We start from the raw sequence: 49,627 nt of genomic DNA on the forward strand, positions 1-49,627 counted from the left end.
TGGGCGGGGAGCCGGCCGCCGGTCGTGGCGGCGGGCACGAGGGTGGGTACGCAGCGGCCAGCGGGTTTTTTCTGGCAAAATTGAAGAAAGGTTATAAAGGGTATTAAAGGTAATTGATCGAGGGGGAGTGGGCATGCTCATCGCGCTGGCGCAGACGGACTGTGTGCTGGGGGATGTGCCGGAGAACCTCCGGATCGCACGGGAGCAGATCGAGCAGGCGGCGGCCCAGGGGGCCGATCTCGTGGTGTTCCCCGAACTCAGTCTGCACGGCTACCACTTGGGGGCGCTCAAGCGGGACGAGTCCATCGAGGTGAGCGATCCGCGGCTGCGGGAGCTGAGCACCCTGGGGCCGGATGTGCTGGTCGGCTTCCACGAGCACACCAGCCTGCGCGCGTACAACACTTCCGCGCACTATGCGGACGGGGCGCTGGTGCATGCGCACCGGAAGCTCTATCTCCCCAACTACCTGGCCTGGGAAGAGCGTAAGCACGTCAGCCCGGGGCAGTCGCTGCGCGCGTACGAGCTGACGAAGTCGACGACCGGTGGGCGGGGCGCGACGCTGGTGTGCAATGACGCCTGGCAGCCCGTACTGCCGTGGCTGGCGGTGCAGGACGGGGCCGAGGTGCTGTTCGTGCCGACCAACAGCGCGGCGAGCCTGGATCCGGAGGCGATGGACACCGGGCTGTACTGGGACACGCTGGTGTCCTATACGGCGAAGATGCTCCAGTGCTGGGTGGTCTTCGTCAACCGGGTCGGCAACGAGCACGGTGCGACGTTCTGGGGCGGTTCGCGGGTGGTGGACCCGCGGGGCGCGGTGGTGGCGCAGGCGCCCAAGTGGGAGCCCGCGCTGGTCACCGTGGACATCGATCTCGCGGAGGCGCGCCGGCAGCGCCGGGCGGTGCCGCTGGTCGCGGAGGCGCGGCTGGGGCTGATCGACCGTGAGGTGCGGCGGTTGATCGAGGAGGGCGGCGACAGCTGAGTGCGGTGGCCGCCGGCCGGGTCAGTGGCCGGGGGCCTGCTCCGGGCGGGGTGCCTGCTCCGGGCGGGGTGCCTGTTCCGTGCGGGGGGCCTCGGCCGAGTGCTCGTCCTTGAGGGCCTTGGCCTCCGACTTGAGGATGCGCATCGAGCGGCCGAGGCCGCGTGCCATGTCGGGGAGCTTCTTGGAACCGAAGAGCAGCACGAGCACGGCGACGACCAGGATCAGGTGCCAGGGCTCCAGTGCGTTGCGGAACATGGACGCTCTCGCTTTCGTCGGGGGTGCCTGCGGAGTCTGTCCAGTATTACCCGAACGGCCCGGCTGCCGACCCCCAGGGGGCGTTCCGGGGGACGGCAACCGGCCGGCGGGCTACCAGCTGGACTTGCGCACGCCCGGAAGGTGGCCCTTGTGTGCTTGGTCACGCAGGTTGACCCGGGAGAGGCCGAAGGCGCGGAAGTAGCCGCGCGGGCGGCCGTCGACGCCGTCGCGGTTGCGGACGCGGGTGGCGCTGGCGTCCCGGGGCTGGCGGGAGAGCTCGCGCTGGGCGGCGGTGCGCTCCTCCTCGGGGGTGTGCGGGCTGCGGATGACGGCCTTGAGGACGGCCCGCCGGGCGGCGTAGCGGGCGACGGTCGCGCGGCGCTGCTCGTTCTTGGCGATCTTGCTCTTCTTGGCCATCAGACCTTCTCCCCCCGGGCGCGGATGCGGGCGACGGCCGCTTCGATGCCGATCGCGTCGATGGTCTTGACGGCCCTGGCGCTAAGCGTCAGGCGGATGTGCCGGCCCTCGCTCTCCAGCCAGTAGCGCTTGCGCTGGATGTTGGGGTCGAAGCGGCGCGGGGTGCGGCGGTGCGAGTGGGAGACGGTCTTGCCGAATCCCGGCTTGCGGCCGGTCAGCTGGCAGTGGGCGGACACGGTGCGGTCCCTTCGGTGGTGGGGCCCTCGGAGGCTTATTGAAAACGAAAACCATTTACGTATACTACGGGGCATGGCCCGCAACGAAATACGCCCGGTCGTCAAGCTCCGGTCCACCGCCGGAACCGGGTTCACGTACGTCACCCGCAAGAACCGCCGTAACAACCCCGACCGCCTGGAACTGCGCAAGTACGACCCGGTCGTCGGGCGGCACGTCACCTTCCGAGAGGAGCGCTGAGGTCCGATGCAGCCCGGAATCCACCCCGCCTACGAGCCCGTCGTCTTCCGCGACCGGGCCGGGGACTTCGCCTTCCTGACCCGGTCGACGATGACCAGTGACAAGACCGTCGAGTGGGAGGACGGGAACACCTATCCCGTCGTCGACGTCGAGATCTCCTCGGCGAGCCACCCCTTCTACACGGGCACCGCCCGGGTGCTGGACACCGCCGGCCGCGTCGAGCGGTTCGAGCGCCGCTACGGCAAGCGCGGGGCCCGCTGATGGAGCGGCTGAGCGTCGCGCTGGTGGGCGGGCTGCACTCGGATGCCCGGCGGGCCGCGGTCGAGCGGCTGCTGCGCACCGTGCCCGGCAGCGTCGCCCTCCACCACGACCTGGCCTCGGCCGCCGACGGCACCGTGGAGCGCACCGTCCGCGACGCCGGCGGCACGCTGGACACCGGTATGGCGCCGCTGGTCAACGACTGCGCCTGCTGTGCGCTGCGCGAGGACCTGGTGCCCGAGCTGGAGCGGCTGGCCGCCGGCCGGACCTGCCGGCTGGCGGTCGTGGAGCTGTGGGACTCGGTCGAGCCGAAGGCGATGGCCGAGGTGATCGCCTCGTGCGGCAGCGAGAACCTGACGCTGACCGCGGTGATCACCGCCGTCGACCCGGCGCTGCTGCTGCCGTATCTCGGCTGTGGCGACGATCTGGCGGAGGCGGGGCTGGCGGCTGCCGCCTCCGATCAGCGCACGGTCGCCGACACCTGGGCGCGGCAGCTGGAGTACGCGCCGGTGCTGGCGCTGGCCGCGGGGGAGGAGCCCGCGGACGAGGCCGATCTCGCGCTGCTGGCGCAGCTGCACCCGACGGCGCGCCAAGTGGACGTGGGATCCGTCGAGTTGGCCGCCGCGGCGGTGGCCGGCTTCGATGTGGAGGCGGCTGCCGCCCGGCAGCATCCGGCGTGCGCGCTGCTGCCCCAGGAGGCCGACGCGGCCGGGGTCGGCACGCTCGTATGGCGGCGCACCCGGCCCTTCCACCCCGAGCGGCTCTTCGCGGCCCTGGAGGACCTGACCTGTGCGGCGGCGCGCAGCCGGGGCCGGTTCTGGCTGGCCGACCGGCCGGACGCGCTGCTGGCCTGGGACGCGGCGGGCGGTGCGCTGTGTGTGGAGAGCGCCGGGCCGTGGCTGGCCGCGCTGCCGGACGCCGCCTGGGAGATGGTGCCGCCGGTGCGCCGGGCCGCCGCCGCGCTGGACTGGCACCCGGAGCATGGCGACCGGGCCCAGCACCTGGTCTTCACCTCGCCCGGTCTGGACCGCGAGGGGCTCCGGTCCCTCCTGGAGTCCTGCCTGCTCACCGACGCCGAGTACGCGGGCGGGCCGCCGGCCTGGAAGCGCCTCGCGCCCGCCTTCGACGCGCTCCTCGACCCGGTGTCGTGAGGCGCCGCTCCGGAGGTCCCCGTTCCGAAGGTCCCGTTCCGTAAGGCGCCGTTCCGGGAGCTCCCGTTCCGTAAGCCGCCGTTCCGCCCGTCGTCGAACCGGCCGTTTCCCGGTGGGGAACCCGGCCGCATCCGCCTGCACGAGAAGTCCGCCCGCACGAGAAAGCCCTGCCCATGCCCCGTCGGCCCGATCCGCGCCGTAAGCCCGCGAACCGTCCCAACCCGCTGGACGCGGCCGGGATCACGTACATCGACTACAAGGACACCGACCTGCTGCGGAAGTTCATCTCGGACCGCGGCAAGATCCGCAGCCGCCGGGTCACCCGGGTCACCGCCCAGCAGCAGCGGCAGCTGGCCCGTGCGATCAAGAACGCCCGGGAAATGGCGCTGCTGCCGTACGCCTCGCGGTGACGCGTAGGAGGTTCCCTACGTTTGACGCGTAGGGAACCTCCTACGTATCTTCGGGGACGTGAACGCCACTCCTGAACCGCCGCGTGCCGTCCTGTCCGAACCGGACCGGGACCACGTCTTCGCGGCGCTCGCCAACGGCACCCGGCGCGAGGTGCTCTGCCTGCTGCGCGACGGCGGGCCGCAGCCCGTCCAGCGGCTGGGCGAGCACTTCGCGATGAGCCGGCCGAGCCTGTCCGAGCATCTGAAGGTGCTGCGCCAGGCCGGACTGGTGAGCGAGCGGCGGGCCGGCCGGCAGCGGATCTACCGCCTGGAGGCCGAGCCACTCAGTGAGGTGCAGGACTGGCTCGGCCCCTACGAGCGGTTCTGGCGCGCGAAGCTCGCGGGCCTCGGCGAGCTGCTCGACCGTATGCCCGGCGTTCCCGATGTTCCCGACGATCCCGATGTTCCCGATGACGAGGCGCAATGACCACGCACCCGTTCGCAGTTCCGGACGACGACCCCACCACGATCCGGGTCGCGCACTTCCTGGCGCACCCTCCCGCGAAGGTCTGGCGGGCACTGACCGAACCGGAGTTGATCGCCCAGTGGCTGATGCCCGGCGACTTCCGGCTGGAGGTCGGCCACAGCTACCAGATGTGGACGCTGCCCCGGCCGAACAGCAACTTCTCCGGCACCGTCATGGCCGAGGTCGAGGCGTTCGAGGAGGAGAGGATGCTGCGGCTGCGCTGGCGGGACGCGGACGAGGGGCAGGGCAGCCGCGCCGACTGGACGATCACCTGGACCCTGGAACCCGAAGGGCGCGGTACGCGTCTCTTCCTCGTCCATGAAGGCTTCGACCCGGACGACCCGTTCCAGGTGCGGGCGCACAAGGTCATGGGCGGCGGATGGCGGTCGATGGTGACGGAGGGTCTGGGGAAGGTGCTCCAGGGGCTGTGAGCGCTCCACGGGCGGTGACGGTCCCGGCACGGGCTGTCGTGCACGTGCATCTGCGAATGCATCCGCATGTGAACGCAGCTATGATCCCGGGCAGTTGACACCGTTTATCACCGCGTTCACCACCGGGAGAGCCCTGTGCCCCACGCATACAACGGCATGGCCGCAACGGATCTCCGTGATGTGTCCTGGCAGAAGAGCCGGCACAGCAACTCCCAGGGCTCCTGCGTGGAATTCGCGAAGCTGCCCGGCGGTGACATCGCGGTCCGCAACTCCCGCTTCCCGGACGGCCCGGCGCTGGTCTACACGCCGGCCGAGGTCGAGGCGATGCTGCTCGGCGTCAAGGACGGGGAGTTCGACCACCTCGTACGCGACTGACACCTCGTACGCGATCGCCTCGTAGGCGGCCGGGCCGGTCCCGTGCGGCCGGGCGGTGCGGCGCGGACAGGGGAACGGGCGCCCGTGGCACACGGGCGCCCGTTCGTCGTGTGTGTGGGCCGCGGGCGCTGTGGCGGCAGGCCCGCGGCGGCCGGCGCTCAGGGCAGCCGGAAGAGGGCCCATACGACCTTTCCGTGCCGGTCCCCGGACAGTCGGTGCCAGCCCCAGCTGTCGCTGAACGAGTCGACCAGGTAGAGCCCGCGCCCCGACTCGGCGGCGGAGTCCGCCTCGCCGGCCTCGGGCGAGGCGTCGCTGGGGTCCCGTACGGCGCAGACGAGCCGGGAGGACCAGCGCATCAGGTGGAGCCGGGCGGGCGTCAACGGCTCTGGGTACGCGGTGTATTCCGCGTATTCCGAGCCGAATTCGACCGTCCGGTCCGGGGCGGCGAGGACCGCGTGGCGCAGCGCGTTGGTCACGAGCTCGGAGACCACTAGGGCTACCCCGTCGAAGAGGTCCTCCAGGCCCCAGCCGCAGAGCGTTTCGCGGGTGAACTTCCGTGCCCCGCGGACCGATTCGTAGCGCGGCGGGAGCGAGCAGGACGCGGATCCGGAGACGGCCAAGGGGTCGACGGGAGGAAAGCCCTGCCATAACGGCTCGAAGTCGAGCATGGTCATAACCTTGGTCCCCATGCGAGGCACTCCTGGCGTTCGCGGACGTCATGACCCTGGCCGGTCAGCCGGATCTGGCGGATCTTTCACGAGCGAGCATGCGTGCGACGCCTATGGTTCCCAATGCGTAGGGCAGATGCAAGGGCAGATGCACGTGCAGCTGACGTGATTGCGTAGGGCTGGCCGTATAAGCGCCGTATTCTTCCCGTGATTTCTTGTGGAGGGCTTGCGGTGGCCGCACATATCAGTAACCGGATGAGCACTCAACGAAGCCTGAACATGGCAGACTGCGGCCCACTGTTGGACGGGGTGGGGTCACAGGAGGGTCAGAGAGGTGTCCGCAAGTGAGTCGAGCGGGTCGGTGGTGCGGCGGATCCTGCTCGGGTCGCAGCTCCGTCGGCTGCGTGAATCGCGCGGGATAACCCGTGAAGCGGCCGGCTACTCGATCCGTGCGTCCGAGTCGAAGATCAGCCGCATGGAGTTGGGCAGAGTGAGCTTCAAGGCACGCGATGTCGCAGATCTCCTCACGCTGTACGGCGTGGGCGACGAGCAGGAGCGCGAGGCGCTGCTCGCACTGGCCCGGGAAGCCAACGTGGCGGGCTGGTGGCACAGTTACGGCGATGTGCTGCCCGGATGGTTCCAGACGTACGTGGGGCTGGAAGGGGCGGCGTCGCTGATCCGGGTCTACGAAGTCCAGTTCGTCCACGGGCTGTTGCAGACCGAGGAGTATGCGCACGCGGTCGTCTCGCGGGGCATGCCCGGTGCGCCGGCGGCCGACATCCAGCGCCGGGTGGCGCTGCGCCAGGAGCGGCAGAAGCTGCTGATATCCGAGCGGGCGCCGCAGCTGCACTGCGTGCTGGACGAGGCCGCGCTGAGACGCCCGTACGGCGGACGGGCCGTGATGCGGGGCCAGTTGAAGCATCTGATCGACATCTCCGAGCGGCCCAATGTGCGGTTGCAGGTCATGCCGTTCAACTTCGGCGGGCATGCCGGCGAGAGCGGGGCGTTCACCATGCTGCGGTTCCCGGAGTCGGATCTGTCCGACGTGATCTATCTCGAACAGCTCACCAGTGCCCTCTACTTGGACAAGGCGGAGGAGGTCGCCCAGTACGAGCGGGCGATGGCGCGGCTCCAGGAGGACAGCCCGGACCCCTCCCAGACCAGGGATCTGCTGCGTGGTCTACTCCAACTCACTTGACCCGGCAGTAGGATGACGCCGGATCAGCCCCCCGCAGAGCAGAGCCGCACAGAGTAGGGATGCCATGTCCTTCTTCGCAGACCTGGCCTACCAGTTCATCGACGGTGAATGGCGGGCCGGCAGCGGCTCGTGGGACATCATCGATTTCAACCCCTACGACCAGGCGAAGCTGGCGTCGATCACCGTCGCCGGCGTGGACCAGGTCGACGAGGCGTACCGCGCCGCCGAACGGGCGCAGCGCGACTGGGCCCGGAGGAATCCCTACGAGCGGCGAGAGGTCACCGAGCGGCTGCTGCGGCTGATCGAGGAGCGCGAAGCGGAGATCATCGAGGCGCTCGTCCTCGAACTGGGCGGCACCCGCAGCAAGGCCGCCTACGAGGTCCGGCTCGCCAAGGAGTTCGTGCGCGAGGCGATACAGCTCGCGCTGCGGCCCCAGGGCCGGATACTGCCCTCGCCGGTGGACGGCAAGGAGAACCGCGTCTACGGCCTGCCGGTCGGCGTCATCGGCGTGATCAGCCCGTTCAACTTCCCGTTCCTGATCTCCATGAAGTCGGTGGCGCCGGCGCTGGCGCTCGGCAACGCCGTGGTGATCAAGCCCAACCAGAACACCCCGATCACCGGCGGCGGGCTGATCGCCAAGCTCTTCCAGGACGCCGGGCTGCCGGACGGGCTGCTCAACGTACTCGTCACGGACATCGCGGAGATCGGTGACGCGTTGATCGAGCACCCGGTGCCGCGGGTGATCTCGTTCGCCGGGTCGGACAAGGTCGGCCGGCATGTGGCGGCGGTCAGCGCCGGGCACTTCAAGCGGGTGATTCTCGAACTCAGCGGCAACAGCGCGCTGATCGTCATGGACGACGCCGATATCGACTACGCCGTGGACGCCGCCGTCTTCAGCCGGTTCGTCTACCAGGGGCAGGTCTGCATGGCGGCCAACAGGGTGCTGGTGGACCGCGCCGTGGAGGCCGAGTTCACCGAGAAGTTCGTGGCCAGGGTGGCGGCGCTGCGGACCGGCGATCCGCGCGATCCGCGGACCCAGATAGGCCCGCTGATCAACGGGTTCCAGGCGGAGGCGCTGACCTCGCTGGTCGACCGGGCGGTCGCCGAGGGGGCCACGGCGCTGCTGCGCGGGCGTACGGACGGCAACCTCGTCGAGCCGAGCGTGCTGGCCGGGCTGCCCGCGGACTCCGGGCTGCACGGTCAGGAGATCTTCGGTCCGGTCGTCCTGCTGGTGTCGTTCGACGGGGAGGACGAGGCGGTGCGGATCGCCAACGACTCGCCCTACGGGCTCAGCGGGGCGGTGCACACCGCCAATGTGGAGCGCGGGGTGCGGATCGCCCAGCGGATAGAGACCGGGATGGTCCACGTCAACGACGGGACGGTCCACGACGAGCCGCAGGTGGCGTTCGGCGGGGAGAAGTTCTCCGGGGTGGGGCGGCTGAACGGGGAGTCCACGATCGAGGCGTTCACGACGCAGAAGTGGGTGTCCATCCAGCACGGGCGGTCCCACTTCCCCCTCTGAGGCCGCCGCGCCGACGGCATCGGGGAGCCCTGGACGGCGGGGCAGCCGCGTACCGGTGGCCGGGTGCGGGCGACCCGGGAGAGCCGGGCGCCGGTCCCGGAGCGTGGCGTCCTAGGCTGACGGCAGGGACGCGCGCGAGGGATTGAGGAGACGATGTCGGCGATCCGGCTGCTGGTGCTGGGGGCCGTGCGGCAGCACGGCCGGGCGCACGGCTATCAGGTGCGCAACGACCTGGAGTACTGGGGCGCCCACGAGTGGTCCAGCGCCAAGCCGGGGTCGATCTACCACGCGCTGAAGCAGATGGCGAAGCAGGGGCTGTTGCGCGCCCATGACATCGCGCCCAGCACCGCCGGCGGGCCCCCCCGTACCGAGTACGAGCTGACCGCGGCGGGCGAGGCCGAGTACTTCACGCTGCTGCGGGCGGCGCTGGCGCAGCGGGATCCGAAGACCGATGTGCTGAGCGCCGGTCTCGGCTTCATGGTGGACCTGCCGCGGGACGAGGCGGTGGCGCTGCTCGGGGAGCGGGTGCGGGCGCTTGCCGAGTGGCGGTCCACGGTCACCTCGTACTACACGCCCGAGGGCGGGACCGGACCGCTCGGCCACATCGGCGAGATCATGAACATGTGGGTGCACTCGGCGGACAGCGGTGCGGAGTGGACGCGGGGGCTGATCGCGCGGATCGAGGGCGGCGCCTATGTCTTCGCGGGCGAGGGGGAGCCGTTCAGGGGGGTGCTCGCGGAGGGGCAGGAGAACCCGTACGCGATCGGGGGCGAGACCGGGGGCGCCGGGGGCGACGAGGACGCGGGCGGGGTGTGTCAGAGCCTGCCCCGATCCGCTGCTGACCCGACCTAGTGGTGGAACGCGGTGGCGACGTTCTCCGGGCGGTTCAACGGGCCGGGCTGACGGCGGAGTTCGGGCAGCAGGCTCTCCAGGTCCGCGAGGAAGAGGTCGGCGAGGTCCTGGGAGAAGCCGTTGCGGCAGACGATGCGGAGGACGGAGAGGTCCTCGCGGTGCGGCGGGAAGGTGTAGGCGGGGAGCAGCCAGCCGCGCTCCTTCATCCGGCGGGACACGTCGAAGACGTCGAAGGCGGTGACACCGTCCGCGGTCGTGAAGGCGAAGACCGGCAGCTGGTCGCCCCGGGTGAGCAGCCGGAAGTCGCCCGGCGCGGCGATCCGTTCGGCCAGCGAGCGGGCCACGTCGCGGGTGGCCTGCTGTACGGCGCGGTAGCCCTCCCTGCCCAGCCGCAGGAAGGTGTAGTACTGGGCGGCGACCTGGGCGCCGGGCCGGGAGAAGTTGAGGGCGAAGGTCGGCATGTCGCCGCCCAGGTAGTTGACGCGGAAGACCAGCTCCTCGGGGAGCGCGGCCTCGTCCCGCCACAGGGCCCAGCCGACGCCGGGGTAGACCAGGCCGTACTTGTGGCCGGAGGTGTTGATGGAGGCGACCCGGGGGAGCCGGAAGTCCCAGACCAGCTCGGGGTCGAGGAACGGGGCGATCATGGCGCCGGACGCGCCGTCCACGTGGACCGGGATGTCCAGCCCGGTGCGCTCCTGGAGGGCGTCGAGCGCCGCGCAGATCTCCGCCACCGGCTCGTACGACCCGTCGAAGGTCGACCCGAGGACGGCCACCACGCCGATGGTGTTCTCGTCGCAGAGCGCGGCTGCGGAGGCCGCGTCGAGGTGGAAGCGGTCGCCCTCCATGGGGACCTGGCGGGCCTCGACCTCCCAGAAGGTGCAGAACTTCTCCCAGCAGACCTGGACGTTGGCGCCCATGACGAGGTTGGGGCGGGCGGTGGCGGGATAGCGGTCCGCGTTGCGCCGGGACCAGCGCCGTTTGAAGGCCATCCCGGCGAGCATGCAGGCCTCGCTGGAGCCGGTGGTCGAGCAGCCGACGGTGGTGGACGGGTCGGGCGCGTGCCAGAGGTCGGCGAGCATGGCCACACAGCGCCGCTCCAGTTCGGCGGTGAGCGGGTACTCGTCCTTGTCGATCATGTTCTTGTCCCGGCACTCCGACATCAGGATGCCGGCCTGCGGTTCCATCCACGTGGTGACGAAAGTGGCCAGATTGAGCCGGGAGTTGCCGTCCAGCATCAGCTCGTCGTGCACGAACTGGTAGGCGGTGTGCGGGGCCACGGGGCCCTCGGGCAGGGTGTGCCGCGGCGGAGAGGTGTCCATGCCGGCGACCGGGTCGGCCTCGCCGTAGAAGGGGTTGACCGGGCGCGCCTGGCGCGAGCGGTCGCGGTCGGAGGCGCCTTTGTGGAGAGTCATCTGAGGGGGATACCCGTCAACTCGCAGGGGAAAGACCGGCTTTGATGGCTTTGGTGAGTTTCACGACACGTTCCGCCTGGATCCGGGCGGCGGTACGGGCGTTCGCGTCGACCGGGGTGTCCGGGCCGCCGACGTGCGAGGTGCCGTAGGGGTTGCCGTCGGTGAACTTCGCCGGGTCCGTGTAGCCGGGGGCGACGAGGATGCCGCCGAAGTGGTGGACGGAGTGGTAGAGCGCGAGGAGGGTGGACTCCTGGCCGCCGTGCGCGGTGGCGGAGGCGGTGAAGCCGCTGTAGACCTTGTCGGCCAGCCTGCCCTGCTGCCAGAGGCCGCCCAGGGTGTCGATGAACTGCTTGAGCTGGGAGGTGACGTTGCCGAAGCGGGTGGGGGAGCCGAAGACCACCGCGTCCGCCCAGAGCATGTCCTCGTGGGTCGCCTCCAGGATGTCGGCGGTGGCGGTGGTGTTCGCGGCCCAGGCCGGGTTGGCGTCGATGGCGCTCTGGGGGGCGAGTTCGGCGGTCCGGCGCAGGCGCACGTCGGCGCCCGCGTGCTCGGCGGCGTCCGCGATCAGGCGGGCCAGCTCGGCGATGGTGCCGGTCGCGGAGTAGTAGATGACCGCGACGTTCACATCGTGCGTGGGCATGGGCACACCTCCTGGAACCCGACAATAGGGGCATAGGGGGTGTATGGCCTCCAGGGTTCGCCCAGTGGAAGCGCGGGGGCGTGCGAGGGGCGGGCGGGCGCCGCGCGACCGTTCGTGCGGCCGGCTACGCGACCGGCCGTGCCATCGGGGCGCGCGACCGGCCGGGCCACAGGGTGCGTGAGCGGGCCGCGGTGGTGCGGCCCGGTGCGGGCGTGGTGCGGCCCGGTGGCGTGCGGCGGTTCAGCTCGCGGTGGCCAGCGACAGCTTCGCCGCGAAACCGAGGAAGGCGGCGCCGGCGCCCGCGGACAGGCCGGCCGTCAGCCGCCTGCGGCGCCGGAAGGTGGTCGCCAGGAACGTCCCGCTGAAGATCAGCAGCGAGAGATAGCTGAGGCTGAACAGCTGCGCCCAGGCGCCGAGGGCCAGAAACGACAGCACCGGGTGGGCGTAGGACGGGTCCACGAACTGCACGAAGAAGGAGATGAAGAAGAGGATCGCCTTCGGGTTGAGCAAGCTCACCACCAGCGCCCGGCGGAAGGGCCGTTCGGCGGTCTCCTTGGCGGCCTCCTTTGTGGCCGGGGCCGCCGGGGCCGCCGGGGTCGGGGTGCCGGGTGTGGTCGCGCCGTCCCGGGTCGCCACGGCCGCCTCCTGGGTCACCGCGGCCCCGGTCGTGCCGGCGTCCCGTGCGGCCCTGCGGTCCCGACCGCCGCGCCACAGGGACCAGGCGCCGCGCAGCATCCCGACGGCCAGCCACGTGAGGTAGCCCGCGCCGGCGAACTTCACGATGCCGAAGAGCAGCGGACTGGCCTTCAGCAGCGAGGCCACCCCGCCCGCCGACAGCGTCATCAGCACCGTGTCGCCGCACAGCACGCCCGCCGCGGCGCGGTACGCCACCCGCCGGCCGCGCCGCGCGGCGACCGAGACGACGTAGAGCGAATTCGGGCCCGGCAGCAGAATGATCAGTGCCAGGCCGGCCAGATACGTGGACAGATCCGTTATTCCGAGCATGGCCGGAAGGATGCCACCGGGTGTCCGGTGCCTCACCGGCATTTCAGGATCCGGACCGCCGCAGCCGGCTGCCCGCCCGTATCCGTATCGGTATCCCCACATCCCTACGGCGTATCCGTTTCCGTATCCGTACGGCCGGCCGGGCTTGCACCTCACGTGGCGTGAGGACCCATCGTGAAGCGCGTACCGACGACCGACGAGGGAGCGGAAGTGAGCTATTCGGTAGGGCAGGTCGCCGGTTTCGCCGGGATCACGGTGCGCACCCTGCACCACTACGACGAGATCGGGCTGCTGGTGCCCAGCGAGCGCAGCCACGCGGGGCACCGCCGGTACGGCGACCACGACCTGGACCGGCTCCAGCAGATCCTGTTCTACCGCGAGCTCGGCTTTCCGCTCGACGAGGTGGCGGCCCTCCTGGACGACCCGGACGCGGACGCGCAGGAGCACCTGCGGCGCCAGCACGACCTGCTGACCGCGCGGATCGGCAAGCTCCAGGAGATGGCCGCCGCCGTCGAACACGCGATGGAGGCACGCAGAATGAACGTACGGCTCACCCCGGAGGAGAAGTTCGAGGTCTTCGGGGACTTCGACCCCGACCGGTACGCCGCGGAGGTGGCGGAGCGCTGGGGCGGCACCGACGCCTACGAGGAGTCGCAGCGGCGGACGGCCGCGTACACCAAGGACGACTGGAAGCGGCTGGGGGCGGAGTTCGACGCCATCCACCGCAAGATGGCCGACCTGCTGGCGCAGGGTGTGCCGGCGGACTCCGAGGCGGCGATGGACGTCGCGGAGGAGCACCGCCGGTTCATCGGGGGCGCCTACTACGACTGCACCTACGAGATCCACACCGGGCTCGGGGAGATGTACGTCGCGGACGAGCGGTTCACCGCCACGTACGAGGCGATCCGGCCCGGTCTGGCGGTCTACATGCGCGACGCGATGCTGGCGAACGCGGTCCGGCACCTGTGAGGTGAGTGCGGGGGCGTCTCCGCGGCCGGCGAGGCCGCACTCGGGGGCCGGGGAGCGCCGCACTCGCGGGGCCGGGGAGGGCCGCTCTCGCGGGGCCGGGAGTGCCGCTCTCGGGGGCCGGGGAGTGTCGCTCTCCGGCCCGCACGGCCGCCACGGACGGTCCGGTCAGCTCATGGGGGCCAGGACCACGGCCGTGCCGTAGGCGCACACCTCGGTTCCGACGTCGGCGGCCTCGGTGACGTCGAAGCGGAACATCAGCACCGCGTTCGCACCCCGGGAGCGGGCCTGCTCCACCAGCCGCTCCATGGCCTGGTTGCGGGTCTCGACGAGGGTCTTGGTCAGGCCGCGCAGCTCGCCGCCGATCATCGACTTCAGGCCGGCGCCGATCTGGCTGCCGAGGTGCCGCGAGCGGACGGTGAGGCCGAAGACCTCGCCGATCACCTGCGTCACGTGGAATCCGGGGACGTCGTTCGTGGTGACCACCAGGACGTCCGATGACTGCTGTCCCCCGCCGTACTCCTCGATGCCCATGATCCGCACCTCCTCGCGGCCAGCATCACCCGGGACGGCGGGGGCGGCCAGCGGCCGGGCGCGGTCGGGTGGCGGGCGCGGATCCGCGGGGGCGGGGCGCCGGAGCCCGGGGTTCCGCGGGCTCCTGGTCCTCCGGCTGGAACCACGAGGCGGCATAGTCCGTTGATAGCTTTGGGCCGCACACCGCGCCTGCACCCCCGCTTTTGCTCGTCGCACCGCGCGACCCGGCGCCCTCGACCCAGGAGCCCTCACCCCGTGAACAACCTCGCGCTCGGACCCCAGTGGCTGGACCCGGACTATCTCCTTCAGACATTCGGTCTGGTCGGCCTCCTGTTCATCGTCTTCGCCGAGTCCGGCCTGCTGATCGGCTTCTTCCTGCCGGGTGACTCGCTGCTGTTCACGACCGGGCTGCTGGTGACGACGGGGAAGCTGGACACCCCGCTGTGGGCGGTGTGCCTCCTGGTGGTGCTGGCCGCCGTCCTGGGCGACCAGGCCGGCTACCTCTTCGGGCGCAAGGTCGGCCCGTCGCTCTTCAAGCGGCCCGACTCCCGGCTCTTCAAGCAGGAGAACGTCGAGAAGGCGCATCTCTTCTTCGAGAAGCACGGCCCGAAGTCGCTGATCCTGGCCCGCTTCGTGCCGATCGTGCGGACGTTCACGCCGATCATCGCCGGGGTGAGCCGGATGAACTACCGCTCCTTCATCACCTTCAACCTCATCGGCGGTGCGATGTGGGGCGCCGGGGTGACGCTGCTGGGCGCCGCGCTGGGCAATGTCCCGTTCGTGCACAAGAACATCGAGCTGATCCTCGTGGCGATCGTGCTGGTCTCCGTGGTCCCGATCGTCATCGAGTACCTCCGGGCGCGCGGCAAGGCGGCGAAGGAGCCGGCGGGCGCGGTCGTCCGCCCGGCGGGGGGCCCGGACCGGCCCCTGGGCGCCCCGGCCGACGGCCGCCGCGGGCGGCACGCCAAGCGCTGACGCCCCGGCCCGGACACCCCGCCCGGCTCCCGCCCCCGGCGCCCGCGCGCCCGCTCCCGCGCCGCCGCGTCCGGCGCCGCCCGGTCCCGGAAAACCCGGTACCCGGGCAAGCGCCACGCCCCGGCATGCGGCATCGTGTGCATGACCGGTCGGCAGGAGGCGTACGAGGAGCGGAGAGACGTGGTGTCGGACCCACCGCGCGGGCAGCGCGGCAGTAGCGGCAACAGCACCGGCGCGGGCAAGGGCAGCGGCGGCACCGGCACGAACGGGACCTCGCAGCAGTCCGGCCACCCCGAGGAGCGCAAACCGCAGTCGGACGAGGCGCACAGCGCCTTCACGCCGCCGCTGGGTGTGCCGCTGCCGCCGCCGCCCGAAGAGGAGCACCCCACCTCGGAGTTCGCGCTGCCCGAGGGCCTGCGCCCGGAGGCGCCGGCCGAGCAGGAGGGGTCGGCGTTCGTGCCGCCCGGGAGCACCAGCGGGCAGACGCCCCTGCCGGGCACCGTGGCCGGCGGTCTGGCGTTCACCCCGCCGCACGGCATCCCGGCCCTCAGCCTCACCAAGGAGGCGCCGTGGCAGGACCGGATGCGCACGATGCTCCGGATGCCGATCCACGAGCGGCCGGTGCCCGAACGGGTGGAGCGCGCCGAGGAGACCGAGGGCCCGGCCGTTCCCCGCGTGCTCGACCTGACGCTGCGTATCGGCGAGATCCTGCTGGCCGGCGGCGAGGGCGCGGAGGACGTCGAGGCGGCGATGTTCGGCGTGGCGCACGCGTACGGCCTGGAACGGGTCGAGCCGACCGTCACGTTCACGCTGCTGTCGATCTCGTACCAGCCGTCGCTGGTCGACGACCCGGTCACCGCCAGCCGGACGGTGCGGCGGCGCGGGGTCGACTACAACCGGCTGTCCGCGGTCTTCCGGCTGGTCGACGACATCACCTCCGAGGGCATCACCCTGGAGGAGGCGTACCGCGGTCTGGCCGAGATCCGGCGGAACCGCCACCCGTACCCGAGCTGGGGGCTGACGCTGGCCTCCGGGCTGCTCTCCGGCGCGGCGAGCATGCTGGTCGGCGGCGGGGTGCTGGTGTTCGCGGCGGCGGCGGTGGGCTCGATGCTCGGCGACCGGCTGGCGTGGCTGGCCTCCGGCCGCGGGCTGCCGGAGTTCTACCAGTTCGTGTGCGCGGCGATGCCGCCGGCCGCGATAGGGCTCGTGTTCGGCCTGGCGCACTCCAATGTGCAGGCGTCCGCGGTGATCACCGGTGGGCTGTTCGCGCTGATCCCGGGGCGGGCGCTGGTCGCCGGTGTGCAGGACGGGCTGACGGGTTACTACATCACCGCCGCCGCCCGGCTGTTGGAGGTCGGCTACCTGATCGTCGGCATCGTCGTCGGCGTGCTGTCGGTGCTCTATGTCGGGCTCCAGATCGACCCCGGCCTCAAGCGGCTCAACCCCGAGCAGGCGCTGCGGCTGTACAACGAGCCGCTGGTGCAGACCGCCGCGTCCATGCTGCTGGCGCTGGCGTTCTGTGTGCTGCTCCAACAGGAGCGGCACACCGTCGCGTTCGCGACGATGAACGGCGGGGTCGCCTGGGTCGTGTACGGGGCGCTCAACATGACCGCCGGCTTCAACGCCGTACCGTCCACGGCCATCGCCGCCGGGCTCGTCGGCCTCTTCGGCCAGTTGCTCTCCCGGTACCGCTACGCCTCGGCGCTGCCGTACGTCACCGCGGCGATCGGCCCGCTGCTGCCCGGTAGTGCGACGTACTTCGGGCTGCTCAACTTCGCCCAGGGCAATCTGCTGGAGGGCATCTCGTCGCTGATCCGGGCCGCCTCGCTGGCGCTGGCGATCGCCGTCGGGGTCAACCTGGGAAGCGAGGTCGCGCGGCTGTTCCTGCGGGCGCCGGGCATCACGGAGGCGGGCGCGGGCCGCCGGGCGGCCAAGCGGACGCGCGGCTTCTAGGGCCGCGCCGCGGCGGCTCGGGAAAGGGGATACGGGCCGCCGGGCGGAGTGCCGGGCGAGCATCGGTGGCCGTTGCTGGAATTCTCCGCTCCGGTAAATCCACGAGTGATCCGGGCCGTGCTTTTCGACGTGCGGCCGACACGAGAATTCTCCGGGCCGCAAGCAATTCTTCTCCGGAGTTTTCGTGCCGCGTCAGAACGACCTTGTCAGTCGAAGTGGTGCACGCTACGTTCATGGCGTTCGGCCGCGAATTACCAGTGGAATTCGCGGCGCCCCTGAACAGCGAGAAGAAGGTGGCACAGCTATGAACTCTCCGGTACCGACGCAGATCAGCTCCTACGCGAACGACCACCTGGCGAAGGTCACTCCCGGGAAGGTCGACAACGGGCAGGCCGTGCCGGCGCTGAGCGGCGCCAAGGCCCAGATCTCCGCCATCACCCCGACGTTCACCGATGCGACGGTGCTGATCGGAATACAGCAGGCGGTCGGTCACTAACCGCCGGCCCCTGCGCTCCTCCTGGTTGCCGGCCGGGAGGAGCGCGCCGTGCTGCGGTCCGTCGAAGCGTTCCCCCGGTATATGCGCCAAGTAAAGAACAGATGAGTTAACTTACCCGGCCTCATATACCTGCCGCTGATCCGCGGGGTGATGTGCCGGCGGCTCAACTAACTCATAACTTTACGCCGGGCGGCATGTTAGCTTCGAACACCTTGACGACGAGTCCCTATGAGACAGGGCTGTGTTCCTGGTCGCGCACGTGCCGTGACCGTCGTCAATACGGGGGGAGTACTCATGGCGAGTCATGCCGGTCACGCGAGCCTGAGTAGCAATACCGGACGTGGCGCAGGATCGGTCGCGGGTGTCGCCGGACAGCACACCATGCTGCTGATCACGGGCGTGCTGCTGGGCCTGCTGGGAGTGGGCGCCTCGCTCACCCAGCCGTGGGCCATCGGCAAACTGATCGAGGCGGCGGGCAAGGGCGAATCGCTGGCCTTCCCCATCGTCCGGCTCGTCGGCCTCTTCTGCCTGGGCGCGGTCTTCTCCGCGCTCCAGGCATACGTCATCGGGCGGGCCGGGGAGAACATCGTCTACGACGTCCGCCAGGTCCTGACCGGGCGGCTGCTCCGCGCCGACCTCACCGAATTCGGCAAGCGGCCCCAGGGCGACATCCTCACCCGCACGGTCACCGACACCTCGCTGGTGAAGATCGCCCTCTCGCAGAGCCTCGCCCAGCTGATCGTCAGCGGCGCCACCGTCATCGGCGGTGTCGTGCTGATGTTCCTCATCGACGTGCGGCTGATGCTCATCACCATGGGCTGCCTCGGGGTCGCCAGCCTCCTCTCGCTGTCCATCGCCCGCAAGTTGCGCAGGGTTGCCGTGCAGAACCGGGACGACACCGGCGAGTTCGGCACCGCCGTACAGCGCGTGCTCGCCGCGCTGCCCACGGTCAAGGCATCCCGGGCCGAGACGCGGGAGACCGCCCGTATCGGCAGGCTGGCCGAGCGGGCACGGCGTTCGGGTATCCGCGTCAACGCCTACAACGCCCTGTTCATGCCGTCCATGAACGTCGGTACGCAGGGCGCGCTGGCCGTCGTCGTGGGCGCCGGAATGGCGTGGGTGGCCCGCGGCGAGATGAACATGGCCGACCTGACCACGTTCATCATGTACCTCTTCCAGCTGGTGTCGCCGCTGGTGACGTTCTTCATGGGGGTGGGCCAGTTCATCCAGGGCCGGGCCGCGATCCAGCGGGTCGACGAACTCGCCCAGATGCCCCAGGAAGGCAACGGGGCGCAGGCCGCCCGGAGTTCCGTGCCCATCGGGCCGCTGCCCCAGCACCTGCCGGCGGTCGAGTTCCACGACGTGCGGTTCGGGTACCGGCGGGGCGAGGAGGGGGAGCGGACGCAGGTCCTGCACGGCATCTCGCTCACCGTGCCGGCGCGCGGGCTGACGGCGGTGGTCGGGCCCTCGGGCGCGGGCAAGACCAGCATGTTCCAGCTGATCGAGCGCTTCTACGCGCTGGACGGCGGTGTCATCCTGCTCGGCGGGCAGAACATCGGGACGCTGCCGCTCGACACCGTCCGCGGGCTGGTCGGCTACGTCCAGCAGGACAGCGCGACCATGCGGGGCACGGTCCGGGAGAACCTGACCTACGCGCATCCGCACGCCAGTGAGGACGACATCTGGGAGGCGGTGGAGATGGCCGGCCTCACCTCGGTCGTCGCCAACCTCCCGAAGGGGCTCGACACCGAACTCGGCGACCAGGGCAGCGGGTTGTCCGGCGGGCAGCGCCAGCGCCTGTGCATCGCCCGCACGCTGCTCCAGAAGCCCGCGGTGATGCTGCTGGACGAGGCCACCTCCAACCTGGACTCCGACTCGGAGCGGGACTTCCGCGACGTGCTGCGCCGGGTCTCCCAGCAGTGCGCGGTCATCGCCATCGCCCACCGCATCTCCACGGTGGTCGACGCCGAGAAGATCGTGGTGCTGGAAGGCGGCCGGGTCCGCGCCACCGGTGTGCACCGGGAGCTGATGGAGCACGACGAGCTGTACCGGCGGCTGGCGGGCTCCCAACTGCACGCCGGGGCGGCTCCGGTCGCCACGGCGACCCACTGGGTGAGCGGGGAGCCGGGGGCGGGTCCGCTCGCCTCCGCGCTCGGCTGGCACCAGTGGGGCAGCGGCCTCAACGAGCAGACGGTGCGGCTTCGGCCCATCAGGATCGAGGAGCAGTGGTGAACAGCGCGGACGTGGCCATCGTCGGCACCGGACCCAACGGCCTGGCGGCCGGCGTGGTGCTGGCCCGAGCCGGCCTGAGAGTGGAGCTCTACGAAGCGGCCGACACCATCGGCGGAGGGCTGCGCACCGAGCCGCTCTTCGACAACGGTGTCGTGCACGACATCTGCTCCGCCGTCCATCCCATGGCCGCCGCCTCCCCGTTCTTCCGGGAGTTCGACCTGGAGGCCCGCGGGGTCGAGCTGCTGCACCCCGAGATCAGCTACGCCCATCCGCTGGACGGGGGCCGCGCCGCCCTGGCGTACCGCTCGCTGGCTGACACCTGCGCGCACCTGGGTCCCGACGGTCCGCGCTGGCGGCGGCTGATGGGCCCGCTGCTGGAGCGCAGCGAGGCCGTCGTCGACCTGATCCTCTCCGGGCAGCGCAGCCTGCCGCGGGACCCGGCCGCCGCCCTGCTGCTGGCCGGCCGGGTGGCGGTCCACGGCACCGGGCTCGGCGCGGCACGCTTCCAGGGCGAGGAGGCGGCGGCCCTGCTCACCGGCGTCGCCGCGCACGCGGTCGGCAAACTGCCCAGTTTCGCGGCCGGCGCGGTGGCCATGCTGCTCGGCCACCTGGCGCACGGCACGGGGTGGCCGCTGCCGCGCGGCGGCAGCGCCCGTATCGCGGAGGCGATGGCCCAGGACATCACGGCGCACGGCGGCGTCCTCCACACCGGGCACCCCGTGACGGACCTGGCCGAACTCCGCCGCGCGCGAGCGGTGTTGCTCGACACCAGCCCCAAGGGCTTCCTGGCCCTCGCGGGCGACCGGCTGCCCCGCTCCTACGCGCGCGGCCTCACCCGCTTCCGCTACGGTCCGGGCGCCGCCAAGGTCGACTTCCTGGTCTCCGAGCCGATCCCCTGGGCCGATCCCGCGGTGGGCCGCGCCGGCACGGTCCATCTGGGCGGCACTCACGCCGAGATGGTCCGCCAGGAGACGCGGAACGCACGCCGCGTGCGGACCCGGGAGCCGTTCGTCCTCCTCGTGGACCCCGCGGTGACCGATCCCGGTCGCGCGCTGCCCGGGAAGCGCCCCGTGTGGGCGTACGCGCATGTCCCGAACGGCGATCCCACCGACCCCTACGAGCTGGTGCGCGCCCGCATCGAGCGCTACGCCCCGGGGTTCGGGGACACGGTCATCGCCCACCGCTCCGTGCCCGCCGCCGCGTACGAGACCTACAACCCCAACTACGTGGGCGGAGACATCGGTTCGGGCGCGATGACCCTCTACCAGAGCATCGCGCGCCCGGTGCCCCGCATCGATCCCTACCGCACACCGCTGCCCGGCGTCTTCCTGTGCTCCTCGGCCACCCCGCCGGGGCCCAGTGTGCACGGCATGTCCGGCTATCTGGCCGCTGTTTCCGCACTGCGGCATTGTTTCGGGAAATGTGACGTACCCAACGTGGGTACGCAGTCGGCGTCATTCGCGAGCGGCGACCTCGCCTAAAGCGGGCCACACCTTTCCGTTCCGGCGTCAACGCATGCCCGACTCTCCAGGTGTTCGGGGTGGTGCGCGGCGGGGTCGGGTGAGGCGCGATGAAACTACGATGAAACCGTGCGGAACTCCGAGTGGTGCCCGGGACGTTGTCGAAGAGGGCCTGCGGTGCTCCAATCAGGGCTTTCGCCGGACCGGCTATCCCACCTGCCGGGAGCTTTGCTTCCTCGTAGCACTGCACATATTCACTGGAGTCCATCTCGGTGTATATGATGGACTCACACGACATAACCTGAAGTCCCCACACTTCGTTGAGGCGTTACCTGGATCGACAGGAACTGCTGGTCTGACCAACCACGCGGAACTGCTGCGGATCTTCCGTGCAGTTGTGTTGGCGTACAACGTCCTTCCTCGCTCCGGCTCTTCGGCTTCGCGACGGTCCCATCGGGATCGACTGTGGGGACAAAGAGAGGGAGTTCGGTGACTAACGGGGTAGAGGACATCGGCTATGGGCGACAGTTCGAGGGCTGGTACGACCGGCTGATACCGGACGACAGGATTACCGACGAGGCGGTAAAAGGGCTGCTGGCCCTCCATCCCGCTCCCGATGCGGGGACCATTGAGCTCGGTGTCGGCACGGGACGGATCGCCATCCCGCTTTCCGAGAGCGTCGGCCATGTGACCGGTGTGGATTCCTCACCGGAGATGCTGGACGCGATGCGCGTCAAGCTGAAGGACCGCGGCGATGTCACCCCCGTCCACGGGGACATCCGCACCTACACCTCGGATTCCCGGTACGGGCTGGTGTATTGCGTCTGCGCGACCCTGTCGCTGCTGCACACCCGCGAGGACCAGCAGCGGGCCGTCCGGTGTGCGGCCGACCTCCTCGCCCCCGGCGGCCGGCTGGTGATCGAGACGCACAACAAGCCGCCGATCCTGGAACTTCACGAAGGACGCAGGCGCACCACGTACTTCGTCCCCTACCCGGAGCCCGGCACCGGCGTGCAGACCCATTCCACGCTGCTCGACGGCGACCTGTGGCACTGCTCGCACATCCTGTACCAGGCCGACGGCACCACCCGGGTCGGGAACGAACTCACCCGGCTGACCACTCCGGAAGACATCGACGACTACGCCCGCGCGGCCGGGCTGGAGCCCGAGGCCAGTCTTTCGCGGTGGGACGGCACCCCCTATAACGAACAGTCACCCATGTTCGCCTGCTGCTACGTCAAGCCCTGAGCGCGCACACCGGAACGCGGATCACAGAAGGGGGTCGCAGTGGGACGACCGCCGATATTGCCGGCAGACAAGAAACTCGGTCTCCTGGTGAGAGTGATGAGTGGCCAACTGACCGCGGCGGAAGCCGCGCGGGAAGCCGGAGTCTCCGAGCAATCCGTATCGAACTGGCGTCGACAATTTATTGAGGGAGCTCGTAACGGCCTGGCCGGCGAGAGCGGAAGGGACTCCGAAGAGGCGTCCCGGATTGCCGAGCTGACCAAAGAAAACGCCATGCTGAAGGCCACAATAGGCGAGCTGTATATGGAACTCCGGAAGTATGGGCGGAGTACGCCCGGCCGAGTTCCGTCCCCTCGCGGGAAGACTCATCCGGTCCGGAGGGTCAACTAACTCATTAATTTACCCGGGCATTCGGTGTTAGTGTCCGGGGTAACAGCCACTTGAAATCACGGGGGAGGAATTGTGGCGTCTTTGGAGCGCCAGTTCGCCGTGGGCATCGCTGGGTTGGCCGGCGCAAGCGTTCTGACCGGTGCAGCAATGCGATTCACGGGGAAGCGTGAACGTGCGCGTCGCTACCTGACGCACGAGAGGCCGGACGGCAGCCTCGTAGAGGTAGACGTCAATATTCCTCCGAATGCCCGGCGCATGGTCCTGCTCGACAACGGACTGGGCACGACCCACGAATACTGGGACTGGGTCTGCGAAGCACTTCCCGCGGACATGGGATACGTGCGGTTCAACCGGCCCGGCTACGGGCTCAGCACACCCTCGAAGCGCTACGGCCTGGAGCGGCATTTCGCGCTGCTGCAGGAACTGCGCGAAACGTACGTCGCCGACCTGCCGCTGGTGCTGGCCGGGCACTCCCTCGGTGGGTACTTCGTCGCCGCCTACGCGTCGCTCCACCCCGGGGCGAAGGAAGGGGTGACCGGGGTGGTCATGATCGACGCGACGGACGTGGCTCATCTGCGCTCCAGCCGCCGCGCGGACATCGACCGGTGGTCCCGGCAGTCGATGCTCATGGAGCAGGTGTTCGCCGTGGCGGGCCTTTCGGCGCTGCGGCCCGCCCTGAACCAGCACAAGACCTACCGCCCGGAAATCAACCGGAGTTACACGGCATTCCTGGCGCAGCGGCGTACCTGGGCCCTGGCCTACCGCGACTACCGGGACGCGATGACGTATCCGGAACTGGCCTCGGTCGACAGTCCGTTGACCGTGATCACCGCGGAGAACAACAAGGGGGACAACGCCGCGCACCAGAAGGTCCAGGCAAAGCTGGCCACCCTCTCGAAGCGGTCTCGGCAGCGCTGCATCGACGGTTCCGACCACGAGTCGCTGCTCTCCATCCAGCCGCACGCCGCACAGGTGGCGGAAATCATCGCCGACGAACCGCCGACCGGGCGGGCCGACGCGGAACGGCGGAAGTCCGCCGGAGCCCGCCCGGCCGTCAAGAGTGCCGCGGATCGCGAGAAGGAGCTGATGTGACCGTGCGGGTGAACACGGAGCGCCTGAAAACGGCCGCCGTCACGACGTCCCTCGCCGCCTGGCTCGTCGCGACGGCGGTGGCCCAGATGCCCGAGCAGCGCTTCGACAATCTCCTCAAGCGCGGAAAGCTGCGGATACCGACCCCGAACTGGCGTTTCTTCGGGCCGAATCCGGGAGTCAAGGACAACCATCTGCTCTACAGGGATGTCACGGACGGCAAGCCCGGTGAGTGGCAGGAAATCCCGATCACCCGCGACCGGGCCTGGTACGCACTGGCCTGGAACGCCCGCAACCGGTCCCCCAAGGCCCTGTTCGACGCGGTCCAGGACGTCTATGTCCGTTCGGCGGCCTACGGAACGGCGATGGAGCCCGTGGTGCAGTCGTCCGGCTACCAGCTGCTTTCCGGTTACATCCGGCACCATCTGCCGCACGCCGAAGGCGCCTCGCACAGTCAGTTCCTGGTCATGTACTCGTACCTTGCCGCCCCGGAGGCCCGGCAGATCGAGCCCATCTTCGTCTCCAGGGAATTCCCGCTGGAAGACGAAGGAGTTGTGCAGCCGGAGCCCTATCCCGTAGCCGCCTAGCGGGCTTTGTGACCCTCTCGGCCGGAAGCCGCGAACTCACTCGGAATGACTCCAGGCCGCGTGAGTCCGTGCCCTCCCGCCGAATGGCTGGAGAGTTTGCTCAAACGACAGAAAGAGGACAGCAAATGTCTGTGCTGGCTGAGTTCGCCAACACCGAGCTGGTCGACGTCGAGCCGGGCCGTCTCGGCTCCGAGGCGACCCCGACCATGATCACCCCGCTGGCCACCCTGGCCACCCCGGAGGCCACCCCGGTCGGCTTCGCGGCCACCTCGGCGACCGCCGCTGCGGTCAACATGATCACGCATGACGTCACTCGCCACTGATCGATGAGGGCGGGGGCACGGTACGTGTATCGGGCGTACCGTGCCCCCGCCTTCTGATACCCACCGAAACCATATCCACTCACAGGGGGCACTCATCCATGTTTCTCAAAGCTCCGCCCGAGGTCACGGCACGCCGAGTGGCCTCCCTGGGGACGCTGGTCTCCGCTCTGGAAATGCTGAGCCAGCACCGTAAGCTCGCCGACGGCGAATTGCTGAGTGCCCAACTGGAGAGCACACGTCCCGAATTCGCCAAGCGGTTTCCCCGACTGACCCGTGCCCTCAGCTCCAAGAAAGCGGGGGTCGCCCTCTACGGAATTCAGGCGGGAGCCTCCGCCGCCACGATGATCTGGGCGCACAAGCGCGGAGTACGCGCGGCGGGCAGTGCCGTGCTGGCGGTGACGGGCGCGGCATCACGCCTGCGCACCCCCTTCGGTGGAGACGGCGCCGACCAGCTCCAGCAGGTCATCAACGTCGTCCTCGCCTCGACCGGCACCTTCAAGGACGGCGACAAGGGCCGCGACGTGGCCATGCGCGCGCTGGCCCTGGAGACGACCATCTCCTACGTCGCATCCGGTGTCGTCAAGCTCGTCTCCCCGGTGTGGCTCAGCGGAGAGGCGTTCAGCGGCGTCATCCGCACGCACAACTACGGGGACCCGAACATCTACAAGCTCGTCCACAAGTACCCGATGCTGGGCAAGCTCATCACCTGGACGACGGTCGCCGCGGAGGTCGGCTTCCCGCTGGTCTTCGTCCTGCCGAAGCCGGCGGCCAAGGCGTACCTCGGCTCGATGACGCTGTTCCACCTGGGAATCGGTCAGTTCATGGGGCTCAACCGCTTCGTGCTGGCCTTCGCCGCCACGCACCCGGCGCTCCTCTATGTCTTCGACCAGAGCGGCAGGCGCCCGGCGGTGGCCGGCAACGCAGTGGCAGCCCTCGCGCCCGCCGCCGCGTAGCACCGCCGCGCTCCGCGGCCGGGACGTCCGGCCCCTGACGCCCGCCCCGCGGACCCACGACACGAACGACGGGCGGCACCCCGACTGGGTGCCGCCCGTTCGCGTACGAAAATCAGAGCGCGCCCGCGGGCGTGCGGGGCCCCGGAGAACCCCGCACGGCGCCGCGTCCGACCCGCCAGGTCAGTGCGCGCCGCCCTGCGCCTCAAGGCGCTTGTAGGACGCCTCGATCTCGGCCTCGGCCTCCGCGCGGCCGACCCAGTTGGCACCCTCCACGGACTTGCCGGGCTCCAGGTCCTTGTAGACCTCGAAGAAGTGCTGGATCTCCAGGCGGTCGAACTCCGAGACGTGGTGGATGTCGCGGAGGTGCTCCACGCGCGGGTCGGAGGCGGGCACGCACAGCAGCTTGTCGTCGCCGCCGGCCTCGTCCGTCATCCGGAACATGCCGATGGCGCGGCACTTGATGAGGCAGCCGGGGAAGGTCGGCTCGTCAAGGATGACCAGGGCGTCCAGCGGGTCGCCGTCCTCGCCCAGGGTGTTCTCGACGAAGCCGTAGTCGGCCGGGTAGCTGGTCGAGGTGAAGAGTCGACGGTCCAGGCGGATCCGACCGGTCTCGTGGTCCACCTCGTACTTGTTCCGCGAACCCTTCGGGATCTCGATGGTGACGTCGAACTCCACGGGTGGCTCCTCCATGATCAACACATACGTCTGGTGATTAAGTGTCCCCCACGCAGGTGTGTGGTGGCGAAAGGGGCTGGTCCGAAGTGCCCGAGACCCGAAATTGGCAGGTCAGATGGCAGTCGGCGCAGCGCTCCGCGCGGGTGGCGGCGCGCCGGGCACAGCGTTCCGCCCACGCTGCGTACGCGGCGTCGGACGCCGCCCGGCAGGCATGGCGGGCCGTACCGCGGCACACCCGGCAGACCTGGCGGCTGACGGCGCTGTCCGCCGCTACCGGACTGGCGGTCGCGGTCGCTGCGGTGGCGGCGGCCGGGCCGTGGGACTCCGGTCAGCGTACGGCCGAGCGGGCCGCCGCGGCCGGCGTACCGGAGACAGGTGGCGAGCATCACGATGACGGCCGGGCGCCCCGTCCGGCGCCGAGCGCACCGCCGGTGCTCGCGGCGCTCAGCGGGCCCGCGCACGGCGCCGTGGGGCCCGGCACGGCACCCGTACCGACCTACGGGGGACTGGCCGACGCGCTCGCACCGCTGCTGTCGGATCCGGCGCTCGGCCCGCTGCGCACCGCGTCCGTCCTCGACGTCGCGTCCGGCCGGCAGGTGTTCGGCGCCCAACAGGACGCGGCAGCCACCCCCGCCTCCACGGTGAAGCTCGCCACCGCCGTCGCCGCGCTGTCCAAACTCGGCGCCGACCACCGCATCGACACGTCCGTCGTCATGGGCGGCAGGGGCCGGATCGTCCTGGTCGGCGGCGGCGATCCGACCCTCACCGCCCAGGCGCCCGCACCGGGCGGCGGGGAGCAGCCCGCCAGCCTGCGCACCCTCGCCGACGACACGGCCCGGGTCCTCAAGCGGCGCGGGCTCACCAAGGTCGGCCTCGGCTACGACACCTCCGCCTACACGGGACCCGCCGAGCACCCCATCGGCCCCAACGAGAACCTCGCCCCGGTCACCGCCCTGATGACCGACGAGGCCCGCCTCGACGGCAGCGACCACGGCCCCGCACCGCGCGCCACCGACCCGGCGGGCGACGCGGCCGGCGCCTTCGCGGGGCTGCTCCGGCAGCGCGGTATCACCGTCGACGGCGACCCCGGCCAGGCCGCCGCCCCGCAGCGGCCCGACCGGATCGCCGTCGTCCACTCCCTCCCGCTCTCCGCCCTCGTGGAGCGGATGCTGACCAACAGCGACAACGACATCGCCGAGGCGCTGGCCCGCCAGACCGCCCGCGCGTCCGGGCGGCCCGCCGACTTCGCCGGCGCCGCCAGGGCAGAGCGCGACGCCCTGGCCGCCCAGCATCTCCCGCTGGCCGGCGCCGTCTTCGAGGACGGCAGCGGCCTGGACCGCGACGACAAGGTCTCCGCGAACCTGCTCTCGCACCTCCTGCTGGCCGCCGCCGACCCCGGCAGGCCGGACCTGCGCCCGGTCGTCACCGGCCTCCCGGTGGCGGCGTTCACCGGCACCCTGACCGGGCGCTACGTGGGCGACACCGCGGGCGCCGGCGCCGTACGGGCCAAGACCGGCACCCTCACCGGCGTCAACACCCTGGCCGGCACCGTCGTCGACGCCGACGGCCGCCTCCTCGCCTTCGCCTTCATGACCACCGGCACCACCGACGCCCAGGCCGCCCAGCAGGCCCTGGACCGCATGGCCTCCACACTCGCCAACTGCGGCTGCCGCTGACCCCTTCGCCCCACCCCCACGGGAGGCCCCCACGGGAGGTGACGGGCCCGACCCACCCCCACGGGAGGGAACGGGCCTTCTCCCCACCCCCACGGACGGGAGGTGACGGGCCTTATCCCCACCACCCACGGGGGCACGGGCCTCTTCTCCCGCCACTCACGGGAGGGGACGCCCCGGAGGCCCGTCACCGCACCCCGACGGCCCCGCGCAGCGGACAAACACCCCCACGGCGGGAAAGCCGCCAACGCCCCGAGGCAAAGCGCACCCCCACGGCGGCCACCCCCGCGGGGCGCAGCCCACCGCACCCCGCGTCGGGAAAGCCGCCACCGCCGGGCGCAAGCCCACCGCACCCCCGCGGCGGGAGAGCCGACAACGTGGGGGCGCAAGCCCACCGCACCCCCACGGCGGGAAAGCCGACAACGTGCGCAGCAGGCCAAGCGCAGCGGACGGGCGGATCGGCTACCAGCAACCGCACCACCCCCGTACGGTGAAGTCATGACGAGCATCGGTGGTGCGGAGATGGTCGACTGGAATCTCGCGGTTACGACCGCGACCCGATTCGTCCGGCCCGGTCCGGAGGTGAGCCGGGACGAGGCCCGGGAGATCGTCGCGGAGTTGCGGAGGCATGCCAAGTCCTCCGAGGAGCACGTCCGGGCGTTCACCCGGATGGCGCAGCCGGGTGCGGAGGGCCCGGCGGTGCCGCCTGACACGCCGGTGCTGGTCGTGGACCGGCCCGGCTGGATCCGGGCCAATGTGGCCGGCTTCCGGGCCGTTCTGAAGCCCCTGCTGGCCAAGATGGAGGACCGGCGCTCGAACGTGCCCGGTGGCGCGGTGCTCGGCGCGGTCGGCGGCAAGGTGACCGGCGTGGAGCTGGGGATGCTGCTGTCGTTCCTGGCGTCGCGGGTCCTGGGCCAGTACGAGACGTTCGCGCCGCCGTCGCGCGATCTGCCGGCCGCGGCGCAGGGCGGCCGGTTGCTGCTCGTGGCGCCGAACATCGTCCACGTGGAGCGCGAGCTGGACGTCGCGCCGCACGACTTCCGGCTGTGGGTGTGCCTCCATGAGGAGACCCACCGGACCCAGTTCACCGCCGTGCCCTGGCTGCGGGACCACATCGAGGGCGAGATCCAGTCGTTCCTGGCGGAGACCGACATCGACCCGGGGACGCTGCTGGAGCGGCTGCGGGAGGCGGCCCAGTCGCTGGCCGGCGCCAAGCCGGAGGGCGAGGAGGGCGACGACGGCACCCGGTCCATCGTCGATCTCGTGCAGACGCCCGCCCAGCGGGAGATCCTCGGGCGGTTGACGGCGGTGATGTCGCTGCTGGAGGGGCACGCCGACTTCGTCATGGACGGGGTGGGTCCCGAGGTGGTGCCGTCGGTCACCGAGATCCGGGAGAAGTTCCAGCAGCGCCGGGCCAGCGGCGCGGGCCGGCTGGACCTGGCGCTGCGCAAGCTGCTGGGGCTGGATGCGAAGCTGCGGCAGTACCGTGACGGGGAGCGGTTCGTTCGGTCCGTCGTCAAGGAGGTCGGCATGGACGGCTTCAACCGGGTCTGGACGTCGCCCAACACCCTCCCCACGAAACAGGAGATCGCCAAACCGGCGGACTGGGTCGCGCGGGTGCATCGGAAGGCCGACGGGGCACCGTAAGCGCACGGCGTGAGCTGGGCACGCCGTGCGGCAGTAGCGCGCCCCTCCAATCACCCGTCTGAGGGACCGTGACCGGTGGATAGGCGTGCAATGCTCGGGGAACTGCTCGTCTCTGTCACCATCTAGGCACTCTGTGTGACGAAGTGCCGTCCACGTCCCGAGGCTCGTCCCCCAGCTGAATGATTGGAAACGGACATGGGTCCCCATCCAGCGGTCGCCGCGATACGCCTGGCGGTCCGCCGCGTACTCCACGACGTACTCAACCACCACTGCGCGCAGGAGCGGCACGAGGCCCCGCTCGTGCTCGTCGCCTGCTCCGGCGGCGCCGATTCCATGGCGCTCGCCTCCGCCCTCGCCTTCGAAGCCCCCAAGCTGGGGGTCCGCGCCGGGGGCGTGACCATCGACCACGGCCTCCAGGAGGGTTCCGACCTCCGCGCCGCCGAGGTCGCCGTACGGCTGCGGGCGCTGCGGCTCGACCCCGTCGACGTCGTCAGCATCCACGTAGGGCGCGCGGGCGGCCCGGAAGCCGCCGCCCGGGACGCCCGCTACGCCGCCCTGGACGCCGCCGCCGACCGCCACGGCGCCAGCGCGATCCTCCTCGGCCACACCCGCGACGACCAGGCGGAGACCGTGCTCCTCGGTCTCGCCCGCGGGTCCGGCATCCGCTCGCTGTCCGGAATGGCCGCGACCACCGGGACGGACGGCCGCTACCGCCGCCCCTTCCTGGACCTCGACCGACAGACCGCCCGCAAGGCGTGCCTCATCCAGGCGCTGCCCGTCTGGGACGACCCCCACAACACCGACCCCGCCTACACCCGCTCCCGACTGCGGCACGAGGGGCTGCCCGCCCTGGAGAAGTGCCTCGGCAAGGGCGTCGTCGAGGCACTGGCGCGCACCGCCCAGCTCTCTCGGGACGACGCCGACGCGCTGGACGCCTGGGCCGCCGAGGCCGAGGGCGCGGTGCTGGACGATGCCGGCACCCTGGATGTCGCCGCCCTCTTCGCGCTGCCGCCCGCGGTACGCCGCCGGGTGCTGCGCCGGGCCGTCATCGGAGCCGGCTCACCTGCCGGTTCGCTCTTCGCCCGGCACATCGAAGAAGTGGACCGGTTGATCACCGCTTGGCGCGGGCAGGGCGCCATCAACCTCCCCGGGCGCGTGGGTGTGCGACGGCAGGGTGGCAGACTGGTCATTCGGCAGGGCTGAGCCGCAGAAGACCGCCCTGCTCCGTGATCTTGCGACCGGGTCCCGCTTCGTGAGGTTCACGGCTGATCTGCACACCGAAGCGAGCGAGAGTGGCACGGGTGGACGACAAGGACATGGGCGCCGACCTTCAGTCGGTGCTCATCAGCAAGGAAGAGATCGACGCGAAGCTGGCCGAGCTGGCCGCGAAGATCGACGCGGAGTACGCGGGCAAGGACCTGCTCATCGTCGGTGTCCTCAAGGGCGCGGTGATGGTGATGGCGGACCTGGCGCGCGCGCTGTCCACCCCCGTCACGATGGACTGGATGGCCGTGTCCTCGTACGGCGCGGGCACCCAGTCCTCCGGTGTGGTCCGCATCCTGAAGGACCTGGACACCGACATCAAGGGCAAGCACGTCCTGATCGTCGAGGACATCATCGACTCCGGCCTGACGCTGTCGTGGCTGCTGTCGAACCTCGGCTCGCGGGAGCCCGCCTCGCTGGAGGTGTGCACGCTGCTGCGCAAGCCGGAGGCGGCAAAGGTCGCGATCGACGTGAAGTGGATCGGCTTCGACATTCCCAACGAATTCGTCGTCGGCTATGGCCTGGACTTTGCGGAGAAGTACCGCAACCTGCCGTTCGTCGGTACCCTCTCGCCGCACGTCTACGGCGGCTGAGAGCGCACCATCCGCTCGCCGGCCACCGTGGCCGGTCGGGTCCCGGACCTGCCTGCGCCGCCCGGCGGGAACCGTTCGCGGTTTCCCGCCGTTGGAGCAGGGAGAGGGGATTCCTCGGCTTCATTGTTCACTGTCGGCGCAGGCGCCGGGTGACAATGCTGGGGTACCGTCCGAAGGCAGTCTGTTTTCGGGCCAGTAATACACCGTACGCACGACCAGCCCTCCCGAGGGCGTTGTGCCTCACTGTGGCAGGAGGGACGGGGCCTCACACGGCTCCGTATGGATGGACGTGAAGCGATACTTCCGTGGGCCGGTCATGTGGATCGTGCTGGCCGTCCTCGCCGTGGTCGTGTTGATGCAGGTCGTCGGCTCGTCCGGCGGTTACAAAACGGTGGACACCGGTCAGGTCGTCAAGGCGATCGCTGACAACAAGGTGAAATCCGCCGAGCTGACCACCGGCGACGAGAACAAGATCAAGATCGAGCTGTCGGGCAACAACAAGATCGACGGCTCCAACAAGATCCAGGCGAGCTACATCGGCGACCAGGGCGTCGACATCGCCAAGAATTTGCAGGCCAAGTACCAGACCGGCGAGATCAAGGACGGGTACACCGTCTCCCCGTCGAAGCAGAACCCGTTCGTCGGCGTTCTGATCTCGCTGCTGCCCTTCATCCTTCTGCCCATCGGCATCCTGATCGTGATGAACCAGGTGCAGGGCGGCGGCTCCAGGGTGATGAACTTCGGCAAGTCGAAGGCGAAGCTGATCACCAAGGACACCCCCAAGACGACCTTCGCGGACGTCGCGGGATCCGACGAGGCCGTCGAGGAGCTCCACGAGATCAAGGAGTTCCTCCAGGACCCGGCGAAGTTCCAGGCCGTCGGAGCCAAGATCCCCAAGGGCGTGCTGCTGTACGGTCCGCCCGGTACGGGCAAGACGCTGCTCGCGCGCGCCGTCGCGGGCGAGGCCGGCGTCCCGTTCTACTCGATCTCCGGCTCCGACTTCGTCGAGATGTTCGTCGGTGTCGGTGCCTCCCGGGTCCGTGACCTCTTCGAGCAGGCCAAGGCGAACGCCCCGGCGATCGTCTTCGTCGACGAGATCGACGCCGTCGGCCGGCACCGCGGTGCGGGTCTCGGCGGCGGCCACGACGAGCGCGAGCAGACCCTGAACCAACTCCTCGTCGAGATGGACGGCTTCGACGTGAAGGGCGGCGTGATCCTGATCGCCGCCACGAACCGCCCGGACATCCTCGACCCGGCGCTGCTGCGCCCCGGCCGCTTCGACCGGCAGATCGCCGTCGACCGTCCGGACCTGCAGGGCCGGTTGGAGATCCTCAAGGTCCACCAGAAGGGCAAGCCGGTCGCGCCGGACGTCGACCTGTCGGCCGTCGCCAAGCGCACCCCCGGCTTCACCGGTGCCGATCTGTCCAACGTCCTCAACGAGGCCGCCCTGCTGACGGCCCGGAGCGACGAGAAGCTGATCAACAACCACTTCCTGGACGAGGCGATCGACCGCGTCGTGGCCGGACCGCAGAAGCGGACCCGGATCATGTCCGAGAAGGAGAAGAAGATCACCGCGTACCACGAGGGCGGACACGCCCTGGTCGCGGCGGCTTCACCGAACTCCGACCCGGTCCACAAGATCACGATCCTGTCCCGCGGCCGGGCCCTGGGCTACACCATGGTCCTGCCCGACGAGGACAAGTACTCCACCACCCGCAACGAGATGCTCGACCAGCTGGCGTACATGCTGGGTGGCCGCGCGGCGGAGGAGCTGGTCTTCCACGACCCGACCACGGGCGCCGCGAACGACATCGAGAAGGCGACCGCGACGGCCCGCGCGATGGTCACGCAGTACGGCATGACCGAGCGGCTCGGCGCGATCAAGTTCGGCACGGACAACTCCGAGCCGTTCCTGGGCCGCGAGATGGGTCACCAGCGCGACTACTCGGAAGAGGTAGCCGCGCTGGTCGACGAGGAAGTCAAGAAGCTGATCGAGACCGCGCACAACGAGGCGTGGGAGATCCTGGTCGAGAACCGCGATGTGCTCGACAACCTCGTGCTGACGCTCCTGGAGAAGGAGACGCTCAACAAGGAGGAGATCGCCGAGCTCTTCAAGCACGTCGTCAAGCGTCCGGCCCGCCCGGCGTGGACCGGCTCCTCGCGCCGTACGCCCTCGACCCGCCCGCCGGTGCTGTCGCCGAAGGAGCTGGCCCCGGCCAACGGCTCCGTGACGGCCGCGTCCGGCACCGTCTCCACGGAGAAGGCGGAGGCCCCCGAGGACCGGCGCCCCGAGAGCTGAGCCCGGCGCCCGCCCCCGGGCCCGGAATATGTGCCGCGCCTCCCAGGTTTAGCCTGGGAGGCGCGGCACTCCGCTTCTCGAGCGGGCGCAGAAGGAACGAGGCACCAATGACGGACCCTGTGACGCTGGACGTCGACAGCAAGATCGGCACGTTTGACGAGAAGCGTGCCGAGAACGCCGTCCGCGAGCTGCTCATCGCGGTGGGCGAGGACCCGGACCGCGAGGGCCTGCTGGAGACGCCGGCGCGGGTGGCACGGGCGTACAAGGAGCTGTTCGCCGGTCTCTGGCAGAAGCCCGAGGACGTGCTGACCACCACCTTCGACCTCGGCCATGACGAGATGGTGCTGGTCAAGGACATCGAGGTGGTCTCGAACTGCGAGCACCACCTCGTCCCGTTCGTCGGAGTGGCGCACGTCGGCTACATTCCGTCCACCGACGGCAAGATCACCGGGCTGTCCAAGCTGGCCCGGCTGGTCGATGTGTTCGCCCGGCGCCCGCAGGTCCAGGAGCGGCTGACCACGCAGATCGCGGACTCGCTGATGAAGATCCTGGAGCCGCGCGGGGTGATCGTGGTCATCGAGTGCGAGCACATGTGCATGACGATGCGCGGGGTGCGGAAGCCGGGTGCCAAGACGACGACCTCGGCGGTGCGCGGGCAGCTCCGCGACCCGGCGACGCGGGCCGAGGCGATGAGCCTGATACTGGCGCGCTGACGGCCGACCCGCGGCCCCGTGCCGGCGGGCGGTGCCCCTGGCCCCGCCGCGGGGCCCGTGACGCGAACGAGAAGCGGCCCGGTGCCCGCAGTGTGTGCTGCGGGCACCGGGCCGCTTTCGGCTGTGGGGCCGGCCGCCGCGGGGCGGACCGGCGGTGGGGGTCAGACCGAGAGGCGGTTGCCCATCCACTGGAGGGCGGCGGGGATCTCCCGGCGCCAGGTGTTGAAGTTGTGGCCGCCGCTGTCGAGGATGATCGACGCGACGCGGGACGGCGACTTGGTGCCCTCGATGAACCTGAGCGTGTTCTTGTAGTTGCCCTCGCCGTGCCTGCTGCTGGTGACCAGCAGGTTCACCGGGGGGCCGGGCAGGTGCTTCTGCCGCCACAGGAGGTCGTTCTCCCGCTTCAGCTGGGCGCTGCCGCCGAAGAGGTCGCCGGTGGTGGTGTCGATGGGCGCCTTGTAGTCACCGGAGAGGGAGACGGCCGTGGAGAACGCGTTGGGGTGGCGCATGGTCATCTTCAGCGCGCAGTAGCCGCCGGTGGAGTCGCCCATGATGCCCCAGCTCTTGGCGTCCTTGCCGATGCGGTACTCGCCGGAGAGGCTGTGACGCAGGTCCTGGGTGAAGAACGTCTCGGTCTGCGGACCGCGCGGTATGTCCACGCACTCGGTGTCCCGGGGCGGGGCGACGGTGGGCCGCATCATCACGAGGACGGTCGGCTGCATGCCCTGCTGCCGCAGCAGGTCGAACTGGGTCTGCGGGTAGTGCAGCTTCTTGTAGAGCGCCTCGGCGGTGCCCGGGTAGCCGGTGAGGATCACCGCCGCGGGGAACTTCTTCTTCGCGTAACGCTGCTGGAAGTACTGCGGCGGCAGGTACACGTACGCCGGGGTGTTGATCTTGGACTTCTGGCCGTGGACCAGCACCTTGTCGAGCCGGCCGGCGGTGGTCGGCATCGAGGCGCCCTGGATGCTCAGGCGCTCGTTGCCCAGCAGCTTCAGGTTGGTGCCGTTCGGGCCGGACTTGTAGTTCTTCACCACGCCGGGCTCCTGCTCCTGGCCGAAGAGGTCGGCCCAGGAGGCGTAGAAGCCGAACATGTTGTTCGCGAACAGGCCGATCGCCGCGAAAAGGGAGATCTGGGTGGCGGCGAGCAGCCCGATGCGGCCGAGCACCGCGCGCCAGTTCCCCTTGGACAGTCGCGGCCACAGCCAGACCGTCAGGGCGAACAGTGCCACCGCGAACAGGATGGCAAGAAGCAGCACTTTCTTGCTGGTGAGACCCATGTGGTGCTTTCTTCCGGGCGGCCGGGCCATCCGTACCGCAAGTGGAACCCCGAGCCCTGCGACGCCGTCATACAGGGCGCAAAAGTCCAGATGCTGCGACTAGGCTCGCACGTTCTCTCGACCGGGGCGACGGGAAAGTGATGTCTGACAGGCTAGATGGCGAAAAGTCGGAGAAGGTTGCGTGGCGTGCGCCACGCTGGCTCCGCGGCCCACGGCCAGAGACGGTACCGGGTCTCGTCGGGACGGCCGGCGTGGTGGTCGGACTGCTGAATCTGGTGGCCGGTATCTTCCCGCGCTTCCGGCACAGCCGGGTGCACGCGGTGGCCGAGGTGCTGCCGGGCGCGGTGAGCCCGCTGGCCGCCTCCGCCTCTCTCGTCGTCGGCATTCTCCTGCTCCTTCTGGCCCATGGACTCAAGCGTCGCAAGCGGCGGGCGTGGGGTGCGGCCGTGGCGTTGCTCCCCGTCGGGATCGCCGCTCAGCTGGTGTATCGCCACTCCGTTTCCGGAGCGGTGCTCTCGCTGGCGCTGCTGGTGTTCCTGCTGTGGCACCGCCGGGAATTCGCGGCGCTGCCCGACCCGCGCAGCCGCTGGAAGGCCGTGGCCAACCTCGTCGTCCTCGGCGGTGCCGGTTTCGGCATCGGCATGGTGATCGTCAGCTCCCACCCGCACAAGATCGTCGGCTCGCCCTCCTTCTGGGAGCGCGCCGAACACGTTCTCTGGGGCCTCGTCGGCTTCGAGGGACCCGTCAGATACACCAACGGCGTTGACTACACCGTCGGTTACTCCCTCGGCGCACTCGGTCTGCTGACCGCCGCCACCACCGCGTACCTCGCCTTCCGCCCCGAGCACCCGGCGGCCCGGCTGACCGACGAGGACGAGCAGCGGCTGCGCGAGCTGCTGGCCCGGCACGGCGGCCGGGACTCGCTCGGCTACTTTGCGCTGCGCCGGGACAAGGGCGCGGTCTTCTCCCCGTCCGGCAAGGCCGCGGTCTGCTACCGGGTGATCTCCGGTGTGATGCTCGCCAGCGGCGACCCGATCGGGGACGTCGAGGCGTGGCCGGGCGCCATCGAGCGCTTCATGGAGGAGGCGCGGGCGCACTCCTGGACCCCGGCGGTCACCGGGTGCAGCGAGACCGGCGGCCAGGTGTGGACCCGGGAGACCGGGATGGACGCGCTGGAGCTCGGCGACGAGGCGATCGTGGACGTCGCCGGCTTCACCCTCTCCGGGCGCGCGATGCGCAACGTCCGGCAGATGGTCAAGCGCATCGAGCGCAACGGCTACGAGACCCGGGTGCGGCGGGTGCGCGATCTGGAGCCCGAGGAGCTGGCGCGGATCCAGCAGGCCGCCGACGCCTGGCGGGACACCGACACCGAGCGCGGCTTCTCCATGGCGCTGGGCCGGATCGACGCGGCGACCGACGGCGACGCGGTGATCGCCACCGCGCATCTGGCACCCGCCGAGGGCGAGGAGGCCGGGCCGTACGGGGACCTGAAGGCCATGCAGCACTTCGTGCCGTGGGGCCGGGACGGGATCTCCCTGGAGCTGATGCGGCGGGACCGCGGCGCGGACCCCGGGATGAACGAGCTGCTGATCGTCGCCGCCCTCCAGGCGGCGCCGGACCTCCGGATCAAGCAGGTGTCGCTGAACTTCGCGGTCTTCCGCTCCTCCCTGGAGCGCGGCGAGAAGCTGGGCGCGGGGCCGGTGCTCCGGGTCTGGCGGGCGATGCTGATCTTCCTGTCCCGCTGGTACCAGATCGAGTCGCTCTACAAGTTCAACGACAAGTTCCAGCCACGCTGGGAGCCGCGTTTCGTGGTCTTCCGCAACAGCCGGGACATTCCGCGGATCGGTCTCGCGGCACTTCAGGCCGAGGGCTATCTGGAGCTGGGGCTGCCGCGCGCGCTGCGCCGCAGGAACGCTCCCGAGCCGCGGCCGTGCGCCCATGAGGAGCAGAGCGTGCTGGCGGCCGGCGCGCTGGAGAAGGTCGCCTAGCCGCGTCCCGTACGGCGGGCCGGGCGACCCGTGCGACGGGCCCGCCCCAGGGGGGATCCGCCCAGCGGGCGGTGGCAATCCGGCCGGTCGGCACACGGCCTACGCTGGTGCCATGAGTACCTTGCGTGGCCGGGTGGCCGGACTGCCGGACTGGGACCGCTGCGCGGTGATGGGCGTCGTGAATGTGACGCCCGATTCGTTCTCCGACGGCGGCCTGTGGTTCGACACCGAACTCGCCGTCAAACACGGTCTGGACCTCGTGGCGCAGGGCGCCGACATGGTGGACGTCGGCGGCGAGTCGACCCGCCCCGGCGCGGCTCGGGTGGACGAGGGCGAGGAGCTGCGCCGGGTCGTCCCGGTGGTCCGGGAGCTGGCCGCGGCCGGTGTCGTGGTCTCCGTCGACACGATGCGCGCCTCGGTCGCCGAGGAGGCCGTGGAGGCCGGGGCGTGCCTGGTCAACGACGTGAGCGGGGGCGCCGCGGACCCGGACATGGTGCCGGTGGTCGCCTCCCACCACGTCCCGTTCGTGGTGATGCACTGGCGCGGCCAGTCCATCGACATGAACAACCGGGCCATCTACGCGGATGTCGTCGGCGAGGTCGTCGACGAGCTGGCGCAGAGCATGGAGCGCGCGGTCGCCGGCGGTGTCGACCCGGACCGGATCGTCATCGACCCGGGCCTGGGCTTCGCCAAGGACGCCGGGCACGACCTGGCGCTGGTGGCCCATCTGCCGCGGCTGCGGGCGCTTGGCCGGCCGCTGCTGGTGGCCGCTTCGAGAAAACGGTTCCTGGGCAGGGTGCTGGCAGGCGGCGAGGGTGCCGCCCCACCGCCGGCCCGGGAGCGGGATGCCGCGACCGCGGCGGTGTCGGCGATCGTGGCGCGAGAGGGGGCCTGGGCGGTGCGGGTGCACGAGGTCAGGGCGAGCGCGGACGCGGTGCGGGTGGCCCGCGCTGTCGAGAACGCGGCGGACACGGCGGAGGCGGCCGGGGCCGCGGGAGGCACCGGTGCGTCCGGTGCGGGTGTGACGAACGGTACGACGGCGGACACGACGGGGACGAAGTGAGCGGCTTGGGCCCACGGACGGACATCGAGTTGGTCGAGCAGGCGAATACCACGCTGTACGAGACCATCGAGCGCGGCGATCACGAGGCGCTGTCCGAGCTGTGGCTGGACGGTCAGGTGAGCGTGGTCCACCCGGGGTGGCCGGTGCTGCGCGGGCGCGGGGAGGTGCTCCGCTCGTACGCGCTGATCATGGCGAACACCGAGTACATCCAGTTCTTCCTGACGGATGTGGAGATCGACGTCATCGGCGACACCGCGCTGGTGACGTGCACGGAGAACATCCTCAGCGGCGGCCCGGCCGAGGACGACGGCTCGGTGGGGCCGCTGATCGGCCAGCTGGTCGTGGCGACCAACGTCTTCAAGCGCACCGAGGACGGCTGGCGGGTGTGGTCGCACCACGGGTCGCCGGTACTGGCGGACCGCGAGGACGACGAGGACGAGGACGACGACGAGAGCGAGGAGAACGGCCCCGCGGGCGCCATGTGAGCGGATGCACAGGCGCGGGCGTCCGGACCCGGCCGCGCACCGGCGTCCGCGCGTCAGCCCGCCGGTCTGGGCGCACCCGTTCGAGCCAAGTGCCGCACGGGTAGGGGTGGGGCGGGAGATCGCGGGTAAGAGGCGCGCGGACGATCTCCCGCTCTCCCCGCCGGGCCGCCCGCGCGACACGGCCTAGCAGCAGAACGGGGCCTTGTCCATAGCCCCCATGGGCGGGCAGTGTCGGTGCTCGCAGGTAGATTTCGAACAGGGCAGCGCTGCCGGACGACGACTCTGGTGGCTGCCCGGAATCCGACGAACAGTGGCGCCAGAGGTGCCGGGACCAGTGGGAGTGATTCGCGTGGATCGTGTCGCGCTGCGTGGGCTGAAGGCCCGAGGACACCACGGGGTGTTCCCCCGGGAACGCGAGGAAGGCCAGACCTTCATCGTGGACCTGGTCCTCGGCCTGGACACCCGCCCAGCGGCGGCCTCCGACGATCTCGGGAAGACCGTCCACTACGGCATCGTCGCCGAGGAGGTGGTGGCCGTCGTGGAAGGCGAGCCCGTCGACCTCATCGAGACCCTGGCGGAGCGCATCGCCGACCAGTGCCTGAAGCACGAGGGGGTGCAGGAGGTCGAGGTGGTGGTCCACAAGCCGGACGCACCGATCACCGTCCCCTTCGATGACGTGACCATCACCATCACTCGGAGTCGAGCATGAAACCCACCCGCCACCCCACCCCCACGCCCGGCGGCGCCACCGCGTCCCGCCCCGCCGACCACCTCGGCGACCCGACCGTCCAGCCGGTGCCCGCCTCCGTCGTGGAGAAGGTGGACGCGGCCGATGTGACGCTCTCCAACCCCAAGCGCGCCGTGATCTCGCTGGGCAGCAACCTCGGCAACCGCCTGGAGACCCTCCAGGGTGCCGTGGACGCGCTGGAGGACACCCCCGGACTGCGGGTCAAGGCCGTCTCGCCGGTGTACGAGACCGAGCCGTGGGGCGTCGAACCCGGTTCGCAGCCGTCGTATTTCAACGCCGTGGTGCTGATCAGGACGACGCTGCCGCCGGAGTCCCTGCTGGAGCGCGGGCACGCCATCGAGGAGGCCTTCGAGCGGGTGCGGGACGAGCGCTGGGGGCCGCGCACGATCGACGTGGACATCCTCGCCTACCAGGACGTGGTCTCCCAGGACCCCCGGCTGACGCTGCCGCATCCGCGGGCCCATGAGCGGGCGTTCGTCCTGGTGCCGTGGCACGACGTCGACCCGGCGGCGGAGGTTCCCGGGCACGGTGCGGTGGCCGCGCTGCTGTCGGCCGTCGGCAGCGAGGGCGTGACCCGTCGCACGGACCTGGAACTGCGGCTGCCCGAGTAGTCGTTAGGGTTGCGGGTCGGTCGCGTACGGCGACGACGCGGCAGGATGCCGGGGTGCGCTGATCTACTGATGCGTGCGCCCGGTACGGTGCCGCGTCGATGCGCGCGTACGGGACGGACTCGCGGCCATGCCGGCAGGTGTGGTCCAAGACGGCAGACGGGGCCATCGCGGCAGGGATGGCCGGAACGGTACGAGGGGCGATCGCTCGGTGAAGCAGCTACGGATCAAGGTGCTGGTCGGGCTGTTCGTGGTGGCCGGGGTCCTGGCCTGGGCGGGTGCCCGGCTGTGGGACTCCTTCGGGACGCTGCCCGGAGTGCCGGTGGCGGCGCCGATCGTGCTGGCGCTGATCGCCGTCGTGCTGGCCGCCATGGCGGTCTCGATCCGGTCGGGGCTGCGGGCCCAGCGGGAGCGGCGGCCGGACGCGAAGGGCGTCGATCCGCTGCTGGCCGCCCGTGCGGTGATCTGCGGCCAGGCGAGCGCCCTGGTGGCGTCCCTGGTCGCCGGGCTCTACGGCGGGGTCGGCGTCTTCCTGCTGACCTCCGGACTGGACGTCGGTCCGCGCCGCGCCCAGGAGGTCTACGCCGGGCTGTCGGTGCTGGCCGGCGTCGCGGTGGTCGCCGCGGCGATGTTCCTGGAGCGGGTCTGCAAGCTGCCGGAGGGCGGCGACGGCGACGACGACGGCCCGGGGGCGGCGCGGGCGTAGGGCCCGGCCCACCGGGCGGACCCCCTGCCGCCGGCGCGCCGGGCGGATCGCCGCGGCGCGGCGGCGGAGCCCTGGATCGGGCCCCGGAGTCCCGGATCAGGTCCCCGGGACCGTGCCGGCTGCCGGGACCGTTTCGAGGGCGACCTCGCCGCGCGGGGTGCCGGCGGCGTCCGCGGTGGTGGCGCGGCGCAGGGCGGAGTGCAGCCGGGCGGGGGTGAGGACGCCCAGGTGACGGTCGCCGTCGCGGACCGCTATCCACCCGGCGTCGTGCTGGAGCATCGTGCTGAGCGCCTGCCGCAGCGGCGCCCCGAGCGGCAGCCAGGCGTCCATCCGGTGGGCGTGTGTGCGGACGGTCGCGTCCTTCGGGGCGGGCTCCCCGGCGGTGCCGGTGAGGGCCGCGGCCGGGACCCAGCCGTACGGGGCGTCGTCGGCGTCCAGGACGACCGCCCAGGGGGCGTCGTCGGCGGCGAGCCGTGCGGCGGCCCGGTCGGCGGGGTCGTCCGCGCGGACCACCGGCGGCTCTTCGAGGTCGGCGGCCTCGACGGGGGTGACGGAGAGGCGCTTGAGACCGCGGTCGGCGCCGACGAACTCCGCGGTGTACGGGGTGGCCGGGGCGCCCAGGACGGTCGCGGGGGTGTCCAGCTGCTCGATGCGCCCGGCACCGTAGACGGCGATGCGGTCGCCGAGCCGGACCGCCTCCTCGATGTCGTGGGTGACGAACAGGACCGTCTTGTGGAGCGTCGACTGGAGCCGCAGGAACTCGTTCTGGAGGTGCTCGCGGACGACCGGGTCGACGGCGCCGAACGGCTCGTCCATCAGCAGCACGGGCGGGTCGGCGGCCAGCGCGCGGGCGACGCCGACGCGCTGGCGCTGGCCGCCGGAGAGCTGGTCGGGGTAGCGGTCGCCGTACACCGACGGGTCCAGGCCGACCAGGTCGAGGAGTTCGGCGGCGCGGGCACGGGCCTGCTTGCGGGGGCGGCCGAGGAGGTGCGGGACGGTGGCGGTGTTGTCCAGGACGGTCTTGTGGGGGAAGAGGCCGACCTGCTGGATGACATAGCCGATGCGGCGGCGCAGTTCGACGGGGTCGGCGGCGGCGATGTCCTCGCCGTCGAGGAGGATGCGTCCGCCGGTGGGCTCGATGAGCCGGTTGACCATCTTCATGGTCGTGGTCTTGCCGCAGCCCGACGGGCCTACGAGGGTGATGAGTTCGCCCGCGGCGACCTCGAAGGAGAGGTCGTCGACGGCCGTGGTGCCGTCGGCGTAGCGCTTGGTGACGTGCTCGAAGCGGATCAAGGTTCCCCCCTGTGTCGACGCCCCATTGTGTACAGATGGCGCGGGGCCGGTCGTGAACGGGGTGTTGCGAGTGGAGACCGGGCCGGGCCGATTGTCAGTGCCGGGGGTTAGGGTCGCAGACAGTCACCGGAAATGTGAGCGAGCAGGGCGGGGGAGGTGACGACGGGTGGACGTAGCGGCGAGTGCGACGGCCGCGGCGGGCGTGCTGACGGGTGCGCGGAGCATGGCGCCGGGTGGTGGGCCGAGCTGCCTGGAGGCGAACGACTGGATCTGCGGTGAGTATCTGCGCACCCGGAGCCAGGAGTTGGTGGACGCCACGGTCCAGCATGTCGGCATCACGGTCGTCTCCGTGCTGATCGGACTGCTGGTCGCCTTTCCACTGGCGCTGCTGGCCCGGCGCCGGCGGGGCGCCGCGGCCCCGGTGCTGGGGCTGACGACGGTGCTGTACACGGTCCCGTCGCTGGCGATGTTCGCGCTGCTGACCCCGGTGTTCGGCGTCTCGCCCGCGGTGGTCGTCACGGGCCTGGTGATGTATTCGCTGACGATCCTGGTGCGCAACATCCTCGCGGGGCTGGAGGCGGTCCCCGCCGAGGTGCGGGAGGCGGCGCGCGGGATGGGGTACGGCTCCGCGCGGCTGCTGTTCGAGGTGGAACTCCCGCTCGCGCTGCCCGCGTTGGTGGCCGGGCTGCGGATCGCCACGGTCTCGACGGTGGCGATGACGACCATCGGCTCGGTCGTCGGGTACGGCGGGCTGGGCAATCTCATAGCCAGCGGCATGGAGGGCTTCTTCAAGGCCGAGGTGCTGACGGCGTCGGTGCTGTGCGTGCTGCTCGCGCTGGTGGCCGATCTGCTGCTGATGGGCCTTCAACGGCTGTTGACGCCGTGGACGCGGGGGCGGGCGCGGGCCGGGGGCCGGTTCCGGCGTGCGGTCGGTGCGGCGAAGGCGGTGGGGTGAGCGATGGACGCGATCACGGGCGCCTGGCAGTGGCTGACGACGGCCGCCAACTGGGCCGGGGAGAAAGGGGTGTGGCACCGCCTCGGCGAGCATCTCCACCTCAGCGGGCTGTGCCTGCTGATCTCCTGTCTGATAGCCCTGCCGGTGGCGCTCTGGCTGGGACACCTCGGCAAGGGCGGGGCGCTGGCGGTCAATCTCTCCAACGTGGGGCGCGCGGTGCCGACGTTCGCGGTCCTGGTGCTGCTGACGCTGAGTCCGCTGGGGACCCACGGCGACTGGCCGACGATCATCGCGCTGGTGCTGTTCGCGGTGCCGCCGCTGCTGACCAACGCCTATCTGGGCATGCGGGAGGCGGATCGCGATGTGATCGAGGCGGCGCGCGGGATGGGCATGTCGGGGCCGCAGCTCCTGCTGCGGGTCGAGATACCGCTCGCCTACCCGCTGATCATGACCGGGCTGCGCTCGGCCGCGGTCCAGGTGGTCGCCACGGCGACCCTGGCCGCCCTGGCCGGCGGTGGCGGGCTGGGCCGCATCATCACCGCGGGGTTCGGTAACTACGACACCGCGCAGGTGGTCGCCGGGGCGGTGCTGGTGGCGGTGCTCGCGCTGGTCGTGGAGGGGGCGCTGGTGCTGGTGGACCGGGGCTGCGATCCGATGCGGGGGCGGCGGCGCGGGGCGAAGGGCCCGCGTTCCGGGGAGGAGGGCCCAACGGGCCCTGGTGCAAGGCGTGGTGACGCTGCCGGGGCTGGTGCCGACGGTGACGGAGGCATCGACCGGCAGGCCGGTGGCGGCGAGGTGGTCGCGGCGCGGAAATCCGCCTGACGGGGAGCGGCGGGTGTGCCGTGCCGCGGTCGCGGCCCGCCGCGGCGGCATCCGTACGGCGCCCGTAGCGGTGTCCCACGGCGCCCGTACCGCACCCACGGCGTCCCGTAACGGCGGCCACCGTACGCCCCGTTGCCCGCCGTCGCAGCGAGCCAGGCAGAACCCGGCAGCCGGCCCGGCAGCCGGCCCGGCACCGACCGACATGTATCGACCGACTGGATTCGAACGGACGGAATGGTGAATTCCATGAGCAGCACGTCGCGCACGGCGCGTACCGCGGTTGTCGCGGGAACAGTGATGGCGCTGGCGGCCGGCCTGGCCGCGTGCGGCAAGAGCCTTGAGGAGCAGGGCGGCGGCCGGGGCAAGGGCGGCGGGAAGGGGGAGATCGTCGTCGGCTCGGCCGGTTTCACCGAGTCGAAGGTGCTCGCCGAGATCTATTCCAGGATCCTCGACGACGCCGGTTACCACGCACGCGTACAGACGCTGGCCAATCGCGAGCTGTATGAGCCGGCCCTGGAGAAGGGCCAGATCGATGTCGTTCCGGAATATGCCTCCACGCTCGCGGAATTCCTCGACGCCAAGAAGAACGGCCCCAAGGCGAAGCCCGTCGCGTCCAGCGACATCGGCAAGACGGTGACCGCGCTCAAGGCTCTCGCCGAGCCGCGCGGTCTGAAGGTGCTGGCCGCGGGCAGGGCCACGGACCAGAACGCGTTCGCGGTCACCAAGGAATTCGCCGCCAAGTACCGGCTGAAGACCCTCTCCGACCTCGGCAGATCCCAGCAGAAGATCAAACTCGCGTCGGGTGAGGAGTGCGAGACGCGGGTGTTCTGCAAGCCGGGCCTGGAGAAGACCTACGGCATCGACATCGCGGCCCTCGACCCCAAGGGCGTGGGGACCACGCAGGCCAAGCAGGCGGTCAAGGACGGCACCGACCAGATGGTGCTCACCACGACCACGGACGCCACTCTCGACAACTTCGGACTGGTGCTTCTGGACGACGACAAGAAGCTCCAGAACGCCGACAATGTGCTGCCGGTGGTGAATGCCAAGAGAGCCGGTGGCAAGGAGATCGAGTCCGCTCTCGGCAAGCTGACGGGTGTGCTGACGACCGAGGACTTGATCAACTTGAACCGCAAGGTCGATGCCGAGCGTCTCAAGCCCGCGGATGTAGCGCAGGCATATTTGGAGTCCAAGGGGCTGGTCAAGAAGTAACCAGCGGGAAACGGATTGGCATGCGGGGCCCCATAGGTCCCGCACGCACGGTAAGTTTCTGGCCATGTCACGAGGACGCCACCGCCATTCACCACCCCTCCACCGGCTGCTTCCTCCATCGACGGTCGCCGGTGCGTCAATTGCCTGCGCCACGGGCGCGTGGTTCGTCGGCGACGACCTCGTGCAACGGGTGCTCGCCGCCGGTGCCGCGGCTGCCGCGGTCACCGGTGCCGTACTCATGCGGACCTGGGACCGCAAGGCCGGCAAGCGGGTCGCCGACCTCACCCGTGCCCGGGCGCGCGACGAGTGGCGCACCGAGGAGCGCATAGCCGAGCTGGAAACGGACGTCGAGGAGTCGCGCGAGATCCGCGCCGCCCTGGACACCAAACTCCGCGCCAAGCGAGCCGAGTTGGCCCGGCTCCGCAGCGAACACGCCGCGCTGCTGCGCCGTTACGCCACCGCCGAGACCGAGCGCGCCAGCGCCCTGGAGGGCCGCCGGCTGCTCGCCATCGGGGCCGGCACCCCGGACGCCGCGGACGGTGCCATGGACGCGGACCGGGCCGAGGCCGAGGCCGCGGACACGGGCGCGGACGACGGGCCGGCGGCGTCCGGCGGCGGGCTGGTCCCGGCCCGGCGCGCGTCCCCGGACGGTGCGGACCGGGCCCGGGCCCGAAGGACCGCCACGTTCGCGGAGGCGGACCGCGCACTGTGCCGGCTGGCCACCAACGCCGCCCGGCAGCGCGAGGACGCCCGGAACCGGCAGTCGCAGTCCAGGCCGCCGGGCCGGGCGAAGGCCCCGGTTCCGGCGCCGGCGAAGGCGGCGGGCGGCCGGCACGCCAAGGACGGCCAGGACGGCGGGAACGGCCAGGGGAAGCCCGAGGCCGCCGACCAGGGGAAGCCCGGGGCGGCGGTCGCACAGCGTACGGGGGGCGACGCGCAGGCCACCCGTACGGGCACGCCCGGCGGACCGGCGCTCCGCCCGGTACCGGCCGCCGCCGCTGCCGTCGTCCCGTCCCGCCCGACCGTGCCCCGCACCCTGGGCGGCTTCGACTTCTTCGGCAACGCGAGCGTCTCGCCCCGGCAGCTGACCGCGCCGCTGGAGGACGACCTGGCGGACGTCGTCGGCGACGAGGCGGTCGCCGAGCAGTCGGCGCGATCCGAGGCCCGCACGGCCACTGCGGAGGACGCGGAGGGGGCGGGTACGGCCGGTGCCGCGGATGGCGAGGATGAGGCCGATGCGGGCGACGCGGGCGACGCGGCTGGTCCGGAGGACAGCGCCGACGGGGCCGATGAGGCAGCGACGGACGGCGAAACGGCCGACGCCCCGCCCGCCGACGGGGACGGGGCTGACGCCGCGTCTGCCGACGGGGCGACGACGCATGGCGCCGGCGAGGTCATCGACCTGACCGCACACGACGAGACCGAGCAGCTCGACCTCGCCGAACTGCGCACCGCGATCTCCTGACGGCGGGAACCGGCGCACCGGCGCGCCGTCACAGCGGCACACACTTCGGGGCCGTCCACAGCCTGTGGACGGCCCCGAAGTGTTCGCCGACCGCGGCCGGCCGGCACGGGCCAACCGCGCCGGCCGGACGCCTACTTGTCGATGTCCCCGACCACGAAGAACAGCGACCCCAGGATGGCGACCATGTCGGCGACCAGGGTGCCCGGCAGCAGCTCCGTCAGCGCCTGGATGTTGTTGTACGACGCGGAGCGGAGCTTGAGGCGGTACGGGGTCTTCTCGCCCTTGGAGACCAGGTAGTAGCCGTTGATGCCGAGCGGGTTCTCGGTCCAGGCGTAGGTCGTGCCCTCCGGGGCCTTGAGGACCTTGGGGAGCCGCTGGTTGATCGGGCCGGGTGGCAGCTCCGCGATGCGGTCCAGGCAGGCGTCGGCGAGGTCGAGGGAGTTGTGGGTCTGCTCCAGCAGGCACTCGAAGCGGGCCAGGCAGTCGCCCTCCTGTCTGGTGACCACCTTGAGCGTGGACCCGAGATCGCCGTACGCGAGATACGGCTCGTCGCGCCGCAGGTCGAAATCGACGCCCGATGCACGGGCGATCGGCCCGGAGACGCCGTACGCGTGCACCGTCTCGCGGGCCAGCACGCCGATGCCGCGGGTACGGCCGCGGAAGATCTCGTTGCCCAGGACCAGGTTGTCGAAGACGTCCATACGGGAGCGGACGTCGGCGACGGCCTGCCGGGCGCGGCCGAGCCAGCCGGCCGGCAGGTCCTCCTTGAGGCCGCCGACGCGGTTGAACATGTAGTGCATCCGGCCGCCGGAGATCTCCTCCATGACGGTCTGCAACTCCTCGCGCTCCCGGAAGGCGTAGAACACCGGGGTGATGCCGCCCAGCTCCAGGGGATACGAGCCGAGGAACATCAGGTGGTTCAGGACGCGGTTCAGCTCGGCGAGCAGCGTGCGCGTCCAGACGGCGCGCTCCGGCACCTCCATACCGAGCATCCGCTCGACCCCGAGGACCACACCCAGCTCGTTGGAGAACGCCGACAGCCAGTCGTGGCGGTTGGCGAGCATGATGATCTGGCGGTAGTCGCGCGCCTCGAAGAGCTTCTCGGCGCCGCGGTGCATATAGCCGATCACCGGCTCGGCGTGCTGGATGCGCTCGCCGTCCAGGACGAGGCGCAGCCGCAGCACGCCGTGCGTGGAGGGGTGCTGCGGGCCGATGTTCAGCACCATGTCGGTGCTCTCCGCCGCGCCGCCGATGCCGACCGTCGTCTCCGTCATGGGGACAGTGTCGCAGGGCACGGGCGCGGTACGGCGGCTGAGGGGGATGGGACCGGCCGCCCCCAGGGGCACGCAACGTCAGGCGACGCCCCTGGTGAGCAGCCCGGCGCAGGCCGCACCGACCGGCTCCAGGAGCCAGCCGAAGCCGCCCAGCCCCGCCGGATCGGTCAGCTCCGCGGCGGCACCGGCCGCGCCGAGGGCCCGTACGTACCCGGCGGGATCGGTGGTGGCCAGGGACAGCGGCGGACGCCGGCCGGACACGCCCAGGGCGTGCAGGGCGGCCCGCTGGGTCAGCTGCTCGGCACCCGGTCCGGCACAGGCGTCCAGCGCGACATGCGCGGTGATGTCGCAGCTGCCGTCCGGGACGGGGCGCACCTCGCGGCCCTCGCGGAAGCCGGCGAGGGTGCCGAAGAGCGGCCGGTCGGCGCGCCGGTGCGCATAGTCCACGGCGACCGCGAGCCCGGCGCGGAGCGTACGGACGGCGCGCGCCCACGCGGCGTCCCGGGGGCGGCCGATCTCGGCGCGCAGCCCGGGTGAGGGGCCGGTGGCGGCGGCCTGCGGCGCGGCCTCCGGCCACCAGCGGGCGAGCCATTCCGCGTCCGGTCCGGCGACCGGCTCGCCGAGCCGCTCCGTACCGTCCGCCCGTACCAGGACCCGGCGCGGAACGCCGTCCGCATCGGTCTCGACGACGTCCACCGGCACGTTGTCGAGCCATTCGTTGGCGAACAGCAGACCGGTGAGCGAGCCCGGCGCCGGCAACTCGGCACACCACTCGATCCGCGGATCCAGGCCCTCGGGACGGGCGGCGCGCTCGACGGCGTACGGGCGCAGCCGCCCGCCCACCTCCTCGGGCAGCACGCCCAGCACCCCGCTCAGCAACTCGCCGCGGCCCGCGCCCACATCGACCAGCGCCAGCTCGTCCGGCCGCCCGAGCGCGGCATCGACGCGGCGAAGGAGCGTGGCGACGGCGCCGGCGTACAGCGGGGAGGCGTGGACGGAGGTACGGAAATGGCCCGCGGGACCGGGGCCGCCGGGCCGGGTGTAGAAGCCGCCGGGGCCGTAGAGCGCCTGCTCGGTCGCCTCCCGCCAGCCGCGCCAGCCGCCGGCGGCCGG

52 protein-coding genes are annotated in these 49,627 nt (G+C 71.1%); 39 read left to right on the forward strand and 13 right to left on the reverse strand.

What is annotated here, in order from left to right; translation table 11 throughout:
- Positions 1-133: 133 nt before the first annotated feature.
- Entirely contained in the window at positions 134-979 is an 846-nt protein-coding gene (locus tag RZ84_RS20120) for a nitrilase-related carbon-nitrogen hydrolase (RefSeq protein WP_043265459.1), read from the forward strand.
- A gap of 21 nt (positions 980-1,000) precedes the next feature.
- Here RZ84_RS20120 and tatA read toward each other — a convergent pair whose 3' ends face one another.
- From tatA to rpmB, 3 genes are all read right to left on the reverse strand, one after another.
- Positions 1,001-1,234: a Sec-independent protein translocase subunit TatA gene (gene tatA / locus RZ84_RS20125; RefSeq protein WP_043265460.1), complete on the reverse strand. Its 234-nt coding sequence runs from the start codon at positions 1,232-1,234 to the stop codon at positions 1,001-1,003.
- 111 nt (positions 1,235-1,345) lie between these two features.
- Positions 1,346-1,651 (reverse strand): 30S ribosomal protein S14, encoded by a 306-nt coding sequence (gene rpsN, locus RZ84_RS20130; RefSeq protein WP_043265461.1) that lies wholly within the window; start codon positions 1,649-1,651, stop codon positions 1,346-1,348.
- A complete protein-coding gene (rpmB, locus tag RZ84_RS20135; protein WP_043265462.1) occupies positions 1,651-1,887 on the reverse strand; it encodes a 50S ribosomal protein L28 in 237 nt (78 codons plus the stop codon). Before rpmB ends, rpsN begins: the two co-directional genes overlap by 1 nt.
- 73 nt (positions 1,888-1,960) lie before the next feature.
- On the opposite strand from rpmB, the gene rpmG reads away from it, so the two are divergent.
- From rpmG to RZ84_RS20170, 7 genes are all read left to right on the forward strand, one after another.
- Positions 1,961-2,125, forward strand: a complete 165-nt coding sequence (gene rpmG, locus RZ84_RS20140) for a 50S ribosomal protein L33 (RefSeq protein WP_043265463.1) — start codon at positions 1,961-1,963, stop codon at positions 2,123-2,125.
- 6 nt (positions 2,126-2,131) lie between these two features.
- A complete protein-coding gene (locus RZ84_RS20145) occupies positions 2,132-2,386 on the forward strand; it encodes a type B 50S ribosomal protein L31 (RefSeq protein WP_043265464.1) in 255 nt (84 codons plus the stop codon).
- Positions 2,386-3,534, forward strand: coding sequence for a CobW family GTP-binding protein (locus RZ84_RS20150; protein WP_043265465.1), 1,149 nt, complete (start codon positions 2,386-2,388; stop codon positions 3,532-3,534). The genes RZ84_RS20145 and RZ84_RS20150 overlap by 1 nt, the downstream gene beginning before the upstream one ends.
- 173 nt (positions 3,535-3,707) lie before the next feature.
- Complete coding sequence (rpsR, locus tag RZ84_RS20155) at positions 3,708-3,944, forward strand: 30S ribosomal protein S18 (protein WP_043265466.1); 237 nt, start codon at positions 3,708-3,710, stop codon at positions 3,942-3,944.
- Between the two features lie 58 nt (positions 3,945-4,002).
- Complete coding sequence (locus tag RZ84_RS20160) at positions 4,003-4,410, forward strand: ArsR/SmtB family transcription factor (RefSeq protein WP_241777775.1); 408 nt, start codon at positions 4,003-4,005, stop codon at positions 4,408-4,410.
- A complete protein-coding gene (locus RZ84_RS20165) occupies positions 4,407-4,880 on the forward strand; it encodes an SRPBCC family protein (RefSeq protein ID WP_043265467.1) in 474 nt (157 codons plus the stop codon). The genes RZ84_RS20160 and RZ84_RS20165 overlap by 4 nt, the downstream gene beginning before the upstream one ends.
- Before the next feature lie 135 nt (positions 4,881-5,015).
- Positions 5,016-5,255: a DUF397 domain-containing protein gene (locus RZ84_RS20170; protein ID WP_043265468.1), complete on the forward strand. Its 240-nt coding sequence runs from the start codon at positions 5,016-5,018 to the stop codon at positions 5,253-5,255.
- 158 nt (positions 5,256-5,413) lie between these two features.
- Here the strand turns inward: RZ84_RS20170 and RZ84_RS20175 are convergent, their stop codons facing one another.
- Entirely contained in the window at positions 5,414-5,944 is a 531-nt protein-coding gene (locus RZ84_RS20175; protein ID WP_043265469.1) for an ATP-binding protein, read from the reverse strand.
- A gap of 313 nt (positions 5,945-6,257) precedes the next feature.
- On the opposite strand from RZ84_RS20175, the gene RZ84_RS20180 reads away from it, so the two are divergent.
- From RZ84_RS20180 to RZ84_RS20190, 3 genes are all read left to right on the forward strand, one after another.
- Entirely contained in the window at positions 6,258-7,121 is an 864-nt protein-coding gene (locus tag RZ84_RS20180) for a helix-turn-helix domain-containing protein (protein ID WP_043265470.1), read from the forward strand.
- A gap of 64 nt (positions 7,122-7,185) precedes the next feature.
- The gene (locus RZ84_RS20185; RefSeq protein WP_043265471.1) at positions 7,186-8,643 is read left to right on the forward strand and encodes an aldehyde dehydrogenase family protein; all 1,458 of its coding nucleotides are present in this window, start codon (positions 7,186-7,188) and stop codon (positions 8,641-8,643) included.
- A 153-nt stretch (positions 8,644-8,796) separates the two neighbouring features.
- Positions 8,797-9,495: a PadR family transcriptional regulator gene (locus RZ84_RS20190; RefSeq protein WP_043265472.1), complete on the forward strand. Its 699-nt coding sequence runs from the start codon at positions 8,797-8,799 to the stop codon at positions 9,493-9,495.
- Here RZ84_RS20190 and RZ84_RS20195 read toward each other — a convergent pair.
- The 3 genes from RZ84_RS20195 to RZ84_RS20205 all read right to left on the reverse strand — a co-directional run bounded on the left by RZ84_RS20195 (position 9,492) and on the right by RZ84_RS20205 (position 12,552).
- Entirely contained in the window at positions 9,492-10,907 is a 1,416-nt protein-coding gene (locus RZ84_RS20195) for a glutamate decarboxylase (protein ID WP_043265473.1), read from the reverse strand. The two genes, RZ84_RS20190 and RZ84_RS20195, sit on opposite strands and share 4 nt — an antisense overlap.
- A 16-nt stretch (positions 10,908-10,923) precedes the next feature.
- Positions 10,924-11,547, reverse strand: a complete 624-nt coding sequence (gene wrbA / locus RZ84_RS20200) for an NAD(P)H:quinone oxidoreductase (protein WP_043265474.1) — start codon at positions 11,545-11,547, stop codon at positions 10,924-10,926.
- A 240-nt stretch (positions 11,548-11,787) separates the two neighbouring features.
- Positions 11,788-12,552 (reverse strand): LysE family transporter, encoded by a 765-nt coding sequence (locus RZ84_RS20205; protein WP_043270370.1) that lies wholly within the window; start codon positions 12,550-12,552, stop codon positions 11,788-11,790.
- Between the two features lie 210 nt (positions 12,553-12,762).
- On the opposite strand from RZ84_RS20205, the gene RZ84_RS20210 reads away from it, so the two are divergent.
- Complete coding sequence (locus tag RZ84_RS20210; protein ID WP_043265475.1) at positions 12,763-13,521, forward strand: MerR family transcriptional regulator; 759 nt, start codon at positions 12,763-12,765, stop codon at positions 13,519-13,521.
- Between the two features lie 165 nt (positions 13,522-13,686).
- Here RZ84_RS20210 and RZ84_RS20215 read toward each other — a convergent pair whose 3' ends face one another.
- The gene (locus RZ84_RS20215; protein ID WP_043265476.1) at positions 13,687-14,052 is read right to left on the reverse strand and encodes a YbjQ family protein; all 366 of its coding nucleotides are present in this window, start codon (positions 14,050-14,052) and stop codon (positions 13,687-13,689) included.
- 255 nt (positions 14,053-14,307) lie between these two features.
- On the opposite strand from RZ84_RS20215, the gene RZ84_RS20220 reads away from it, so the two are divergent.
- The 11 genes from RZ84_RS20220 to RZ84_RS20270 all read left to right on the forward strand — a co-directional run bounded on the left by RZ84_RS20220 (position 14,308) and on the right by RZ84_RS20270 (position 25,755).
- Positions 14,308-15,027, forward strand: coding sequence for a DedA family protein (locus RZ84_RS20220; RefSeq protein WP_043265477.1), 720 nt, complete (start codon positions 14,308-14,310; stop codon positions 15,025-15,027).
- Between the two features lie 141 nt (positions 15,028-15,168).
- Positions 15,169-16,980 (forward strand): threonine/serine exporter family protein, encoded by a 1,812-nt coding sequence (locus RZ84_RS20225; RefSeq protein ID WP_241777776.1) that lies wholly within the window; start codon positions 15,169-15,171, stop codon positions 16,978-16,980.
- Between the two features lie 304 nt (positions 16,981-17,284).
- Positions 17,285-17,476 (forward strand): hypothetical protein, encoded by a 192-nt coding sequence (locus tag RZ84_RS20230; RefSeq protein ID WP_043265479.1) that lies wholly within the window; start codon positions 17,285-17,287, stop codon positions 17,474-17,476.
- Between the two features lie 381 nt (positions 17,477-17,857).
- Positions 17,858-19,708, forward strand: a complete 1,851-nt coding sequence (locus RZ84_RS20235) for an ABC transporter ATP-binding protein (RefSeq protein WP_052230046.1) — start codon at positions 17,858-17,860, stop codon at positions 19,706-19,708.
- Positions 19,705-21,189 (forward strand): phytoene desaturase family protein, encoded by a 1,485-nt coding sequence (locus RZ84_RS20240; protein ID WP_043270372.1) that lies wholly within the window; start codon positions 19,705-19,707, stop codon positions 21,187-21,189. The genes RZ84_RS20235 and RZ84_RS20240 overlap by 4 nt, the downstream gene beginning before the upstream one ends.
- Before the next feature lie 468 nt (positions 21,190-21,657).
- Positions 21,658-22,416, forward strand: a complete 759-nt coding sequence (locus RZ84_RS20245) for a class I SAM-dependent methyltransferase (protein ID WP_107068144.1) — start codon at positions 21,658-21,660, stop codon at positions 22,414-22,416.
- 39 nt (positions 22,417-22,455) lie between these two features.
- The gene (locus RZ84_RS36830) at positions 22,456-22,803 is read left to right on the forward strand and encodes a transposase (protein WP_078893998.1); all 348 of its coding nucleotides are present in this window, start codon (positions 22,456-22,458) and stop codon (positions 22,801-22,803) included.
- 255 nt (positions 22,804-23,058) lie between these two features.
- On the forward strand, positions 23,059-23,895 hold the full coding sequence (locus RZ84_RS35120) for an alpha/beta fold hydrolase (RefSeq protein WP_241777778.1): 837 nt from the start codon (positions 23,059-23,061) through the stop codon (positions 23,893-23,895).
- The gene (locus tag RZ84_RS35125; RefSeq protein ID WP_052230048.1) at positions 23,892-24,479 is read left to right on the forward strand and encodes a hypothetical protein; all 588 of its coding nucleotides are present in this window, start codon (positions 23,892-23,894) and stop codon (positions 24,477-24,479) included. Before RZ84_RS35120 ends, RZ84_RS35125 begins: the two co-directional genes overlap by 4 nt.
- A gap of 125 nt (positions 24,480-24,604) precedes the next feature.
- Complete coding sequence (locus RZ84_RS20265; protein WP_043265481.1) at positions 24,605-24,802, forward strand: linaridin family RiPP; 198 nt, start codon at positions 24,605-24,607, stop codon at positions 24,800-24,802.
- A gap of 98 nt (positions 24,803-24,900) precedes the next feature.
- Complete coding sequence (locus tag RZ84_RS20270; RefSeq protein WP_043265482.1) at positions 24,901-25,755, forward strand: hypothetical protein; 855 nt, start codon at positions 24,901-24,903, stop codon at positions 25,753-25,755.
- A 180-nt stretch (positions 25,756-25,935) separates the two neighbouring features.
- Here the strand turns inward: RZ84_RS20270 and RZ84_RS20275 are convergent, their stop codons facing one another.
- Positions 25,936-26,430, reverse strand: a complete 495-nt coding sequence (locus RZ84_RS20275; protein ID WP_019888410.1) for an inorganic diphosphatase — start codon at positions 26,428-26,430, stop codon at positions 25,936-25,938.
- Positions 26,431-26,516: 86 nt separating this feature from the next.
- Between RZ84_RS20275 and dacB the strand changes: the two genes are divergently transcribed.
- The 6 genes from dacB to folE all read left to right on the forward strand — a co-directional run bounded on the left by dacB (position 26,517) and on the right by folE (position 34,618).
- Positions 26,517-28,106: a D-alanyl-D-alanine carboxypeptidase/D-alanyl-D-alanine endopeptidase gene (dacB, locus tag RZ84_RS20280; protein WP_043265483.1), complete on the forward strand. Its 1,590-nt coding sequence runs from the start codon at positions 26,517-26,519 to the stop codon at positions 28,104-28,106.
- Between the two features lie 495 nt (positions 28,107-28,601).
- The gene (locus tag RZ84_RS20285) at positions 28,602-29,750 is read left to right on the forward strand and encodes a zinc-dependent metalloprotease (protein WP_043265484.1); all 1,149 of its coding nucleotides are present in this window, start codon (positions 28,602-28,604) and stop codon (positions 29,748-29,750) included.
- A gap of 195 nt (positions 29,751-29,945) precedes the next feature.
- A complete protein-coding gene (gene tilS, locus RZ84_RS20290; protein WP_043265485.1) occupies positions 29,946-30,953 on the forward strand; it encodes a tRNA lysidine(34) synthetase TilS in 1,008 nt (335 codons plus the stop codon).
- A 113-nt stretch (positions 30,954-31,066) separates the two neighbouring features.
- A complete protein-coding gene (gene hpt, locus RZ84_RS20295; RefSeq protein ID WP_043270376.1) occupies positions 31,067-31,606 on the forward strand; it encodes a hypoxanthine phosphoribosyltransferase in 540 nt (179 codons plus the stop codon).
- A 283-nt stretch (positions 31,607-31,889) separates the two neighbouring features.
- Positions 31,890-33,905, forward strand: coding sequence for an ATP-dependent zinc metalloprotease FtsH (gene ftsH, locus RZ84_RS20300; RefSeq protein ID WP_043265486.1), 2,016 nt, complete (start codon positions 31,890-31,892; stop codon positions 33,903-33,905).
- A gap of 107 nt (positions 33,906-34,012) precedes the next feature.
- The gene (gene folE / locus RZ84_RS20305; RefSeq protein ID WP_043265487.1) at positions 34,013-34,618 is read left to right on the forward strand and encodes a GTP cyclohydrolase I FolE; all 606 of its coding nucleotides are present in this window, start codon (positions 34,013-34,015) and stop codon (positions 34,616-34,618) included.
- A gap of 161 nt (positions 34,619-34,779) precedes the next feature.
- On the opposite strand, the gene RZ84_RS20310 is transcribed toward folE, so the two are convergent.
- The gene (locus RZ84_RS20310) at positions 34,780-35,895 is read right to left on the reverse strand and encodes an alpha/beta hydrolase (RefSeq protein ID WP_043265488.1); all 1,116 of its coding nucleotides are present in this window, start codon (positions 35,893-35,895) and stop codon (positions 34,780-34,782) included.
- A 140-nt stretch (positions 35,896-36,035) separates the two neighbouring features.
- Here RZ84_RS20310 and RZ84_RS20315 point away from each other — a divergent pair, with 140 nt between their 5' ends.
- The 6 genes from RZ84_RS20315 (at position 36,036) to RZ84_RS20340 (ending at position 41,493) form a co-directional block, all read left to right on the forward strand.
- The gene (locus RZ84_RS20315; protein WP_043265489.1) at positions 36,036-37,883 is read left to right on the forward strand and encodes a phosphatidylglycerol lysyltransferase domain-containing protein; all 1,848 of its coding nucleotides are present in this window, start codon (positions 36,036-36,038) and stop codon (positions 37,881-37,883) included.
- A 112-nt stretch (positions 37,884-37,995) separates the two neighbouring features.
- Positions 37,996-38,946, forward strand: a complete 951-nt coding sequence (folP, locus tag RZ84_RS20320; protein ID WP_241777779.1) for a dihydropteroate synthase — start codon at positions 37,996-37,998, stop codon at positions 38,944-38,946.
- Positions 38,947-38,951: 5 nt separating this feature from the next.
- Complete coding sequence (locus tag RZ84_RS20325; protein ID WP_043265491.1) at positions 38,952-39,431, forward strand: nuclear transport factor 2 family protein; 480 nt, start codon at positions 38,952-38,954, stop codon at positions 39,429-39,431.
- Positions 39,432-39,780: 349 nt separating this feature from the next.
- The gene (gene folB, locus RZ84_RS20330) at positions 39,781-40,140 is read left to right on the forward strand and encodes a dihydroneopterin aldolase (RefSeq protein WP_043265492.1); all 360 of its coding nucleotides are present in this window, start codon (positions 39,781-39,783) and stop codon (positions 40,138-40,140) included.
- The gene (folK, locus tag RZ84_RS20335) at positions 40,137-40,790 is read left to right on the forward strand and encodes a 2-amino-4-hydroxy-6-hydroxymethyldihydropteridine diphosphokinase (RefSeq protein ID WP_241777780.1); all 654 of its coding nucleotides are present in this window, start codon (positions 40,137-40,139) and stop codon (positions 40,788-40,790) included. Before folB ends, folK begins: the two co-directional genes overlap by 4 nt.
- A 208-nt stretch (positions 40,791-40,998) precedes the next feature.
- Positions 40,999-41,493, forward strand: coding sequence for a DUF3180 domain-containing protein (locus RZ84_RS20340; protein ID WP_043265493.1), 495 nt, complete (start codon positions 40,999-41,001; stop codon positions 41,491-41,493).
- Positions 41,494-41,589: 96 nt separating this feature from the next.
- On the opposite strand, the gene RZ84_RS20345 is transcribed toward RZ84_RS20340, so the two are convergent.
- The gene (locus tag RZ84_RS20345) at positions 41,590-42,786 is read right to left on the reverse strand and encodes an ABC transporter ATP-binding protein (protein WP_043265494.1); all 1,197 of its coding nucleotides are present in this window, start codon (positions 42,784-42,786) and stop codon (positions 41,590-41,592) included.
- 223 nt (positions 42,787-43,009) lie between these two features.
- Between RZ84_RS20345 and RZ84_RS20350 the strand changes: the two genes are divergently transcribed.
- The 4 genes from RZ84_RS20350 to RZ84_RS20365 all read left to right on the forward strand — a co-directional run bounded on the left by RZ84_RS20350 (position 43,010) and on the right by RZ84_RS20365 (position 47,240).
- Positions 43,010-43,741 carry an ABC transporter permease gene (locus RZ84_RS20350; protein WP_043270378.1) on the forward strand — a complete coding sequence of 244 codons (732 nt, stop codon included), beginning with the start codon at positions 43,010-43,012 and terminating at the stop codon, positions 43,739-43,741.
- Between the two features lie 3 nt (positions 43,742-43,744).
- On the forward strand, positions 43,745-44,563 hold the full coding sequence (locus tag RZ84_RS20355) for an ABC transporter permease (protein WP_052230049.1): 819 nt from the start codon (positions 43,745-43,747) through the stop codon (positions 44,561-44,563).
- A gap of 246 nt (positions 44,564-44,809) precedes the next feature.
- The gene (locus RZ84_RS20360; RefSeq protein ID WP_043265495.1) at positions 44,810-45,775 is read left to right on the forward strand and encodes an ABC transporter substrate-binding protein; all 966 of its coding nucleotides are present in this window, start codon (positions 44,810-44,812) and stop codon (positions 45,773-45,775) included.
- Between the two features lie 64 nt (positions 45,776-45,839).
- A complete protein-coding gene (locus tag RZ84_RS20365) occupies positions 45,840-47,240 on the forward strand; it encodes a hypothetical protein (protein ID WP_043265496.1) in 1,401 nt (466 codons plus the stop codon).
- A gap of 131 nt (positions 47,241-47,371) precedes the next feature.
- On the opposite strand, the gene RZ84_RS20370 is transcribed toward RZ84_RS20365, so the two are convergent.
- The gene (locus RZ84_RS20370) at positions 47,372-48,514 is read right to left on the reverse strand and encodes an NADH-quinone oxidoreductase subunit D (RefSeq protein ID WP_043265497.1); all 1,143 of its coding nucleotides are present in this window, start codon (positions 48,512-48,514) and stop codon (positions 47,372-47,374) included.
- Positions 48,515-48,592: 78 nt separating this feature from the next.
- A partial coding sequence (locus RZ84_RS20375) for an SAM-dependent methyltransferase (protein WP_241777781.1) occupies positions 48,593-49,627 on the reverse strand: 1,035 nt, incomplete at its 5' end.

Source organism: Streptomyces sp. CT34 (genome assembly GCF_000805335.1).
Taxonomy (GTDB): Bacteria; Actinomycetota; Actinomycetes; order Streptomycetales; family Streptomycetaceae; genus Streptomyces.

What these genes read in the sequence shown, in the direction of transcription:
- RZ84_RS20120 (WP_043265459.1), top strand. Translation starts at nt 134, where the DNA reads ATGCTCATCGCGCTGGCGCAGACGGACTGTGTGCTGGGGGATGTGCCG.
- tatA (WP_043265460.1), bottom strand. Translation starts at nt 1,234, where the DNA reads ATGTTCCGCAACGCACTGGAGCCCTGGCACCTGATCCTGGTCGTCGCC.
- rpsN (WP_043265461.1), bottom strand. Translation starts at nt 1,651, where the DNA reads ATGGCCAAGAAGAGCAAGATCGCCAAGAACGAGCAGCGCCGCGCGACC.
- rpmG (WP_043265463.1), top strand. Translation starts at nt 1,961, where the DNA reads ATGGCCCGCAACGAAATACGCCCGGTCGTCAAGCTCCGGTCCACCGCC.
- RZ84_RS20145 (WP_043265464.1), top strand. Translation starts at nt 2,132, where the DNA reads ATGCAGCCCGGAATCCACCCCGCCTACGAGCCCGTCGTCTTCCGCGAC.
- RZ84_RS20150 (WP_043265465.1), top strand. Translation starts at nt 2,386, where the DNA reads ATGGAGCGGCTGAGCGTCGCGCTGGTGGGCGGGCTGCACTCGGATGCC.
- rpsR (WP_043265466.1), top strand. Translation starts at nt 3,708, where the DNA reads ATGCCCCGTCGGCCCGATCCGCGCCGTAAGCCCGCGAACCGTCCCAAC.
- RZ84_RS20165 (WP_043265467.1), top strand. Translation starts at nt 4,407, where the DNA reads ATGACCACGCACCCGTTCGCAGTTCCGGACGACGACCCCACCACGATC.
- RZ84_RS20175 (WP_043265469.1), bottom strand. Translation starts at nt 5,944, where the DNA reads ATGGGGACCAAGGTTATGACCATGCTCGACTTCGAGCCGTTATGGCAG.
- RZ84_RS20185 (WP_043265471.1), top strand. Translation starts at nt 7,186, where the DNA reads ATGTCCTTCTTCGCAGACCTGGCCTACCAGTTCATCGACGGTGAATGG.
- RZ84_RS20190 (WP_043265472.1), top strand. Translation starts at nt 8,797, where the DNA reads ATGTCGGCGATCCGGCTGCTGGTGCTGGGGGCCGTGCGGCAGCACGGC.
- RZ84_RS20195 (WP_043265473.1), bottom strand. Translation starts at nt 10,907, where the DNA reads ATGACTCTCCACAAAGGCGCCTCCGACCGCGACCGCTCGCGCCAGGCG.
- wrbA (WP_043265474.1), bottom strand. Translation starts at nt 11,547, where the DNA reads ATGCCCACGCACGATGTGAACGTCGCGGTCATCTACTACTCCGCGACC.
- RZ84_RS20205 (WP_043270370.1), bottom strand. Translation starts at nt 12,552, where the DNA reads ATGCTCGGAATAACGGATCTGTCCACGTATCTGGCCGGCCTGGCACTG.
- RZ84_RS20215 (WP_043265476.1), bottom strand. Translation starts at nt 14,052, where the DNA reads ATGGGCATCGAGGAGTACGGCGGGGGACAGCAGTCATCGGACGTCCTG.
- RZ84_RS20225 (WP_241777776.1), top strand. Translation starts at nt 15,169, where the DNA reads ATGACCGGTCGGCAGGAGGCGTACGAGGAGCGGAGAGACGTGGTGTCG.
- RZ84_RS20230 (WP_043265479.1), top strand. Translation starts at nt 17,285, where the DNA reads ATGAACTCTCCGGTACCGACGCAGATCAGCTCCTACGCGAACGACCAC.
- RZ84_RS20235 (WP_052230046.1), top strand. Translation starts at nt 17,858, where the DNA reads ATGCTGCTGATCACGGGCGTGCTGCTGGGCCTGCTGGGAGTGGGCGCC.
- RZ84_RS35120 (WP_241777778.1), top strand. Translation starts at nt 23,059, where the DNA reads ATGGTCCTGCTCGACAACGGACTGGGCACGACCCACGAATACTGGGAC.
- RZ84_RS20265 (WP_043265481.1), top strand. Translation starts at nt 24,605, where the DNA reads ATGTCTGTGCTGGCTGAGTTCGCCAACACCGAGCTGGTCGACGTCGAG.
- RZ84_RS20270 (WP_043265482.1), top strand. Translation starts at nt 24,901, where the DNA reads ATGTTTCTCAAAGCTCCGCCCGAGGTCACGGCACGCCGAGTGGCCTCC.
- RZ84_RS20285 (WP_043265484.1), top strand. Translation starts at nt 28,602, where the DNA reads ATGACGAGCATCGGTGGTGCGGAGATGGTCGACTGGAATCTCGCGGTT.
- tilS (WP_043265485.1), top strand. Translation starts at nt 29,946, where the DNA reads ATGGGTCCCCATCCAGCGGTCGCCGCGATACGCCTGGCGGTCCGCCGC.
- hpt (WP_043270376.1), top strand. Translation starts at nt 31,067, where the DNA reads ATGGGCGCCGACCTTCAGTCGGTGCTCATCAGCAAGGAAGAGATCGAC.
- ftsH (WP_043265486.1), top strand. Translation starts at nt 31,890, where the DNA reads ATGGACGTGAAGCGATACTTCCGTGGGCCGGTCATGTGGATCGTGCTG.
- folE (WP_043265487.1), top strand. Translation starts at nt 34,013, where the DNA reads ATGACGGACCCTGTGACGCTGGACGTCGACAGCAAGATCGGCACGTTT.
- RZ84_RS20310 (WP_043265488.1), bottom strand. Translation starts at nt 35,895, where the DNA reads ATGGGTCTCACCAGCAAGAAAGTGCTGCTTCTTGCCATCCTGTTCGCG.
- RZ84_RS20315 (WP_043265489.1), top strand. Translation starts at nt 36,036, where the DNA reads ATGTCTGACAGGCTAGATGGCGAAAAGTCGGAGAAGGTTGCGTGGCGT.
- folP (WP_241777779.1), top strand. Translation starts at nt 37,996, where the DNA reads ATGAGTACCTTGCGTGGCCGGGTGGCCGGACTGCCGGACTGGGACCGC.
- folK (WP_241777780.1), top strand. Translation starts at nt 40,137, where the DNA reads ATGAAACCCACCCGCCACCCCACCCCCACGCCCGGCGGCGCCACCGCG.
- RZ84_RS20350 (WP_043270378.1), top strand. Translation starts at nt 43,010, where the DNA reads ATGGCGCCGGGTGGTGGGCCGAGCTGCCTGGAGGCGAACGACTGGATC.
- RZ84_RS20355 (WP_052230049.1), top strand. Translation starts at nt 43,745, where the DNA reads ATGGACGCGATCACGGGCGCCTGGCAGTGGCTGACGACGGCCGCCAAC.
- RZ84_RS20360 (WP_043265495.1), top strand. Translation starts at nt 44,810, where the DNA reads ATGAGCAGCACGTCGCGCACGGCGCGTACCGCGGTTGTCGCGGGAACA.
- RZ84_RS20365 (WP_043265496.1), top strand. Translation starts at nt 45,840, where the DNA reads ATGTCACGAGGACGCCACCGCCATTCACCACCCCTCCACCGGCTGCTT.
- RZ84_RS20370 (WP_043265497.1), bottom strand. Translation starts at nt 48,514, where the DNA reads ATGACGGAGACGACGGTCGGCATCGGCGGCGCGGCGGAGAGCACCGAC.